At 42.7% G+C, this 47,363-nt stretch carries 32 protein-coding genes and 6 pseudogenes; 16 read left to right on the forward strand and 22 right to left on the reverse strand.

Annotated elements, in window-relative coordinates; all coding sequences use genetic code 11:
- The 7 genes from JKP82_RS19510 to JKP82_RS19540 all read right to left on the reverse strand — a co-directional run.
- Positions 1-5,259: FG-GAP-like repeat-containing protein (locus JKP82_RS19510; RefSeq protein ID WP_218398367.1), on the reverse strand; the 5,259-nt coding region annotated here is incomplete at its 3' end.
- Between the two features lie 157 nt (positions 5,260-5,416).
- Positions 5,417-5,794: a hypothetical protein gene (locus JKP82_RS19515; RefSeq protein ID WP_218398368.1), complete on the reverse strand. Its 378-nt coding sequence runs from the start codon at positions 5,792-5,794 to the stop codon at positions 5,417-5,419.
- A 72-nt stretch (positions 5,795-5,866) separates the two neighbouring features.
- Positions 5,867-6,907, reverse strand: a complete 1,041-nt coding sequence (locus JKP82_RS19520) for an IS630 family transposase (RefSeq protein WP_218398410.1) — start codon at positions 6,905-6,907, stop codon at positions 5,867-5,869.
- Between the two features lie 306 nt (positions 6,908-7,213).
- Positions 7,214-7,387: a hypothetical protein gene (locus tag JKP82_RS19525; RefSeq protein ID WP_218398370.1), complete on the reverse strand. Its 174-nt coding sequence runs from the start codon at positions 7,385-7,387 to the stop codon at positions 7,214-7,216.
- A gap of 133 nt (positions 7,388-7,520) precedes the next feature.
- Positions 7,521-10,151: a S8 family serine peptidase gene (locus tag JKP82_RS19530; RefSeq protein ID WP_218398372.1), complete on the reverse strand. Its 2,631-nt coding sequence runs from the start codon at positions 10,149-10,151 to the stop codon at positions 7,521-7,523.
- 337 nt (positions 10,152-10,488) lie between these two features.
- Positions 10,489-10,662, reverse strand: coding sequence for a hypothetical protein (locus JKP82_RS19535; protein WP_218398374.1), 174 nt, complete (start codon positions 10,660-10,662; stop codon positions 10,489-10,491).
- A 133-nt stretch (positions 10,663-10,795) separates the two neighbouring features.
- Positions 10,796-13,318 carry a S8 family serine peptidase gene (locus JKP82_RS19540; RefSeq protein ID WP_218398375.1) on the reverse strand — a complete coding sequence of 841 codons (2,523 nt, stop codon included), beginning with the start codon at positions 13,316-13,318 and terminating at the stop codon, positions 10,796-10,798.
- 479 nt (positions 13,319-13,797) lie between these two features.
- Between JKP82_RS19540 and JKP82_RS19545 the strand changes: the two genes are divergently transcribed.
- Genes JKP82_RS19545 through JKP82_RS19565 form a run of 5 tightly spaced genes read left to right on the forward strand, consistent with a single transcriptional unit; the run spans position 13,798 to position 17,439 of the window.
- Positions 13,798-14,310 (forward strand): curlin subunit CsgB, encoded by a 513-nt coding sequence (locus tag JKP82_RS19545; RefSeq protein ID WP_218398377.1) that lies wholly within the window; start codon positions 13,798-13,800, stop codon positions 14,308-14,310.
- A 30-nt stretch (positions 14,311-14,340) separates the two neighbouring features.
- On the forward strand, positions 14,341-15,786 hold the full coding sequence (locus JKP82_RS19550) for an autotransporter outer membrane beta-barrel domain-containing protein (protein WP_218398412.1): 1,446 nt from the start codon (positions 14,341-14,343) through the stop codon (positions 15,784-15,786).
- A 2-nt stretch (positions 15,787-15,788) separates the two neighbouring features.
- Positions 15,789-16,220 carry a CsgE family curli-type amyloid fiber assembly protein gene (locus tag JKP82_RS19555; RefSeq protein ID WP_258544443.1) on the forward strand — a complete coding sequence of 144 codons (432 nt, stop codon included), beginning with the start codon at positions 15,789-15,791 and terminating at the stop codon, positions 16,218-16,220.
- Entirely contained in the window at positions 16,214-16,669 is a 456-nt protein-coding gene (locus JKP82_RS19560) for a curli assembly protein CsgF (RefSeq protein WP_023559884.1), read from the forward strand. The genes JKP82_RS19555 and JKP82_RS19560 overlap by 7 nt, the downstream gene beginning before the upstream one ends.
- 8 nt (positions 16,670-16,677) lie before the next feature.
- On the forward strand, positions 16,678-17,439 hold the full coding sequence (locus JKP82_RS19565; RefSeq protein WP_218398378.1) for a CsgG/HfaB family protein: 762 nt from the start codon (positions 16,678-16,680) through the stop codon (positions 17,437-17,439).
- A gap of 26 nt (positions 17,440-17,465) precedes the next feature.
- Here the strand turns inward: JKP82_RS19565 and JKP82_RS19570 are convergent, their stop codons facing one another.
- Positions 17,466-18,143: a helix-turn-helix transcriptional regulator gene (locus JKP82_RS19570; protein WP_218398379.1), complete on the reverse strand. Its 678-nt coding sequence runs from the start codon at positions 18,141-18,143 to the stop codon at positions 17,466-17,468.
- Positions 18,144-18,400: 257 nt separating this feature from the next.
- Here JKP82_RS19570 and JKP82_RS19575 point away from each other — a divergent pair.
- Together JKP82_RS19575 and JKP82_RS19580 are read left to right on the forward strand one after the other, a co-directional pair.
- A pseudogene (locus JKP82_RS19575) lies at positions 18,401-18,610 on the forward strand (OmpA family protein); the annotation flags it as partial.
- Positions 18,611-18,764: 154 nt separating this feature from the next.
- Positions 18,765-18,881: a transposase gene (locus JKP82_RS19580; protein ID WP_218398381.1), complete on the forward strand. Its 117-nt coding sequence runs from the start codon at positions 18,765-18,767 to the stop codon at positions 18,879-18,881.
- Positions 18,882-19,301: 420 nt separating this feature from the next.
- Here the strand turns inward: JKP82_RS19580 and JKP82_RS19585 are convergent.
- The 3 genes and pseudogenes from JKP82_RS19585 to JKP82_RS19595 form a co-directional block, all read right to left on the reverse strand.
- A pseudogene (locus tag JKP82_RS19585) lies at positions 19,302-19,514 on the reverse strand (transposase); the annotation flags it as partial.
- Positions 19,515-19,587: 73 nt separating this feature from the next.
- Complete coding sequence (locus tag JKP82_RS19590; protein WP_218398383.1) at positions 19,588-20,121, reverse strand: metal-independent carbonic anhydrase family protein; 534 nt, start codon at positions 20,119-20,121, stop codon at positions 19,588-19,590.
- Positions 20,122-20,352: 231 nt separating this feature from the next.
- Positions 20,353-20,688 (reverse strand): hypothetical protein, encoded by a 336-nt coding sequence (locus tag JKP82_RS19595; RefSeq protein WP_218398385.1) that lies wholly within the window; start codon positions 20,686-20,688, stop codon positions 20,353-20,355.
- A gap of 135 nt (positions 20,689-20,823) precedes the next feature.
- Here JKP82_RS19595 and tnpC point away from each other — a divergent pair.
- The 4 genes and pseudogenes from tnpC to JKP82_RS19615 all read left to right on the forward strand — a co-directional run.
- Positions 20,824-21,783, forward strand: a pseudogene (tnpC, locus tag JKP82_RS19600) (IS66 family transposase); the annotation flags it as partial.
- Between the two features lie 310 nt (positions 21,784-22,093).
- The gene (locus JKP82_RS19605) at positions 22,094-27,919 is read left to right on the forward strand and encodes an RHS repeat-associated core domain-containing protein (protein ID WP_218398387.1); all 5,826 of its coding nucleotides are present in this window, start codon (positions 22,094-22,096) and stop codon (positions 27,917-27,919) included.
- A 313-nt stretch (positions 27,920-28,232) separates the two neighbouring features.
- Positions 28,233-28,438, forward strand: a pseudogene (locus tag JKP82_RS19610) (transposase); the annotation flags it as partial.
- Positions 28,439-29,178: 740 nt separating this feature from the next.
- Positions 29,179-29,289: pseudogene (locus tag JKP82_RS19615) on the forward strand (IS481 family transposase); the annotation flags it as partial.
- A gap of 152 nt (positions 29,290-29,441) precedes the next feature.
- On the opposite strand, the gene bcp (JKP82_RS19620) reads toward JKP82_RS19615, so the two are convergent.
- The 7 genes and pseudogenes from bcp (JKP82_RS19620) to JKP82_RS19650 form a co-directional block, all read right to left on the reverse strand.
- Positions 29,442-29,900 carry a thioredoxin-dependent thiol peroxidase gene (bcp, locus tag JKP82_RS19620; protein ID WP_201299252.1) on the reverse strand — a complete coding sequence of 153 codons (459 nt, stop codon included), beginning with the start codon at positions 29,898-29,900 and terminating at the stop codon, positions 29,442-29,444.
- A 105-nt stretch (positions 29,901-30,005) separates the two neighbouring features.
- Entirely contained in the window at positions 30,006-30,473 is a 468-nt protein-coding gene (locus tag JKP82_RS19625) for a hypothetical protein (RefSeq protein WP_218398389.1), read from the reverse strand.
- Positions 30,466-32,520, reverse strand: a complete 2,055-nt coding sequence (locus JKP82_RS19630; RefSeq protein WP_218398391.1) for a site-specific integrase — start codon at positions 32,518-32,520, stop codon at positions 30,466-30,468. The genes JKP82_RS19625 and JKP82_RS19630 overlap by 8 nt, the downstream gene beginning before the upstream one ends.
- 8 nt (positions 32,521-32,528) lie before the next feature.
- A complete protein-coding gene (locus tag JKP82_RS19635; protein ID WP_218398393.1) occupies positions 32,529-34,346 on the reverse strand; it encodes a tyrosine-type recombinase/integrase in 1,818 nt (605 codons plus the stop codon).
- Positions 34,343-35,587, reverse strand: coding sequence for a tyrosine-type recombinase/integrase (locus JKP82_RS19640; protein ID WP_218398394.1), 1,245 nt, complete (start codon positions 35,585-35,587; stop codon positions 34,343-34,345). Before JKP82_RS19640 ends, JKP82_RS19635 begins: the two co-directional genes overlap by 4 nt.
- 121 nt (positions 35,588-35,708) lie before the next feature.
- Positions 35,709-36,068, reverse strand: a pseudogene (bcp, locus tag JKP82_RS19645) (thioredoxin-dependent thiol peroxidase); the annotation flags it as partial.
- A complete protein-coding gene (locus JKP82_RS19650; RefSeq protein WP_159530536.1) occupies positions 36,046-36,609 on the reverse strand; it encodes a glycine cleavage system transcriptional repressor in 564 nt (187 codons plus the stop codon). The pseudogene bcp (JKP82_RS19645) and the gene JKP82_RS19650, both read right to left, overlap by 23 nt.
- A 180-nt stretch (positions 36,610-36,789) precedes the next feature.
- Between JKP82_RS19650 and dapA the strand changes: the two genes are divergently transcribed.
- The 5 genes from dapA to JKP82_RS19675 all read left to right on the forward strand — a co-directional run bounded on the left by dapA (position 36,790) and on the right by JKP82_RS19675 (position 41,067).
- Positions 36,790-37,674, forward strand: a complete 885-nt coding sequence (gene dapA, locus JKP82_RS19655; RefSeq protein ID WP_159530534.1) for a 4-hydroxy-tetrahydrodipicolinate synthase — start codon at positions 36,790-36,792, stop codon at positions 37,672-37,674.
- 12 nt (positions 37,675-37,686) lie between these two features.
- Positions 37,687-38,790 carry an NlpB/DapX family lipoprotein gene (gene bamC / locus JKP82_RS19660; protein ID WP_218398396.1) on the forward strand — a complete coding sequence of 368 codons (1,104 nt, stop codon included), beginning with the start codon at positions 37,687-37,689 and terminating at the stop codon, positions 38,788-38,790.
- Between the two features lie 12 nt (positions 38,791-38,802).
- Positions 38,803-39,516 (forward strand): phosphoribosylaminoimidazolesuccinocarboxamide synthase, encoded by a 714-nt coding sequence (gene purC / locus JKP82_RS19665; RefSeq protein ID WP_218398398.1) that lies wholly within the window; start codon positions 38,803-38,805, stop codon positions 39,514-39,516.
- 261 nt (positions 39,517-39,777) lie between these two features.
- The gene (locus tag JKP82_RS19670) at positions 39,778-40,647 is read left to right on the forward strand and encodes a DMT family transporter (RefSeq protein ID WP_159530530.1); all 870 of its coding nucleotides are present in this window, start codon (positions 39,778-39,780) and stop codon (positions 40,645-40,647) included.
- A gap of 96 nt (positions 40,648-40,743) precedes the next feature.
- Positions 40,744-41,067 (forward strand): hypothetical protein, encoded by a 324-nt coding sequence (locus JKP82_RS19675; RefSeq protein ID WP_218398400.1) that lies wholly within the window; start codon positions 40,744-40,746, stop codon positions 41,065-41,067.
- A 245-nt stretch (positions 41,068-41,312) separates the two neighbouring features.
- On the opposite strand, the gene JKP82_RS19680 is transcribed toward JKP82_RS19675, so the two are convergent.
- The 4 genes from JKP82_RS19680 to JKP82_RS19695 are packed head-to-tail and all read right to left on the reverse strand — an operon-like array spanning position 41,313 to position 47,015.
- Positions 41,313-43,538: a TonB-dependent siderophore receptor gene (locus tag JKP82_RS19680; RefSeq protein ID WP_218398402.1), complete on the reverse strand. Its 2,226-nt coding sequence runs from the start codon at positions 43,536-43,538 to the stop codon at positions 41,313-41,315.
- Positions 43,535-44,857, reverse strand: a complete 1,323-nt coding sequence (locus tag JKP82_RS19685; protein ID WP_218398404.1) for a DUF3526 domain-containing protein — start codon at positions 44,855-44,857, stop codon at positions 43,535-43,537. The genes JKP82_RS19680 and JKP82_RS19685 overlap by 4 nt, the downstream gene beginning before the upstream one ends.
- Positions 44,854-46,299, reverse strand: coding sequence for an ABC transporter permease (locus JKP82_RS19690; protein WP_218398406.1), 1,446 nt, complete (start codon positions 46,297-46,299; stop codon positions 44,854-44,856). The genes JKP82_RS19685 and JKP82_RS19690 overlap by 4 nt, the downstream gene beginning before the upstream one ends.
- Positions 46,296-47,015: an ABC transporter ATP-binding protein gene (locus tag JKP82_RS19695; protein ID WP_218398408.1), complete on the reverse strand. Its 720-nt coding sequence runs from the start codon at positions 47,013-47,015 to the stop codon at positions 46,296-46,298. The genes JKP82_RS19690 and JKP82_RS19695 overlap by 4 nt, the downstream gene beginning before the upstream one ends.
- Positions 47,016-47,363: the final 348 nt, after the last annotated feature.

Here is a 47,363-nt window from a genome sequence, read left to right on the forward strand (position 1 = left end):
AGAGCCATTAACTTTCCGGTCTCTGTATTTTAGGCGGTTTTGCTCATCGTACCCAAAGCTTTCAGTAAAGTCTGTTGTACTTGAAGACGCAAAAGCATGGTCTCTTGTTTCTAAATTTCCAAGGTCATCATATGAATAAATTAGGCTATGATAGGGGTTTGCGTAATTTGTCCCTTTTTGAATGTCAAGTGTACTTAACCAGCCTGTATCCGACTCGTATGATTTGTTTTCGGTAACTCCATTACCATACTTCACTTGGTTTACTTGGCCACGATTATTAACTTGGGTCACTTCTTGATAGACTTTGCCGTATTCACGATGGCCGGGCGTTGCATTAATAGTCTTAGATGGGAAACCTAATGCGGTATAAGTTTGCTTAATTGTGAAGTTATTTGCTGGGTATTGAGTGTAATAAAGACGATTTAATTTATCGTAGCCGAACTCAGTTCTGAAACTCTCTCTGTCTATCAATACATCGTTTGTAGCGACTAGCCCCATACTTCTGTAAGTTGTCCTTTCCCTATAAGTAGGTGTGCCGGATGCCGCAGATTTTCCCTTATAATACGCAACTTCGTGCAATTTACCTTTCGCAAAAGCACCTGAGTCGTACAACCAATGGGTAAAACCGTCGCTGTCTTTTCGACTCTTTTTTCTGCCAGCTTTATCATATACAAAACTAGTGACTTGGTTACTGCTATTTTTTTGCTCTACGAGTTCACCAAATGCATTGTATTTATATGACCATGTACCTTTATCCAAATCAGTCATGGCTATTTTTTGACCTAAATCGTTATAATTATTGGTTACTTGTTGATGGCTAGAGGTATTATTCGCATCATATACCTTTACCGACAACAAATCGCCATCTGCTGAGTGTATATAATCTAACTTAGAGGTCTGAACGTCAGTCCCTTTACTATCATCACCTTTACTATCATCAATGTAACCAAACGTAACGGTTTCAATTTCCCCTAAATAATTTCGAATATCTTTGTGGAATAAATTCTTTTCATTTACCGTTTTTACGGTATTTCCGTCGTAAGTCCGTGTTACTTTACCTCTAGGCTTCACTTCTTTGATAACCCGCTTCAGAATATCATATTCGTATGACGTTGAATGGGATGATTTTACATTTAGCTTAGGTTCATAGGTTTTTGAAGGGTTACCGTTGCTGTCATACTCTGTAACAGTGACGGTCCAGCCACCAGCTTTGAAAGCCTGAGTTCTAGACCCAACTTGCCGCCCCCATTTATCAAAAAACACCTGGCTTTCGGGTTTTCCTGGGGAAACGCTTATTATGCGATAGTAAGCTGTTGGAAATAGGCTGCTGGTGTAGCAATCGACGCCTGGGGATGCACAATAGGCTGTATATTGTCGGCTAATAATGGTTGGATCATTAGCGTCTTTTGTCGAAATTCTAGTTTTCTTTTTACCACCAAAATCATCAAAATACACTTCCGATGTTGTACCATTTGGACTAGTAGATATAATTGAGGTTATCCTGCCCTTACTTCCGCCACCATTCCCTACAACAGTAGTTGTAGTTTTATGGTCCAACGAATTGGTAGAACTTACCGCATACTGTCCTCGTTCATCATAGGCAGTCGCTGAGCTTCTCGTTTGAGACAGTGTGCCATTTTTCCCTGACGACCCCGCAGTAGACACCTTAGTTTTGTTACCGAATTTATCATATTCATTCGTCGTCACTAATTTATGACTATTATTGGTAGGATTCACAATCTCTTCTTTTATCATCAAAGAGTCTGAATAGTATTTAAACTCCGATGAGCGATTAACCGTTTTATCGTTCACAGCGCTTCCGTTGTCATAGAGAGTTTTGACAACGGATGAACCACTTAAGCGCCCAAATGTTTTGTATTTAACGTCTGTGCCGTACCTGTTTGTTACTTTCGTTTCCCGATAATATTTACTTGAATTCGTAGGGTGAGGGTGTCGCTCATAAATTTGAGAGGTTAGCTGATTTCCGTATTTGTCGTAACTGAACTCAGAATCGACAACTGATTGCTTTGAGGAATCTGTGAGCGCACTGTTTAAACTGTATGACGTCTCTTTTGAGCTTTTGATATAAGGAAATATACCGCCATTTGCGGTTACTTTAACGCCAAGGGTATTAGTAGCCTCGCTGAGCAAAATGGCTCCTTCACCAAGACCCAATGTTTTCTTCGTAGATTCTGGCATACCCGTATAGGGAAATCGTTGATGATAAACGGTTTCCGTTGCCATAGACGTCTGCAAATCTCGGGTTCGCAGCCGCTTAAAGCCAAGCATACCTCTGCCATTTTTATGAACCAACAAGCTTCCATACTCATAACCTACAGTGTTTGATGTGTTGTCAGTCGTTTTCGTGGAGACAGAAGACACCACAAATAAACCGGATTGGGGAGCAAAATAATTTTTATCTGGCGAGATACTACTATTATCAATAGAGAGACGATTAATGTAGTCATATTCGACGTCAGTTTCAACACCAAAGGAAGAAGTGAACCTAATGATAACATTTTCAGGTACTCCAGACAGTCCAGCAAAATTAACGAACCATTCGCTATCAATATTACTACTCTTACTCTGAAATAGATCTACCTTCCCGTCACCATTAGCATCACCGAATTGGAAGGTTTTATTTTCATCAAAATCAAACTGCCCTCGTTTCTCTAAGGTCACTTTTGTGTGGTCGTCTGCATCAACTCGAGTGAAAAATACATTCCATATAATATTATCTTTAGTACTTACTGAATTAGGTAACAGAAGCTCCGCTTTGCCGTCTTGATTAACGTCGACAAACCTTACCAAGGAATTATACTTTTCTTCTGCTTCGGTAGTTTTTAACTTTTTTAACTCTGATAGTTCGTTTCCATTTGACAACTGATAGCTCAAGCTATCCGAGGTTATAATTACCAAATCACTTAAGCCATCACCATTCAGATCGGCGATGTGATAATTGGCGAGGTTTTTTTCACTATCTGTTAAGGGCTGCGATTCAAATGTAAGAGTACCATTGTTCGAATCTTTCGTTATAAGTATTAGCGCTTTTTGAGAATGAATCGTAGCGCTGCCATAGCCATAGGAAAACGTTTTCTTCTGGGTAACTATTAAATCTGAACGACCATCACCATTAATATCCATTGCTGGCGCATTTCCTATAGAAATCTTACCCTCATCTATAACGGGGAAATCACCTAGATCTTTCGCAATACTAAAATCCCCATTGCCTTCGTTTTCATAGTACTTTATTAAGTAGTTTGAGCCCTCCTTCTGCAAAAAAACAATGTCGCTCAAAGCATCGCCATTAATATCAAGTATTTTGACGTTACCTATTAGCCCAATCGCTTTTTTTTTCAAGGATTTACTCTTACCTTTGACGTATTTACACTCTTCGTTACAATTTTCCTTAACGTTGATGTCTTTACACTCTTCGCAGTACGAAATTGCAACCCAATCGTTATTTTCTGATTGAGCCACCAACAAATCAAGAATACCATCTCCGTTGTAATCTATTATTTGAGCATTTTCAGCACCGTGGCTTGTCCCTTTATATTTAAAAATGACTTTGGTACTATTATAGTCGGGGCCCAATTTTACATTCCAGCTTGTGTTACCAAAATAGACAATATCGGCGTAACTATCGCCATTTATATCGAAAACACGCGAGCTCATAGGATTTTGGCCTAGCGTTATTTTTTCAGGAGTTTCATTAAAAACTTTAAAAGAAGCACTTTTTTTTCTTGTTTTCCATTTAAATGTCAATGGTTTTAAACATGAATCACTAACACATTCCTTAATTTTTTCAAGGGTATGTTCTTGTTCGAAGTTTTTATCCTGCCGGTAGCTAAGTGTGTAAGTTCTAAACTCCTTTTCATCTGCATAAATAACCACTTTATCTAATAGCTTATCATTCGAAACAGGATTCCCGGCTATCCATCCTACCGAAGCTTCAGGGTTATCTTTATATTCATATTCCACTCGGTTATATGGATTTTTGCCTTTAACTAGATTTCCTGTATATTGAATTTCCTTTAAATAGTGTTGCCCCTTGGTTGTATCTTCTTCATACTTATAAAGTATGTAATTGCCTTTTACATCCTTAATGGCCTTTAAAGCCCACATTCGCGCTTTATTACTATTTGTAGTTAGTTCTACGAAACTATCGTTACCAATATCAACTTTTCCATCACTTCCCATAAAATCAGTGAGTAGTGCCTTTCCATTAATTCTTGTGTTACCTGTTACAAAGTCTAAACGACCGTAATAATGTATCTCTCCAGATTTAGTTTCTACGGTAAAGGCTTTTAAGTAAGTTTTGGGGCAGCCACCTTTTGAGTTACTTTTGGGGCAGTTATTATAATGCGGAACAATATGGCTAAAACTATCTAATTCCGTATGGTAGGCATCCGCCGACCAATAGTCGCTGTCTGTCACATTATTCTTATCTGATGTTTTCGAGATAACATCTGAGATATCTTTATTAAGACTCTTGTTTGTAACGAGCCTCTGACCGTCTAAGCACAGTCGGTCACCCTGATCAAATCGCACACCTGCAATACTGCCATCTTGAGCAAAATTCTTTGGACAGCGAGTGATTATAGAACCCCCAAAAATATTCCAACCTTTACCTACAAGACCATTTCCACCGCTACTTGAATAAGACAGACCTAAACTGGGTTGAACGCCCGCCGTTCCCTTGGGCAAAGAGAAAGGCACTTGATACGTTGCTGCTCCCATTTCATTCACTCTAAATTCAGCGCCGGTAGCGTGCACATGATCGTATTTAGACTCACTGGGAAAAAGTTCACTGATAACCCCCGTATTCACAACCTCAACAGAAGCGGATTCGACCTTCGAGCAAGCTAAATTTCCCGATGTAAATGCAGAAACATTACACCCGTTGCCCGTCATACATGCTGATACTTCTACGCTAAAATTCCCTTCCCCAACGCCAGGCGCAATAATATTGTTGCCTTGCGCTGCTACTTCACTTGCTGTTGAGCATTGCCATTCAGTTTCACTGTTTACTACACGAAAATAAAAGGCCTCAGTATTAGCAGAAGAGCCTACACTCAAAGAAATAGACCGGCCTCGCTGGTAACTGCTGTAGTTAAAATCTTCTAATGCGGGTAACGGCGTAAATATTTTCATTTCTCCCACACTAATTGGCACCAAGGTCGAGCTAGAGGCATTGGGTGAAATTAGCAACGACGCTAACCCTAAAATAAAATATCTTTTCAACAAACAGATACCCATCTTGAATTCCTTATAAGCAAACTGAACTTCCTTTTAAACAGAGTCAGTTGAATTTTTTAGTTTTCATGAAATTTTAATTTTTTACCACAGCAATCTGGGGCACTTTGATAGTAGCCCCCCTAAATTGTCTGGGTTAAAAATATAATCCGAATAGGCCCTAGTCATTCATCACTCTAAATCTCTCGAGTTTATCTATCGACCCAATTGTGTCGACTAAGTGGACCGCTATTGCTGCTTTGTTGTGAGTAGTTTGTGCTACCAACGCAAGCGATAGCATATGTTGGCAGCCTACGCTTTCTAGCTCGCACACAACTCTGTCAGAATTAATGGTAGGATTTTTAGTATTTTTGGCAGTCTTCAGAGCTGAATTATTTTCAAAAAATACATAGACTAGTCCTTTCTCTGCATATACTTCTACAGCTTTCACGCGTAGATCATCTATGAGACTCGATACTACTTCCTTTTCCTCTGCCTCTGTAGGTAGCGAAAACATACACACTAGTAACATACCTAACGAATTCAGAATAATTTTCATTTTCTATTTTTCCTTTTTAGTTGATTGCAACCTATTTCAGATTTCTTCCGTTCATATCCTAAATAACTGATCCTAACTCTGCTTCATCTTCGCGATTCCATGCTGGTTGCCTGGAAATGGCGATGCGGTTTCCATAAATCGACGTACTCGTTGCAGCAACTCCCACATTTCAGTACATCTATGATTGCGGGTTACGGTTTCATGTAACGCATGCCACAACTTTTCAATTCTATTAACCCAAGGGTTGTAGACTGGTTGGAACAGCAAGGCAAATTTGGGATTCTGCTTCAGCCATGCCTGCGTCTTTTTGCTTTTATGAATAATGTAATTGTCCACAATCAGCGTGATGGTTTTTGCCTTCCGATACGTTTTTCTTAAATGTTCCATTAGCCGGATAAATATCTCAGAGCATTTTGAGTGTCGCCCCACGTAAAGCACTTTGCCTGTGCCGGCATTTAACGCGCCGGCCAGATAGTATTTTTCATTTTGTCCTGGCGTTGGGACTAACCGCTGTTTTCCTCTGAACCCCCAATCCGCACCTATTTTGGGATTCAGATGAATATCCACCTCATCCTCGTAAAACACCGGATGTTCGGCAGAACACTTCTCAAGCGCGGCTTTAATCGCTGCCAGTTTCTCTTCCTTGTGTGGATCTCTTATCCGCAAAGTAGGAGCTGCTCTACGCCAAACAATACCGAGTTCTGGCATCCACCGCCGTAAAGTCGAGCTGTGTATACGGATCCCAGTATTCTCATGAATGACCTTCGCCAGTAATTCCGAACTCCATCGGCTACGCTGATAACCTAGATCTTGTGGTGTCCATGGAATCAGCAAGAAGAGTAACTGCACTATGATGTCACCCGGCAAATAAGCCGGTTTGCCATGCTCGGCATCTTTTAAACCGTCTATTCCTGATTCTTCATACCACTTGCACCAGCGACTGACCGAAGAACGTGCTGCACTCAGCAATAACGCAACCTGCTTACGGGACTGGCCCTTGTGAACCAAAAGCACAGCATTTGCCCGACGACTAAAGCGTTTATCCTTACTGCGTTGAACGATTTTTTCTAAACGGCGTCGCTCAGCCCGGTCAATCAATGCTATTCTGATCATGCTCAGTGTGGTTCTCGGTAATTTCTTTTTGGCGATTGATCTGATCGCAGAAATCACACTGAGTTCCCTCTATGGGGTGATCTACACTTAGGAACAGTTATTTAGTGTGCGTCAAAGCACTCTTTAAAACTTTTTACATCCTCTAAATTGCTCTATAGACGCAAGCGATTCAATTACCGTATTCACACTAAAGCTAGGGAGCTAAATCTAAAAAATGAAATGAATGAAATGTAATGTTATAATATAACAATTAAAAATACACGTAAAATGTAACTAATTAACCTGAACTCGGTTTAAGAAATTGAACTAAATGCCTGTTCCAAGATCCGGTCTTTTATAGCTTGGTCCCAAATCGTACTTGGGAAGATTCTCAAATACTTTTTCATCGCCCTCTTTAAATGGCTCGAAAGCCATTGGCTTGCTAGAACAAAAGAACAGTTCCGTTTTTTTATCCTCTGGTTTCTTATCTTCTTCATGCATTCTTGTCTCCTGTATCAGCTTACTAGCGCATAAAAAAGCCGGCCCCTCCATGGGCCGGCAGTTGCTTAACTACGAGGTTTAACCTATGTTTTGATTAAACAATATTTGGCATATCTAGCCAAAAGAGAAAACCTTAAAGGTTTACCGTCACTGGCGCAGAGCATGCTGATGTTTCGTCACATACCATATAAGTATATTCACCAGGTTGAACATCTCGACTTCTGTCATGATAGCGGCCAGCACGATAGCCGCCAGCGTTGCTCACTTCCTCAAGCAATTCACCGTTGCGATAAATCATAACGGTATCTGCCATTGAGCCGCTGTACGATAAGTCAACTCTTATTGAACCGAAATTAGTCAGCATAGCGCGGTCAATTTCTGCAACAATGTTGCTATCAGAAACGGCTACAGTTTCAGTAGCGACATCTGTCTGCCCCTCTGAATCAGTTACCGTTAGCGTGACATCGTAAGCGCCAGTCTCCGCATATACGTGGGTAGGGCTTTCTTCTGTTGATGTTGCGCCGTCACCAAAGTCCCAGCTATAGCTAACAATATCGTCGTTGACATCACTGCTGTTGTTAGTCACACTGACCGATAAGCCAGAAGCAGAAGCATCGTAAGTAAATGCTGCGTTTGGCGGTGTTGCCCCCACTTCTCCAATGCCAGTAACTACTAGGCTCCAATCGTTTACTGTTCCGTTATCGCCAATACTGGTATCAAGTACCTTCAAGGTCCAGTCACCTGTTGCCCCTTCGCCTTTAAATGCGGTGGAATTGTAGCTTTCAACAATGTCGTTAGTCTTGTCGCCTTCGTATTGGCGCAGAATGGCAGTGGTACCTTGAGGAGAGGTAAGCGAGAGCACCAAATCACCGCTATAGGTATGAGTAATATCTACCGAAGCCTGCATACCGAATACGGTTAAATTATCTTTATCTGGATCTGGTTCTGGTTCTGGTATGTTAATAACAAGTTTTACGCTCTTACCATCTATAGTTGGAACGGCTTTGCCCAAGTAATGATAAGGGAAGTCTTTGAGACCCTGAGGGTAAACATACAAGTTTGCCGACCTGGACTTTTTAATCTCGCCATTCTCGCCATTCTCGTCACTCTCGCCGTTAACGGTAAAGCGGTAGTGTCCCCACGGCGTGTCTTTAGTGGTTTTAACCGTGAGTGCTACAGTATCGCCAGGCATTGCCGTCTTGGCACTTAGGAAAGCATTGTCGCTCTCTTCAGCAAGCGATAGCTTAACCTTTTCCTTGTAGCCAGCAATAGAACCGACTTCGATGTTGAAGGTATAAGCTTTGCCCGCTTCAATCTCAGCAGAGACCGGCGTCATACCGAGCTTAAAGCTTGGCGTAGAAACTGTATTTTCAAGGGCATTATACACATTCACCCGGTTGCCCGACACTGTGCGGCTGGCAGCCCATAGGCTGGCTTCACCGTATGTCATCAATAACTCTTTCATTTCTGAAGGCGTAAGCTCCGGGTTATACGACCATACTAACGCCGCGGCACCAGTAACGTAAGGTGTTGCCATCGACGTACCTGACTTCACCTTATATCTATTGTGTGGAATTGTTGATAAAATTGCCGAGCCCGGCGCGGCAATATCTACGCTTTTAATGCCGTATGAATAGCCACTATCCTCGTCGTTACTCGTGATACTGGCAACAGCTATCAAGCTGTTAGTCTCCTCGTCGTTGTCATTCTTCGTCACATAACTAGACGGGTAATGGGGCAGCTCTGCGGTGTCGTTGTCTTGCTTTGCGTTACCCGCTGCAGCAACGAACAGTATGCCTGCTTGCGCAGCGGTGTTAATGGCATTTTCTAGCGCTTCACTGTAGCCGCCGCCACCCCAGCTGTTATTGATCGCTTTAATATTTATGCCGCGGTTTTTTTTCAAGTCGGTGAAGTAATCAATACACTTTATAGCATTTACTAGAGAGCCTCCGTTTTTCGGAGGGCCTAAGAATTTACATGCAGCAATTGATACGTCATGGTTTACGCCCACCACGCCGATACTGTTGTCGCCAACAGCACCAATGATACCTGCGACGTGCGTCCCGTGAGACTGGTCATCCATCGGATCGCTATCCCCGTTTCTGGTATCGATACCGTATACATCGTCGATATATCCGTTACCGTCGTTATCAACGCCGTCGCCGGGTATTTCGCCTGGGTTCATCCATGCATTATCAGCGATATCTACATGGTTGTAGTCGATGCCGCTATCTATAACGCCGATTACCACGTCGCTATCACCCGTTGTGAGATTCCACGCTTCTGGCGCGTCAATATCCACATCGGCAGTACCTTCATTTTCGACTGTATTGTTTAACCCCCAGAGGTACTCGTAATATAGGTCGTTCGGTTCAAGCGCTTCAGGCGCTTCAGACGGTTCAGACGGTTCAAGCGCTTCACGGTACAGGTAGTTTGGCTCTGCAATTTTAACGGCAGGGTCTTTCTTTAATATTTTAATGACCTCTTTGACTGATTTACCGCGAAGCGGGATTTTAGCGATATAACCATTTAGAACGTTCGAAAAGCGACCGTGAATCTCATCGCTATTGGCGTCAATAATATCGTCGTCCACCGATGCACGGGCACGTATTCTTTCTGTTTTGCTTACATTCTCTTTGTAAACCACGATGACGCTATCATCGAAGATTTCGGCTGTTGCGGCATGTGCATGACTAGACGCCATTAGAGGAAGTAGGGCTAATGACAATGCTGAAAGTCTTGTTTTAAAAGGTTTTTTTTTCATAATTAGATTCCATAAATTAGTAATAGTGCTGTTATCACGAAAACTTCTCGCTCGGTCTGATACAACTAACGGTTAAACCATTCCTTTTTAGTTGATTGCAACCCATTTCAGATTTCTTCCGTTCATATCCTAGTGTGCGTCAAAGCACTCTTTAAAACTTTTTTACATCCTCTAAATTGCTCTATAGACGCCAGCGATTCAATTACCGTATTCACACTAAATAAAGCTAGGAAGCTAAATCTAAAAAATGAATTCAACTGCAATGTTATAACATAACAATATTAAAAATACACGTAAAATGTAACTAATTAACCTGAACTCGGTTTAAGAAATTGAACTAAATGCCTGTTCTAAGATCCGGTCTTTTATAGCTTGGTCCCAAATCGTACTTGGGAAGATTCTCAAATACTTTTTCATCGCCCTCTTTAAATGGCTCGAAAGCCATTGGCTTGCTAGAACAAAAGAACAGTTCCGTTTTTTTATCCTCTGGTTTCTTATCTTCTTCAGGCATTCTTGTCTCCTGTATCAGCTTACTAGCGCACAAAAAAGCCGGCCCTTCGACGGGCCGGCAGTTGCTTAACTACGGGGTTTAACCTATGTTTTGATTAAACAATATTTGGCATATCTCGCTAAAAGAGAAAACCTTAAAGATTTACCGTCACTGGCGCAGAGCATGCTGATGTTTCGTCACATACCATATAAGTATATTCACCAGGTTGAACACCTCGACTTCTATCGTGATAGCGGCCAGTGTTGCTCACTTCCTCAAGCAACTCACCGTTGCGATAAATCATAACAGTATCTGCCATCGAGCCGCTGTACGATAAGTCAACTCTTAGTGAACCGAAACGAGACAGCATAGCGCGGTCAATTTCTGCAACAATGTTGCTATCAGAAACGGCTACAGTTTCAGTAGCGACATCTGTCTGCCCCTCTGAATCAGTTACCGTTAGCGTGACATCGTAAGCGCCAGTCTCCGCATATACGTGGGTAGGGCTTTCTTCTGTTGATGTTGCGCCGTCACCAAAGTCCCAGCTATAGCTAACAATATCGTCGTTAACGTCACTGCTGTTGTTAGTAAAGCTGACCGATAAGCCAGAAGCATCGTAAGTAAATGCTGCGTTTGGCGGTGTTGGCCCTACTTCTCCAATGCCAGTAACTACTAGGCTCCAATCGTTTACTGTTCCGTTATCGCCATTAAAGGTATCAAGTACGTTCAGTGTCCAATCGCCTGTAGCAACTTCGCCGTTAAATGCGTCGGTATCGTAGCTTTCAACAATGTCGTCAGTACCACCGCCTTGGTTTTGGCGCAGAACGGTAGTTGTACCTTGAGGAGAAGTAAGCGAAAGCACCAAGTCACCGCTATAGGTATGAGTAATATCTACCGAAGCCTGCATACCGAATACGGTTAAATCATCAGGTATGTTAATAACAAGGTCTACGCCCACATCATCCGGATCTTCTTCGTTAGGAAGAGTTGGAACGGGGTCGCCCGAGTAACCATAAGGGAAGTCATTGAGACCCTGAGGGTAAACATACAAGTTTGCCGACTTGGACTTTTCAATCTCGCCACTCACGCCGTTAACGGTAAAGCTGTACTGTCCCCACGGCGTGTCTTCAGCGGTTTCAACCGTAAGTAATACAGTATCGCCAGGCATTGCAGTGTTAGCACTTAGGGAAGCAATGTCGCTCTCTTCAGCAAGAGATAGCTGAATCTCTTCCTCGTAGCCAGCAATAGAACCGACTTCGATGGTAAAGGTATAAGCTTCGCCCGCTTCAATCTCAGCAGAGCCCGGCGTAATACCGAGCTTAAAGCCTGGCGTAGGATCTGCTTCTTCAAGGGCATTTAGCACATTCAACCGGTTGCCCGACACTGTGCGGCCGTCAGCCCATAGGCTGGTTTCACCGGTTGCCATCAATAACTCTTTCATTTCTGAAGGCGTAAGCTCCGGATTTAGCGACCATACTAACGCAGCGGCACCAGCAACGTGAGGCGTTGCCATCGACGTACCTGAATAAGCCGCATAACTATCGCCTGGAATTGTTGATAAAATTGCCGAGCCCGGCGCGGCAATATCTACGGTTTCAATGCCGTATGAATAGCCACTATCGCTGTCGTTACGTGTGATACTGGCAACAGCCATCAAGCTGTTAGTCGTCGTCACATAATTAGACGGGTAGTTATCGACGTTGTCGTTGTTTGACCCTGCGTTACCCGCTGCAGCAACGAACAGTATGCCTGCCTGCCCAGAGACTTCAATGGCAGTTTCTAGCACTTCACTGTAGCCGCCGCCACCCCAGCTATTATTGGTCGCTTTAATGTTTATGCCGCGGTTTTCTTTTAAGTCGGTAAAGTAATCAATACACTCTATAGCCCCTGCTGTAGAGCCTGTGCCATCGGCGCCTAAGAATTTACATGCAGCAATTGATACGTCATGGTTTACGCCCACCACGCCGATACCGTTACCGCCTACAGCACCAATGGTACCTGCGACGTGTGTACCGTGAGAGTCATCATCAATCGGATCGGTATCTCCGTTTGCAGTGTCGATACCATATACATCGTCGATATATCCGTTACCGTCGTCATCAATGCCGTTTCCTGGTATTTCACCTGGGTTCATCCATGCATTATCAGCGATATCTTCATGGGTGTAATCAACACCCGAATCTATTACGCCGATCACCACGTCACTGTCACCGGTGGTGATATCCCACGCTTCTGGCGCATCAATATCCACGTCGTCAGTACCGCCGGCTTGGCCTGTATTGTTTAACCCCCACAAGTCACCGTAAGACGGGTCGTTCGGCACAAGAGCTTTACGGTACAGGTAATTTGGCTCTGCAATTTTAACGGCAGGGTTTTTCTTTAGTGTTTCAATGGCATCTTTAACTGATTTACCGCGAAGCTGGAGCTTAGCGATACGACCATTTAGAAGGTTCGAAAAGCGATCGTCAATCTCATCTCTATTGGCGTCGCTAATTCGAGCACCCACCGATGAACGGGCACGCATTTTTTCCGCTTTGCTTACATTCTCTTTGTAAACCACGATGACGCTATCATCGAAGATTTCGGCTGTTGCGGCATGTGCATGACTAGACGCCATTAGCGGAAGTAGGGCTAATGACAATGCTGAAAGGCCAGTTTTAAAAGGCTTTGTTTTCATAATTAAATTCCATAATTAGCAATAGTGCTGTTATCACGAAATCTTCTCGCTCGGTCTGATATAACTAACGGTTAAAACATATAACGAAAATTCACGAAGCTGCCACCTTTATCGTAAAAAATTGAATAAAAATACAACTTAACCACTAGGTAAATACGGTGGAAAAGATGAAAACTAGTACTTAACTATTAACCCCGCGTCACTTTTTTTAGGTGTTTCTTTCGAGTGAAAAAACTCGAGTACGTTTTTCCAACAACACAAAGGTAATTGTCTGGTCTTACCAATGGTGACGATTGCACATCGCTTCAGTGTGAAACTAGTACTATGGTATGACCTTTAATCGTTAAGACGCTGATTCGGCGAGTAGGACGTGTTTTGTATCTGTAATAAATACAACTTATTGGTGATAGATTCTAGCTGTTTTAAGGAGTGTTATAGAGGGGTCACCTTTGTTGTTAATCAAGGAAGTAGTCGTTCTCATGGACAAGAAGTTAGAGGTTAAAAAGCGCCAACTTGCTAAGAGTGTAGCGACCTTCAAGCGCGCAATATTCTTTGCTTTTACGGGGTGTAGTCTTCTAACCGTAAACCTTCCAACACATGCTCAACAGTCCGATTTATCAACAAGCTCCGACATGGTGGAATCTTCTCTTTCAATGAGTCTGAATGCCCAAGCTATTACGATAGATGATGAAACGGTCTTCATCTCTGTCAGCCAGTTTGGGTTAAATAACATAACTAACATCATTCAAAGCGGTAACGGCGCACACCTATCAAATGTTGTTCAAAATGGCAGTAATAATGAAGCGATAATCACCCAACTTGGAGAGGGAAATGTCGTGAATTTATTGCAGCAAAACAACAACAATTACTTCGAGATTATCCAAGATGGGTTTGACAATGTTGCCAATGTTAATCAACTGGGTGAGCAGTCTTTTACTGTTTATCAGATAGGGAACGAAATGGTAATTAACATCACGCAATACAAAGAATGATGCAATTGCCATAGGGAGACAAACGTGAAAATGAAAAAAACAAAAATAGCGAGTGCATTGCTTTTAGTAGCAGCGACAGGGTGGGCGTCAGCTCAAGAGATTCCAGCGAGCAAATCAGTCGACTTTAATGCTTCAGCGGATTTCATTGTTGCAGCAGAAGGTAATGAGATTACGCTAACCCAAACGGCGCCAGAAGGGAACGAGGTAGGCAATGAGTCTATTTTAAGTCAGGAGGGCGACCTTAACGCTATTGTGGTTGAGGTAATCGGTGATGCCAACGAAGTTCTGGCATCCCAAATGCAGTCGGGCAATACATTTTATGCAAGTGTAATTGGTAACGGTAACTTCTTGGAGTCTGAGCAAGACAGTTTAAACAGCACGGCAGAGTTCATTGTCGAGGGCGATGATAACCTAGTTTCACTTGTGCAATTAGGCGACGGTGGACCATTTGGCTTTATTTTCAGCCGCTCTATAAACAGCATAGCGGGTAGCGGCAACACATTATCTGTGTATCAAGGTGATGGTGGTAACTGGGCTAACAATGCGATTGCAGGAAACGATAACACTGTCTTTGTAGATCAAAGTGGCGACTGGCATGAGTCTTACGTTCGTGAACTAAGTGGCGTCGCCAACCTTATCGATGTCATCCAAGACGGGTATTACAACATTTCTGATTTAACGGTGGTAGGTTCTGATAACGAGGTTGAAGTTGACCAAGACGGTGATGAAAATCTTATTACTTGGAACATGGTTGGCGACGGCAACGTACTTGAATTTGAACAAGACGGTGACGGTAATGAGATTGCCACAGGTGTGTTCGAAGGCTCAGATAACGAAGTGAATATCGACCAAATTGGCGATGTTAACCTTGCTACGGTTGAAACGATTGGCGGGGGAGTTAATACGTTTGAAATTAATCAAGTGGGTGAAGGAAATGTAGCCTACGCAGGCGTTATTGGCTTGTTCAATGAGTTTGACCTAACGCAGGTAGGTGATGCCAACGAAATAAGTACAGTGAACTTTGATGGTTGGTTTAATACAGTTGAAATAGAGCAAGACGGTGATGCTAACTTAGCGCTGGCGCAAGCCGGTATTGGTGATGCAGCGTATATCGCAGATGCCAACTTAATTGAAATGTCTCAAGAAGGTAATGAGAATATAGCGTCAGTTGAGTTAGCGCGTGATATCACATCAAGTGGCAACGAGATTATGGTTGCCCAAACGGGTGAACTAAACTTGTTGGATTTACTGGTTAATGGTAATGACAATGTCATCAGCGTTATGCAAGAAGGTGCAGGTAACTGGGTAACGGATGATATGGGTGGCCAGTTTGTTATTGCGGGTGATATGAATACGTTTGAAGTAACGCAAATGGGTAACGACAACCTAGTAACTGGTAGTATAACTGGCAACGGCGGCACTGTAAGTGTTACGCAAGTTGGTGATTACAACGTAGCTACAGTTGTTCAGATGTAAGCATGAGTAGCCGGGCACTAGCCCGGCTTATTTTTAAAATAATGAAGTACTTGTATCGTTTCTCTCTTTTCACGCTGTTTTTTAGTGTGCTCTTTTCTCCGATTCATGCAGAAGAAATTCGGCTGGGTGGACTGTTGTTAGATAACAGCATTAGCCGGCAGGGCCATGAATTTGCCTCTAAAATTAGCCAATATTGGCGCGAAGTTCCTGATAGTTCAGGTAAAAACCTAGTCGTTAAAGAAATTATTGTGCCGCAAGCAGGAACATTACTCTCTGTGGTATACGACAATAAAGTGGTTTACCAGACATACATGGGGCGACGCCAAGTACCGTTAGATGAGAAAGTTCAGCAGGCTATCATTTTAGTCTTAGACGCTGTCGCGAACGCAAGTATAGATAGTAGAAGCCCAGATTTAGCAGGGGATGAATGGTAATGAAGAAAAGGACGTTAATCACCGCATTAATAACCTTGGGGGCTGTATTTCAGTTCAGTGCCTTTGCAACAGAGTTGGTCTATGAGCCTATTAACCCATCGTTTGGTGGCAACCCACTTAATGGGTCATTTTTACTTAGCAAAGCTAATTCGCAGAATGCGCATAGCGCACCGCTAAGTGAGCGCTCTTATGATGAACGCTTACAAGAGTCTCTTGAGCGTGCGTACATTAATCGTATTGTTCGCGAAATTACTGACATCGCCTTTGGCGAGCAGGAATATGACGAAGATGGAAACCCCATAGATAGTATATTTAACCAAGACAGCATATTCGTCAGTGGTGATTTTCAGGTAGAGCTGATTACCAGTAACCCTGATAGCATTGTAGTGAATATTACTAACCTGCTGACAGGTGAAGTTACGGTTGTCGAAATTCCACGGTTTGGGTAGGGAAACACATGAGAAGTACCATATTTTTATTATTGGCTATAGCACTTTCTGGCTGCCAATCAATTACCAACACGCTGCCGCCAGATACGACTGCGGCAGGGATTATTAAAGACAGCGAAACCCTATCGGAAGTAAAAAGCTTACCCGCACCTATGGGGCAAATCCCCGTTTCCGTTTATGCGTTCAGAGACCAGACAGGCCAGTACAAACCCAGTACGGGGGCCAGTTCTTTTTCTACCGCTGTAACGCAAGGTGCTACTTCGATTCTTGTTCAAACCCTGAGTGAAACATCGTGGTTCTTACCTGTAGAACGTGAAGGTTTACAAAACATTCTTACCGAGCGAAAAATTATCCGTGCAGATGAAAACAACGGTGGTGATTTGCCCCCGCTTACCACGGCTAGAATCATTATTGAAGGCGGTATAATCAGCTACGATACGAACATTCGTACAGGGGGCGCTGGCGTGGAATATTTTGGCATTGGTGCGAGCGAACTATTCAGAGAAGACCAAATATCTATTTATATGCGAGCGGTTGATGTAAGAACAGGGCAAGTACTAGTGTCGGTTTCTACCTCTAAGAAAGTCTTGAGCCAAGAAGTAAGAGCTGGGCTCTTTAGGTACGTATCGCTAAAGCGCCTGCTTGAAGCTGAGACAGGGTATACCACCAATGAACCTATGTTCGAGTGCGTTAAGCAAAGTATAGAAAAAGCGGTGACCGAATTGGTGCTGCAGGGCATGGAAAAGGGCGTATGGCGCGCTAAAGCGTAGACGGCATACGCTTGTACGTTGAGTATTTAGTAACTTACTTGCTGTGGCTGACTAAACTGATGATCGAGCCACTTAATGAGTTCTACGCGGTTGCGGCAGTCAGTCTTCCTGAAAATACTGTACACATGAGTTTTCACCGTATTGACGCTGATGTGTAAACAATCCGCAATCTCTTGATTTTGCGCGCCATCTGCAATTTTACGAGTGATGGCCAGCTCTCTTTTCGTTAACACCGTAGTGGATGACTGAAGAGCCGCGACTGATTTAGTCTTTGCAGCAAGGTTTGCATCGATATAGCGGCTCATTATCTCCCGGCTATACCATTTGTTGGCTGCTTGCACTTGCTGAACCCCGCGAACGAGTAATTCCAAATTGTCTTCTATATGAAAAATGCCGTTTATTCCATGCTGAAGCGCAGCGTAATGAAAATCTACATCGGCTAGTGGAACATTGAAAATAACTTTGTTCAAATCGGGATAATCATTAACAACGGGCAAGTTGAGCATGGCGACTGAATCGCAATAATGGGCGTCTATAAAGAAGGTATAGGTGTAGTTTAAAACGCTACATGGTGGGTGTATAGCACCACTGGTAACGCTGAATCCACACGACGGTAAAATACTAAGGAATCGTTCATAAGCTTCGTCCCTTCCTGTATTTTCGCCGTAACTATTTCTTGTTAGTACGAACGCTTGATGTGACATGAAAGCTCCTTTTCGTGATTATCAACCTTACGAACTTTACAAAGTCTTTACAATACTCTAATGGCCTTACTTGACCGACCAAAGCGTAACAAAATGTAACAGTGAAAAAGACCTATAAGCTTGGCTTCAAAGCCCCATGGCTTAACTCTTTGAATTCTGCGGAATAGGTTTTTCTGGTTTTCTTTGGGGATGTCATTATTCACCTCTGTGAGTCAGTTTACTCACTTAATGAGGTGTCCAAAACTATTGGATCAGATCATACCGATAGCTACGGTGGTCGTTGGAACAATGAGCAGCTTTCTATTCGTCGCGCCGATGAGATTAAACTGTATTTCACCTCACTGGGTGTACAGGAAGACCGTATAGCAATTACGGGGCATGGTGAGAAACGTCATATTGCGCCAAATGATACACGAGAAAACCGCGCACAAAACCGAAGAGTTGTGGTACGGCTTTCTAAATCCTAGTTTTGGGGCAAGTTAAGTGAACAACACTTGATTTCTAGCGCTAAATCAAATTTGACAGTGAAAGGCCAATTAGCGGCCTATCATGAGTGTACTGGTCTAATGGAGCTGGATAGTGAATTGAGAAACAATACTCGTCAGATCAATGAGGTGAAGAATGACCCAGAAAAGAGCTAACAAACGCTATCCCAAAGAATTTAAAGAAGAGGCAGTGGCTTTGGTACGAGAACAAGGTTATACCGTGCCTCAGGCCGCTGAGGCCCTTGTCATTTAATACTAAAGAGCAGATAGTCGTTTTCTTAGCGATTAAAGAGTTAGAATCATTGCGACTTTATCATTAATGAGACTAATAATCTCCAAAAAAACAAATGCTTGGGGCTATACCCAATATTCTGCACTTTCGTTTAGGTTTTTAATCACGACGAAGACCTGCAAGCTCCCGCCGTGTAAAAGAGTGACACTGCATTATCTATGTCTTACCCTTTTACCTTGCTTCAAATTTCTCATAAACACCTCTAAAGAAGGCTATTTTACTTACTAAAAGATATATAACTAACTAGGGAAACTGCGAATAAGTCCTGCAATTTAGCTTTTGAGCGAGGCTTTGACTCGCCGTCTAATTTTTGAACGTTAAATTTCCAATTTCGGCCAATATACTCACCTTTTAGGCCTGATTTCGGCCCATTCCCGGATTTCAGACAGATCTTGGCTGTCGCCTTAACATCTGGTCGACTTTAAACAGGTTCGCTAAAGTGAATAGCATGGCTAACTGTGAGTCATTTTTCATCAGGCCTTTGTACCGTGCTTTGATGAAGCCAAACTGACATTTGATAATGCGAAACGGATGCTCTACCTTTGCCCGGATGCTGGCTTTTAAGTATTCGATGTTAATGGCCGTTTTGTTTTTGACTAGTTACGCCCCTTTTATGATGTAGCCCCCTAATGTAGGGCCTTGCAGTTCACTTAGGGGGAATTTATGGTTAAGGCGCAGGGTGGTAAGGGAATGATGAGTGATGAACTGTAATCAACATTTTGTCATCAGCATTTTTAATATAACTGAAAGTAAATTCAGCTTTCGTTTCTTTTCCCGTTTTCGCATCAGTAAAGTAGTAATTCCCCATTGCTGTTGCTGAATCAAAATAGATGATAATGCCTGTATTTTCAAAACGTACTTTGTTCCAAGGTTGAATTGCGAAGCCATGATCTTCAGGAACAACACCTGTGACAAAATAGGAAACGGCCTCATCCTTTTTCAGGCGAAATTGATTCGACGAGGCCCTTGTAGGCTTAAATAATACCGTTCCCTCATTATAGGCATAAAGTGTATCTATGGTTTTCGCTGCTAGCGCTTTATAGTCTGCATGAGAAGAGTAAGACTTACCGATTGCAACAATCGCGTCACCCCAAACCTTTTCAGCATTTAAAACATCTTGCTTGGTTATATCATTCGCAGCATCGACATTTAAAACAAGACCAAGAGCCAATATACTGACTGCCACTAATTTACGAAACATATTTTTTACCTCTGTGTTTAATGGTTAATAATTTGAAATAAAGTCACGCAGTAATTGCGTGTTGATGTGTTTGGTTAATGATAGATTTGTCAGAACGTATCTGATTGTAGAGGTGTTTGGCTAAAGTTTTAATTTGAGACTTTCTTATTACTGTTTCACTAAGACCCAAACTTTGCATAATATCCATTACCGATACTACACCTCTTAAAACGCTTTTTTCACTATTTACAATCAAACAATATTTTTGTTCTGCCACGGAATAGTTTGCTGAAAAGAATCCGAGGGAGGAGCGCGTATAAGGTGATTAGGCTCAGGTAATGAAAAAGTAATAGGCGTAATGTGCACATAGATCGGTTTAGGAGAGGTTTGAGGGATAAAAGAAGCACTGCTGGGTAAGAAGGGGTCTAAATTTCCAGTGTCAACACAATCAGCATTTTTAACTTCCAAAACACTGCTGGACGTATTCTCATCAAACCATATTTGTTCAGAGTTAGTCGCAGTACTGACGACTATCCCTAAAGATAGAATCAGTAAGCATAGTGTTTTTCGAATACCGCTAGTTGACATTAACTACTCGTTAATACTGTAGAACGATAATCTATAGGTCTTCCTTTCGATAATAAGTTCAATACAATTTGGAATTTATTTATAAGGGGTACTTGAACCATCTTTTCTAAAATTATCATAGAGCGCTACGTAACCGTTCAGCAGGGCCAGATGGGCAATAATCTGCTGGCCTATGTGGCAATGCAGTCAGGTCAGTTTCACCAGAGTATCAGTAAAATTCAGCAACAGCTGGAACAGAACTTCGGCTTATCGTTCAGTCGCGGTGCTATCTCTGAAGCGCAGGACCGCGTCAGTGCGGTACTCACGCCAGCGTTTCAGGATATCAGATAAACTATGCGCAATGAGCCGGTGGTACACTGCGATGAAACCCGTCATCAGCGGGGGAATGAAAACCGCTGGATGTGGCAGGTATGCACACCGCAACTCTCTTGCTTTATGACGCACTTCTCACGCGGCGCCTGGGCGGCAAAGAAACTGTTAGGCGATGCTCCTGAAAATATTGTGGTGACCGACCAGTACGCCGGTTATCACTACATTGATGCTGACCACCGTCAATTATGCTGGGCGCATATCTTAAGAAATATGAATGCATTAGCGGAAAGCTGGGGGACGAATAAAACCTATGGAACCCATCTAGTCAGGCTCATCCGCATACTGTTCCGATTACAACACCGGTATGAAAGCAACGCGCTAAGCGAAAAACGATACCGGGAACGGATGGAAAAACTACGCATCGCCTGGCGTCAGCAACTTGAACTGGCATCAAGACGCTGTGTCACTCCCCGCTATCAGAACCGGTGTAAGCTGCTGCTAAAACACGATGACATGTACTGGGTATTCCTCAGTCACGATGGCGCCCCCCTCACCAACAACGAAGCAGAGCGTTCATTGCGAAGCTATGTGCTGTGGCGAAAAGGCAGCTATGGCGTGTGTTCTCACCGAGGGGAACTGTTCAGGCAACGTATACTCACCATCGTAGAAACCTGCCGGAAACAAAAGCTGAATCCACTGAATTGGCTCCGCGCCATTCTCGAAGCGACGCTGAACAAAACGTCCTATCCTCTACTCGACGACTTCAAAGCAACCTGTCAATAGGGCCCTGCTGAACGGTTACTAAATTTTAATTGCAAAAAATATTGATAAAATAAAAAAAATAACTATAAAAATAAGAACGGAGAAAAAATAGTGTAAATAACGACCATTTTTAACTCGTTAAATTTAGTGCTTTGTCTAGATAGCCAAAATAACGCGAACGCTGCATCGCTAAGACGCGTGCGCGGGTTGTTGGACGTCAGATAACTAGAACGCCCAGTAAGTCCACTTTTTTCATTTTACAGACAGATTCGTTAATTCACGCCATCTCATGATGGGCTTGGTTCACAAAAAATTTTGGAGAGTAAATGTAATGTTATATCATAACAAAAATAGACGGGTCGGCAGCTGGCATTGCCCCTGTTACTGCCTACTAACATTTTGGCTATGCAGCTGCCTACTGGCCCCCGCTTATGCAATTTCAACGAAGGATAAGCTCATTGGGGCGATACCTGATAATCTGACCGTGTCGCATGGGGATCCCGTCTATCGCATCCCCATTCAAGTGCCCGCAGGACGCAATGGTCTGCAACCAAACCTTTCCATCGTCTACCGCCCCGGCAGCCAAGGACTGGCCGCGGGGGTAGTGGGGAGCAAGGGTAACTATGTTATAAATGGACAATATTATCACCGGATAGGCGAGTTTGGAGCGGACTGGTTTCTGGAAGGCACAAGTTTTGTTTACCTTTGCTCCTTACCAACAGAAAACTCGCCCGGCACTAAAAAAGTGACACACAAGCACTATTGTCTAGACGGTGAAGAACTGGTGCCAGTGGCGGAAACAAATGGCACCATAGGTGAATTTGGCGACGTTGATACCTATTATCGCACGCGCAGCAATGGCACAAGCCTAGTTATCTCCAGAGGAGGCACGAAGGGAAAGCCCGATTACTTTGAAGTCAAGCATAACGATGGCACAACAAGTATTTACGGGAAAGAAGGCAACCTCGAAACGGATATAGACATCCCAGAGCGGGTTGTTAAACTCACTTCTGACGGAGAAAGCTCGAAAACCGTTGCCTGGGCAATCAGTTCAAAAAAAGACCAATATAACAACGAAATTATATATGAATATAAGAAAGACAAAAATTTTTCAGTGTTGTCTAACCCGAAAACCCCAATAGATAAAGGCAAAATCATTTCCTTGAAGTCTATCCGCTACAACGACCATGTAATCCAATTCCACAACTACAGCTTTATAGAAAGTGATAATGGAAATGAACGAAAAGTAGGCGTTGATATTTACAGGAAAAAGTGGGAGGGCAAGGATTACAACCGGCTAGTGCGCAGCTACAAGCTAGAGTACGGCAAAACTGATAGCGACAAGGTCCCCGATAACTTATTTCCGTTATCAGTAACCTTGTGTGAAAAAGGAAATAATGCGTGTTTCGAGTCAACCACATTTGCTTACAAAGCATTCCATCCAAACCTGCTTACGAGCTGCAAGGACAAGGGTGAAATAACAATGACAAAAAGGGAAGACCTCCATGTTTCTTACTGTGAAGTTGAAGATACTAAATCAAAGAGTAAAAGTTATGTTTCTGGGCAGCGGATCTCTGGCATTTTTGAAGAAAAATATCCAGAAGCCAGCACCATTCTAGCGCAGCCCGGTAAGGTACAATACACTCTTCGAAGCAACAAAGAAACTAAAATAATGGAAACGTACATCTATAACGAGAATGCTCATCATCAGGCTCGTCTAAAAAGCATTACAAACGGGAATGGAGTTGTCACCAGGCTCGGCTACACGACTCTACTAGCAACACAAGACGCCTATTTTGGGGGTAAACCGTTTTATACCCTTGGTAGAAAAGCAAAATCGCACCAGTGGGATGTTATTAGCAACGAAGTAAAAGTCTCTTCCATAGCCACTGACAGTGGCTTGAACAACAGTAAATCGACGAAGTTCCGCTACGAGGGGCTGGTATTGGATTTGACAAACAAGCGAATGAACGGCTTCGCCAAAACGATAGAGTACGACGTAGCCACTAAAATGAAAACAGAAACTATAAGAGATGTCTACGACGATTTTCCAACGGCTGGAAAAATCACAAAGGTCAATAGGTATTGGGCAGAAAACGCAGAGCAGCCTATTGCAGAAAACAGATTGCTTACGACAAAAGAGCTGACTCACCGGATTCGCCATCCAGAAGGGACGAACAGTCACATTAAGGCGTTGGATGTGACAAAAGAACGCAACCTTGAGTATGATCCCGATACGCAAAAGTTATTAAAAACAACAACGCGTACATTCCCCAAATGCACTCGAAACTCCATTCTTTCTAAGAATGCTTTTATTCGAAAGTACGGAAACGCTCAGTGTATACAAGAGGTTATTTCTGATAAGCCTAATGGCAAGTCCTATGTTAAACGTACGTATCGCACCTTCGAAGATTCTGAAAACGAAAATGATTGGTATATTGGACGGATAACAGAGCAACTCGAGTCAATCAGAAAAGACGAATTCTCAGACTTCTCTGGGACACATGTCAGCAACATCAAATACACCTTCAACGATGAGGGGCGTGTGCAAAGCAAAAAAAACCGCTCACCTAGCAATAACAGTGAGATGTTGTTCGAAGAAGAATTTACCTACAACATGCACGGTGAGGTAGGAGTGATTAAATTCCTCGATGGTCATTCTACTGGCAAAAAGGTCAGAAAAACCGCTAATACCTACACAGGCCAAGGAGAATTAAAAACATCCTGCGTTTACGAAACACACGCAAAGCGATGTACCAAATACCAGTATGATTCTTATGGGCGCATAAAAAATGAGAGCAAGCCAGACGGTCTGATAATTGAGTACGAGTATAACGGCCTGAGTCAGGTCAAAAAAGTGACGACTAAAAGGGGGACTGGCGGTAACCAAAAGGTGCTTGGGTATACCAAGACCGACTATTACGGAATTGACGACACCAAGTGCTCGAATAATGTAGCTGCACATGCACATGCACATTACTGTGTGGTTACACAACAGTTCTTTAACAAAGGCGACAAAACGTATAATGGAGACACCACCATTACCCAATACGACAGGTTAAACCGTGTCGTGCGAGTCATCACAGACGGGACGGATGGTAGCGATAAAAAGAGCGTGTTTACCGATACTGAATACAAACCCGATGGGAAGGTAGAACGTGTCACCGAGCCCTATTTCGAAGGTACTGCGATAACCGATATCGTCTCTACACAGATGGACTACGATGATTTCGGTCGAATATCTAAGGTCATCAGGAAAAAAGGTGAGACGAACCTATTTACCACGACCACTCGCTATGACGGCTTCAAAACAACTGTCTCCGATGAATTGAACCCGAAGTCTCATGAATCCAGTACAACGGTAGATGCACTCGGTCGGGTCATCGAAAAATGCAATAATATGACTCATTGTACATCCTACGAGTATGATGGAAAAGGGCGGTTAGAATTTACCAAAGTTAAAGGGAGTGAACACTCTAAAATTACCTATAGCTATGATGAATATGGCAGAAAAACCGAAATAAAAGACCCTAGTTTTGGGACCACCAAGTATGGATACAATGTTTTTGGAGACATCACTACACTAACCGATACGCTAGGTAATGAAACCTCATACGAATATGACCGCCTCGGCAGGCTAGTGAAAACCATCGAAAAACAGTGCGATGACGATAAGCTGACGAAGGGCGATGATTGCCGTAACTTCACCCTGGTCAGAGACTTAGAAACGACATATTGTACAAAGAAACCAGCCACCGGTAAAAAGTGTAAGGAAATTATGAGAGCGCGTGAAAACGGCCAGCTGAAAACAGTATATCATCAAACTTACACCTACGACGACTATGCTCGGCCAAACACGATAACAACCAAGATTGACGATAAACAGTATGTACAGACAATGAGTTATGACGTCAAAGGACGTTTGCTGAAAGTAGAATACCCTGGCTCAAGTGTCTTCTATACCAAAAACATCTATAAGCACGGCGCGTTAAAAGCCGTTGTGGGTAATTATAGTCATGCCGAGCCTCACAACGTTAATGTGGATGAGACTGAGGAGATTTATGATGATTTACTCAGTGATGAAAAAAAAGGCGTAATTCGCTATTGGCAAATGGACGCTATGGACGCCGCTGGCCGAGTGACAAAAGAAGTCTACGGCAATGGCATCATCAACACCTATACCTTCTCAGACAAGGGACTGCTAACAGGAACAAAGAGCACGCGTATCCGAGATGATAAAACCCTCAAATTCCGCAACTTTAAATATACATATGATGATTATGGCAACATGATAGAGCGTGCTGATAAGCGTTTGGGGATCACTGACACCTTCGCATATGATTCATTGCACCGGCTAACATCCGCTGAGCTGACATCAACAAGAGACAATCATGTTGGTGATCGTGTGAGCAAGATTGAGTATGACGCATTTGGGCGCATAGTTAGTAAAACCTATACCCCGGAGAAAGGCCGCGACGTTAAGGTTAATTACACATATGGAGGCGGCGCCGCCGGTATGTATGCGGTAACCCAAGCGGGCGATAAAGACTATATCTACGACGGCAAGGGGCAACTCACCACAGTAAAAAACAATAATAGCGTGGTCGCTGAGGTCACTTGGGGAGTATATGGCAAACCAACCCGCATCAGTGAAAACCGCCAGGCCATTGAGTACCGCTATGCCACGGGGAGCAGCCCTATTGTAAAAGTCTTGAAAGATATAGGTGATAATGCGGAAGAAACTACCCAAGAAACTACCCAAGAAACTACCCAAGAAACTACCCAAGAAACTACCCAAGAAACTACCCATTATATTGGCAATCTGATGGAGCGCACCTCCACCTCATTGGGGACCGTAACGCGGTTTTATATTCTCGCTGGGGGCAAGCCGGTGGCCATGCGCTACCACAACAGCGCGAATAATAAAATAAAAAACCGCTATTTTCACCACGATGCTTTGGGCAGCATCGATCTTGTCAGCAGTGCTAGTGGTAAGACTCTGGAGATGCGTAGCTACGCTCCCTGGGGGGCAAAACGAGACTTCACTCCCACACCTGGAAAGAAAGACGCAAACTTTCAAGTGTCCTCTGACTACACAAACCTTGGCTTTACTGGGCATCAAGATATTCAGGAGCTATCGTCAACAAGCCTTGTTCATATGAAAGGACGCGTGTATGACGCAGAGCTGGGAAGTTTTTTAAGCCCAGACCCGATTATACACGACCATATGGGGCCTGATGGGTATAACAGATACAGCTATGTCTACAACAACCCTCTGAAACTTACCGACCCTAGTGGCTATGCGCCAAGTGGCTATGCGCCAATAGGTTCCCTTTTGCACCCTAGCTTCAACGCCGCTAATATCTACCGCGGTAGAGCTAGAACATATAATACATTTCTCCCCCCCAGGAAGAAAGAACCAGATTTCTCGGCTTCGTTGAAGAAGAGACAGATTAATGGGCATACTTTACCTAGTTTAGATATTTCACAGTTTTTTAAGGGGGCTACCTCGCTGTGGAATGATTCTTCGTCAGGACAACTTACTGAGCTCGAAGAGCTCAAAGCAGGCATTGATACATTGATGTGGTTTTGGACAGGGCATGCGGGAGAGGGACACCACGTAACCTACAACGAGTCTAGGTATTGGTGGAAGCATGGGAATGGGCAAACGCTGACCGTAGATGGTATGATGCTAGACCCCATTCAACTGAGGATCATTGACGGACCGAAAACAAACGCCGTGAGGCGCTGGCTCTATCCTAAGCTGATTAAAGCTTCATTCGAATATCCCATTTTATCAATACCTATATTTGGTGTAATGTCTACTGATTATTTGGTACACAAGATCAATTTTGGGACGGTAGTCTCTCCCTGGGGGATGGGTAGACTGGATGATTTGAAAGTTCATGGTCATGTTACTTTGAACCCTGAAAATAACCGCATCTATGATGGGTGGTATGATTTCAACTCCATGGCTGGTTCAATCAACCCACTAGTATTTCTCAGAGAACGCCTGAACAATAGAGCAATAGTTGAGCACGGGTTTGGTACGCCATTTGAGATACAATATCGATACGAGAGTAAATATTTTGGGGATGGTCCAGCTCCGCCATCATGTAACCGTAACAGTATACAATGCCCGATTAAGGGATTCTAGGGATTTTCCCCTCTAAAAAGGAGACTGTAACTAATTTTCATATTCATTGGACGATATGTTACCTAGTCTAGCATGTCGCCGTTTTTGAGTAAGCGTTCGGTCAATTGTAAGCAGTGGGATGGACTCCTCCTCAACTTGAAACGTTGACTTTTTTGGGTCAATATGGTGATGATGAGTTACCAATATTCACATGAGGAGAAGCCCATGGGCCAGATTACAAGAGTCGGTGTTGATATTGCAAAATTAGTTACAGTCTCGTAGCCCCCCTTAATAGAGCCTTTCTACCGCCAAGGCGGGTAATGGTCGCCGCCCGTATCCGCTGGTGACCACCGCGGCCAACGAACATGACCTGAACCAGTAAAAAACCTGTTGCACGGCAACGAGGAATTCATCTCTGGCGATGCGGGTTATCAGGGCGCTGAGAAGCGGGATGAACTGAAAGACTCGAATGCAGAATGGCTGATTGCCGAGCGTCCCGGCAAGGTGCGTGCCCTGAAAAAGCATCCTCGTAAGAACAAAACCGTTGACATTATATTACTTAAACACCCGAGAAAATACAGGGAGAGACTAAGAGCTGTTTTGTTCGAGCCGTTAAACTAATGCCGATTTCGAGGGGATGTCCCCAAGAGTGGTTAGTTGTATTTCAAGTGTTTATTTATAAAAAATTCATATAAAACAATTAGTAATAATTATTTTGAATTCTTTCGCTGGTAAGGTCGCGATTTTTAAGTGAATTGCAGGGGTGGAAGAAATACAAAATTGTGGGTTTGATGGTCTTAAAGTATTGGTGATAATTTTAACCCTGATTGAACTGGGGGAGATTCGCCCCCAAAGCTCATGTTGGGGGGAGAAATAGACTATATGTAGTTGTCGGTATAAGATTGTCTCTTATGATGTGCCATATGCTCAACAGTGACTCTAAAACCCCTTTAATCTTGATGAAGAAAATCATCGTTACAATCCCTAGTACACTAAGTAAGATGCAAGATAGTAAAACATTGTTTATAGGGTGCGATAAGAACTTAGTAAACCAATGGTTGGTATCCTTCAGTTGCTCAGTATCAAACAAGTTAGTTACCCTATAGTAGGCCGCGAATAGAAGCGAGCTAATGCCAATCAAAAGTGTACAAAAATAGTAATTGGATAAGGCACGATGTTCATTATCAGCTAGTCCTAAGTTATCGATAGAAATGTAGATTGCAAAGCATATACCTATACTTGTGTGATTCATGGACATCATTTCAATATATTATGACTCTATGAACAAAGAAATTAAACAGCGTTTAAAGTGGATTGAGCTATACGAAGAGACCAATAATGCGGGCCTAGTTTGTCGTCGGTGTGGAATATCTAGGCCTACTCTCCGAAAATGTAAAAATTGAAATGGGCCAAAATCTTTTCAGCCGTTATGACGAATAGTTTTTAATTTGCTTTACCTCCAGAGATGACTAAGGATTTAGTCATCTCTGGAGGTAAAAAGTATCTACAAACATTTCTAATGCAGCTTAAAGTTACTGTAGTTTCATTTTTTTAAGTAGTTTAAAACAACCTCATGATGATCTTTGGTTTTAAACTTATTAAATACATGCTCAATATTGCCGTTTTCATCAACTAGGAAAGATGTTCGTACCACGCCCATATTTTCACGGCCCATGAACTTTTTCAGTTGCCAAACACCATATGCCTCACAAACAGCATGATCTTCGTCTGCGAGTAGGGTGAAGTTCAGTTCCTGTTTGTTGGTGAAGTTTGTAAGCTTTTTCGGAGTGTCAGGGCTAATGCCGAGTATCACTACGTTTAACTCGTCAAGTTCTGATTTGGTGTCTCTTATAGCGCAAGCTTGAACAGTACAGCCAGGGGTAGAGGCTCTTGGGTAAAAGTAAACAAGAACTTTTTTGCCTTTGAAGTCGGTAAGAGAAACTGATTCATCACTCTGGTCTTGTAATGTAAATTCTGGTGCTTTTTGGCCTGCTTCAACCATTATTAAATCCTTCCTTCTTCCATCAATGAATGTAGTTTTCGTTAAAATAGCTTTTCGCCATTGTGTTGAGTAATAAAGCTTCTTTGGAGCGTAAGCTTTTAATTCCTATGATAACAAGTCACGCATAATATTTAACTGCTTTGTGAGTTCAGATGTCTTTTGGCGCTCTTGTTTTAACATATTTTCATAGTCGCCTCGGGCTTGAGTCATTCTCTGTAGATTTTGCTCAAGCTGCATTGTCTTTTTCTCGTTGTCTAAGTTTTTGTTGAACCAGTAAACAAGCTCACGCTTGGCGTTATCGAGTTTACCTTCGAGAATAGTGACCGGATCAATCTGCTTCTTTTCGATAGACTGTTGCTGCTGTAGCGCTTTTCGTCTATTTTTTATTTCCTTGAGCTTAATTACAGGCCACTGCCTTCTGCTGATTGCGTTTCTATGCATCCCTGTCAGTTCTGACAACTGTGTGATTGTGGCTGGTAGGTTGGCGCTTGATCCTATCTTATCGATGGCTTTGACTAAACGCTCTGTGTTTTCCTTAAAATCTCGTTGGTTTCTCTCATCAAAGTTATTCATCGTCTACACAATGCCCTAGTAATTCTAGTACTTGCTTAGCCTCGCTAATCACCTCTTGTATTTGCTCGTAATTGTCTTGATAGGTTGGGTTGTTAAGATTTGCTCGATTAGTGTTGTAAATCTCTCGCCAATAGGGGGCATTAGCCTCACTTACAATGGCATTTGAACAACGGTTAGGGTTACATCTGAGGGAGCCAATACAGGGAAGGTCTTTATTTGTGCTATCGGCACCGTAGCAATACCCTAATCCTACATTAATAACTCCAAGGCCTTGGTCGGCCATTGCTTCAAAGATTTCATCCTTAGAATAACCGCTTGCCATATAGCCTTTGAATGCACTGCGTAGCCGCTCTTTGTGTTCATTTGCTTTGCCTCCAAGGTAATTACCATCAGGATCTGCGGTTGCTTTAATCACTTCAATCTCAGACTGTTTCCTGAGCCTTTGTGCTGTTTGGCTCTCAACTAAACTGTCTGCAATCCCGCCGTAGCCCATTGTGACATCACTTGTAGATCCTCTTGTTAGAAATTTATCTACGGTATTGACCAAATGCTTAAGTTGAAATGAAATTAGTGGAAGACCTGCTTCCAGCCTATACAGTTGATATGCGAGTGTATGGCGCATCATATAGTTACTAAAACCAAAGCTATCGTCGGGGGAAGCATGCTTTATAAAAACTCTAATTTGATGGCGAATAATAACTGATGTTTGCTGTTTCTCTTCCTCTTGTGGCTTTTTTGTTTGAATAGAGCTAAATACTAATCGCCTTTGAGTTATAGAACTTAAAACTTTTATCGCATTAATTGCATCCTCTATGATTGGAATAACTACCCACTTATCATCGAAAAGTCCTTTGGATAAGCTATCTTTTCCTTTAAAAACATGTGAGTTAAGCAGTTTTATTCCATTTTCTTCAGTAAGGCAGGTTTTTAAATCTAACACTGCCAATTCGGATGGGCGCATCCCTGTGTATTGGCCTATTAAGTATTTAGCAGCGCTTGCCACGAGCGCTAAATGTTCATAGGCTACTGATAATGAAAACCTGCACCCTTGACGCTCATTTAGAAAGAAGGTCATGTCTTTAAAGTTATATTTTCCCTTCGAATTACGCAGCTCATTGGGTATGCCGTATTTTGAATCAACAAATGTCTCAGCATAACCTGCGTTAAGAAGGCGAAAAGCTCTGTATAAGTAAAAAGTTCGCTTTGTAAGTCCTAAGTCGTTGCAATAATCTGGTGTATTGTCCTGTGCATATCGACTTACATACGAGTCTGACACTTCTTCTTCCATTGTCATTAGAAAGTCGTGCACTAGCAGTGAAGCAGCTCTTACGAGCTTATCGAAAGCCCAGTTTGGCAATACCTGTTCCGAAACTTGCTTTTTATAACGGCTTTCCCACGTGAATTGATCTGAGTCGAAGGCAGGTACGCTTTTCCCAAAAATATGCTCAGATGTGTAGGGGTTTTGGATGTACGAAAAAAACTGTCTCAAGTCATCGTTATAGGTACTTTTGTGGACTTCAGCCGCTTTTCTGTAATCATCAGCCTGTAATTGGGTAAGAGATAAGTATGTTTTTTCAATATGTTCATGTCCAAGCTTAGTTTTTAGATGTCGGAAGAGAGTCTCTAGGAACCGTAGTCCTGACTTCATGTGTGCCAAAACTGTATTTGCAGCAAGTTTGTTAGTTGTCTTTTTTTTGGCTTTTTTTCTATTATTTATAAAAACTTCTGGAGTAAGTAATACGGCTAGTAAAATACATTTTATTTCAATAATAACCTCTGATGGCACGCTTTTATATTTGGCGAAGTTAATCCTGAGTTTACTTCCTTTGATATTGGGGGAGGCACTAGGGTTTTCTATGTTGAAATCCCACTCAGTGTCAGAAAACAGTGAAGTTTCTGAGACTGGTAGGTTGAGTAATTCATTTAGGTACAGTGCGTTATCTTTGTTTACAGCTCTATTGTAGTCAGCACTTAAAATGTTTGATTTGTATCTTTTTAGCTGAGCAATCGTACTTAAAATGCTGAGGTATTTTGGTAGTCTCTCCATTTTTTTCCTTAAACCAGCTCTGTTGTCTCGATATATAACGACAGCTTTTCGGCTTCATCCAGTTCCTGGGGGCTGAATTCCGAATACTGTATGTCTAAAATTGGATTTAGTAACGCGAGGTTGCTTTTTATTACATCGCCAAAGGGAGTATCTAGGATCCTACTATTTTGGATTTTTGTTAAGTAGTCGCGCTTCATAGCAAAAAGTTTGGGCAAATCTGTCTGCGTTATGATCACATTTGGGCAGCTTAGACACATATTGTAAGTGCTACACGGTTTACCAGGTGTATAGTTGGAAAGACTTCTAACTGACTCTGGTGGGTCAAAAATGTTTTTACATGTAGCAAGAGGAGTTGATATTGGAATCGAATCTTCTTTATGCTTCTGGCTCACTCTCTTTTTAGGCTTATAGTGTACTGAAGTCTGAGCATTACGATGTATCTCTAAAAGCTTTTTTTTGATTTTTTCTCTGGCAGTTCTTCCGAAGTCATGTACATCTAAGTAACGCATAGTCGTATATAAACTCTTATGACCCATTAACAACTGAATTTCCCTGATAGATACTCCTTGCTCTATGAGGTCACTAACAAAAGTTGGCCTAAACCTTGTTGTTTCTAAGATTTTTACACCAGTAGATTGGTCAAAGAGTAGATGTTTTTCAGAGAAGATTTTTACAGCTTTAGTTACATGATGCGCACAAGGAAGGCTTTTTACTAGTCCGTTATGGGTTTCGAATAGCCACAATTTGTTTTTATGTTCTTGAGGTGCCTTATCTCTTAGCTGAGATGTTAATCTCAGTACATTATCGAAAATGGTTTTTACCTGATTTCCCTGACTGTTAGTTAGCCACTGGAGGTTTGCCTTAAAGATATCTAAATGATACAGCTTTTGCCCATCAGAGCGGTCTTTCCAATATCGTAAACACGGTTTGCCTGTTGCAGGGTGTTTATCAACCAGATCGTCAATCTCAAGACCATTAATTGATTCAACATTCATACCCGTTACTTGAAGTAGTTTCAGTAGAAAGGGAAGCAAATGATTCATGGTAACTTTGCACAGTACTCCCCAGGATTCATAAATATCTTGGTAATAAACGCCATGACTACTAATGATTTTGTAGAAAATATTACCAGCGGACGTTTTTCGAAAATCATAAGAGCTTGTAATGGGTTTACAGTCCAATTTATTCTCAAAAATCCAACGAGCATCGTCCAATGTGAGAATCTCATTATCTCTTTTTTTAAGTCTCGCCTTGTCATCGATAACGGCTCTACCTTTACCTGTTTTTTGATAAGGTTTAATTAGCTTTAAGACTTTGCTGATATCTTTGTCTATTGCGTTTCCGATCCGCTTCCTGTCGATTTCGCTGTAAGGCTTGTAGCGCTCCGTTACCCTTGTGTGATAGCAAAATGCGCTAGGCAAATAGAACCTTTCAAAATTGGGAGTTTCAATTTCGATAGCTTTGTTCAAAATATTTTTATATGTGCTTTGCAAGACGTTTGCATAACGATTATGTAACTTTTCGCATAACATACAGCGCTTCAAATAAGCATGAAATTCGTTCAATGAGAATTCGTTTAATTCTTGGCTGAGGTAAATTGGTTCGTTATCAAACTTTTCTTCCATCAATGCTGACACATGCTTAAAAGTTGACTTAACGTCGGCTCTATGAGATTCGCTGGTTTTGGTTTTATAGACTGAGGTGAATAAGTGCATTAGTTGCAGATGCGGTGACTTTTCTGTGGGCTGTGCCAGTTCACTAAAACTGCTTAACTGAATTGATAACAACTTCTCCCATTCGTTCATACAGCGTGATGCAATATTCATTTTTTGTCCTTGATAGATATTTTTAATTGTGTCCTTTCTACTAACCGCTCCATTCGCTCTGCTTTTGTTATCAACTCACCGTCGCTATCTGTTATTGTTTTATATAACTCCAGCGGTATTTTTGTATAAACTTCTGTACTACTCAGGAATGCGTGACCAAGTGACTTTTGCACTACAGCAAGCCTGTCCACATAGCTTTTACCTATATCGGATGATTGAAGTAAGTCGTATGCGAAACCGTGTCGAAGTTTATGAGGAGACATCTGCTTAGATATTAACTCTCTGTTTATAGCTCTTTCCGAAACTCTTTTAAGTAGCTTAGATAAGCACTTAGGTGTAATAGATCCCCCTTGGGCGTTAAAAAAGGCAGGGGTTTCATGGGAAGATGGGTATTTTCTTGCGTACTTTTTATATAGTGGCGATGAATGATATCTACTTATTCTGCCTAGTGTGGCTCGGCTTACTAATGTCATTCGTTGCTTCTTACTGTTATGGCGACCTTTCACGCCTTCTATAGAAAGAGGTGCATAAGGGGATATGGTAGGTTTATCAGAGTTTCTGGATATAAGCTTTTGGCTGTTAAACTCCCAAGCATTTGTAATGTCTTGCCTAGTTACATTTTGTAATTCAGATCTCCGGATTCCCGAATCAAAAATAAACTGAAGTATCAACCTTTCCCTTTCAGAGTTGCTTTGCATCATCAATGTTGTGAGCTCATCAATTGAACAAGAAATTACAAGTTTTTGCTTTACCGGCCCACTAATTAAACCACCGGAATACGGGCTTTTCTCGATATATGCATCTCGAAGTTCCTGGTTTTGATAAAGAAACTTGTGAATGAATGCTTGAAGAGTTGCATCTCTATTTCGGATCGTAGCTGAAGTCAGGTTATGGATGTTTTTTAGTTCTGCTAGGTACTCTTCGATAACATGCTTCGAAACAGTCAGGTAGGCGTCATCAAGTAATGTACCTTCAAATTCTGGTCTCTTTTTCAAGTAAGCCAAAAAATAGATTAGATTCTTAGCGTAAGTTTTAGCAGTGTGGGGGCTTATTTTATTGTTTCTTAAGTTGTGGGAGAGAAATTCGGAAATTAAAGGCAGTACTCTTAGCTCTTCATCAAAAGCCGCAACGCCAGTATGTGAATCGGATCTAGATAACCAAATACCATCATCTTCATTCAATAGAGATTTAGATAAATCAATAGGCTCTTTGTTTGATACAAAAGAACTGAACTCTTCCATAAAAACGTACGTTACCCATTAGGACTGTGCAGTTTTTAAGCGTAGTAGTAAATTGTGATTTTAGAAAAGGAAAAGAGGAGGTTTTTAGAGCGTAATGTGCAGAATATTAATGGGGGTATAAATGAATACCGTCATACTCTTTACCCATGAACTTTTTCAAGCCCCATACGCCAAAAGCATCTGCTACCGCGTGGTCTTCATCTGACAACAAGGTAAAGTTTAGGCTTTCCTTTTCAGCAAATTTTGGCAAGCGTTTAACCGCATCAGGGCTAATACCCATCACTTCTACGTTCAAGCCGTCTAGGGCATCTTTGCTGTCACGCAAGCCTTGCGCTTGCACGGTGCAACCTGGTGTCATCGCCTTAGGGTAAAAGTACACCAGTACTTTTTTACCTAGGTAATCTGATAACGTAATGGTTTCATCATTTTGGTTTTGAAGTGAAAACTGTGGTGCTTTATCACCAGCTTGAAGCGTGTTCATTAGATTCCTTAATATGTTTGTCTACAACTTTACCGGTTACATTGAGCTCTTCAAACAACGCGGTTAGTTCTGATTCTAGAGCAGCAAAATCTTCTGAGGCGGGCATGTTCACAACAAACTTGCATCGCATACATTCGTTTTCACACTCAGCCGCTTTGTAAGTGGCTTGTCTAAACGCACTGATTGACGCGTTACGTTTTGCGAAAAAGCCTGTTACTGCCTCAATAAGGCCAGCCGTATCTTCGCCGCTGAACTCAACGTGAAATAAGTGATCGAGATTTTGCTTTTCGTGGTGACTGGTACGTTTCATCATGGAAAGCAGATCTAGGCGCTGACAAAGGGGAGGCACACTACACTCAGCGCGGGTAATGGCTGACTGCGAGCCTTCTAAAATCATAGTAAGTGAAAACTCTTGACCATAAATTGCTTGCCGACTGTCTAAAATATTGCATTGCGCTGCAGAAACTGTGGTCGCAATTTCACTTAATATACCCGTTTTATCAGAACCTAAAATGGTAACAATCAGTTGGTGTTGAGACATTAAAACCTACATCACAAGAAACGTATTGTGTGATGGTAGCATAGAGTTTTTTTTTAGTACCAGCGGCTTTTTGTAGTATTGATGCAGATTATTGTCAAATTCTTGTCATTTAGACGTGAGATAGCTTGTGTTTAGCTACCGACATATTTACCATGTGCGCTCATATTTTGCGGAGAGATTATGTTTACTGGTAGTTACGTAGCACTCGTCACGCCGATGTTTGAAAACGGCGACATCGATTATAAGTCACTTGAGAAGCTAGTGCGCTTTCATGTTGAACAAGGCACACATGGTATTGTGTCTGTTGGCACCACTGGCGAGTCGGCCACCTTACCGTTTGATGAACACGTAAATGTAGTTAAAGAGACCGTTGCTATGGTGTCTGGCGCTATTCCTGTTATTGCAGGTAGTGGTGCAAACTCAACTGCCGAAGCGATTTTCTTAACTAAGCAATTGGGCGCGGCTGGTATCGACGGCTTCTTAAGCGTAGTGCCTTACTACAACAAGCCTCAACAAGCGGGTATGGTGGCACACTTCAACGCCATTGCTGATGCCAGCGATTTACCTGTGTTGTTATACAATGTACCGGGTAGAACCGTTGCCGACATGCTGCCGGAAACCGTGGCCGAACTTTCATCTCACAAAAATATTGTTGGATTAAAAGACGCAACAGGCGATATTTCTCGCCTTAAAGCAACGCAAGCACTGGTACCTTCAGACTTCGTTTTACTAAGCGGCGATGACGGCACAAGTTGTGAATTTATGTGTGAAGGCGGTCATGGTGTTATTTCTGTGACAGCAAACGTGGTACCTAAGGCCATTGCACAAATGTGCGAAGCCGCTTTAGCAAAAGATTTTGATAAATGTCGCACTATAGATGAAAGCATCGAATTGCTTCACAGCGCGCTATTTATCGAGCCTAATCCAGTTATTCCAAAGTGGGCTTTATACAAAATGGGCATGATGGAAAGTGCACAAATGCGATTACCTATGGTTTTACCGGAACTTGTAAGCCAAAAACATATCGAAGAACTATTACAAAAATACGCATTGATTTCGGGTTAATAAGGAACACAGATGAATAGAACGCTGGCTATAGTGAGTTCGATGGTAGTAATCGCACTTGCAGGTTGTTCAAGCCAAACAGATAGAAAGACGGCTTCAGGAACGTACAAGTACTTAGAAACAAAAGAACAAACCCCAGTACGTGTTCCTGACGACTTAGATGCGCCAACTTTTTCTAGAGAGTTTGCAGTACCTGAATTAGACGAAAGCGTAGATGAAAGTCTTGTTGGGAAGAAATTGCTTGTGCAATCTCCTGCATTGGTATTGCCGCTAGTAACCGGTTCTCACGTTGAAGAAGGTAAAAGCACAGCAACAATTTGGTTCGACCAAGTTGATGATAGCCAGCCGTTAAGCCAAGCAATTTGGAATTCTTTGTTAAGCTTCCTAGACGAGCAAGGCATTGGCGTAGATTTCTTCGATCCTGAACAGCAAGTGTTAAACACTGACTGGATGATCATTAAAAAAGAAGTGGACAGCCCTTGGTACAGCTGGACCAGTACTGAAAGTGAAGTGGGTCGCCGCTTTGAATTCGTTCTAGAAGTAAAACCTCACGGTAGAACCGCAGCCCTTTCTGTTGATTTAAAAGACTACATGGCCACCACTGGTGACGATGTTGTTGCAGAAATTTCAAGCATGCAAGAGCGCCGTGAAGAAGTAGACGTACTTAACCAAGTGATTGGTCATTACGAATACCAAATTCAGTTACAAGAAACTCGCCGAATTGCACGTATTCGCCAAGGCCTAAATACCGAAATGGGCTTTAACGATGACGGCAACCCCGCATTTATGGTAGATGCACAATACGACGTGGTATGGCCACGTATGTTGTTGGTATTGCGTAAACTTGGTTTCGACGTTAAAGACTTAGACAAATCAAACGGCTTACTGTTTGTTACCTATAATGGTAGTGACACGGGTTGGTGGGGCGGCTTGTTCTCCAGCGACAACGAGTTACTTGAAAAAGGTGACTACCGTTTGAAAGTTTCACGTGCCGGTGAGAAACGCAGTTCAGTGACTTTCATGAATAATGAAAGCGAACCTTTTGAAGCCAATCAGGTTTCAGACCTTTACGGCGCATTTGCCGAGGTCATGTCAGAAGATAACCTTGATATATAATTGAGACTGAGAATGGAAAAACGTGACGAGCTTTACCGCGGTAAAGCAAAAACTGTGTATTTTACCGATGACAGCGATAAGTTAATTCTGCATTTCAGAAACGACACATCAGCTTTCGATGGTGAAAAAATTGAACAGCTAGACCGTAAAGGCGAAGTGAATAATAAGTTTAACCATTTTATTATGACTAAACTTGAAGACGCGGGTATTGCTACGCAAGTAGAAGCCTTGCTTTCTGACACTGAATCTTTAGTTAAAAAGCTAGACATGATCCCAGTGGAATGTGTTGTTCGTAACCTAGCGGCTGGCTCTTTGGTTCGTCGTCTTGGTGTAGAAGAAGGGCAAACGTTGGCACCGCCTGTGTTTGAATTCTTCCTTAAAAACGACGCACTGCACGACCCTATGATTAACGATTATCATATTGTGTCATTTGGTTGGGCGACTGAAGCGCAAATTGCTGAAATGAAGTCGTTAACGTTTAAAGTAAATGCCGTACTTAAATCGCTGTTTGATGAAGCAGGCATGTTGCTAGTAGATTACAAACTTGAATTCGGTGTTGATCCTGATGGCAACATTGTTTTAGGTGATGAATTTACCCCTGACGGTTGTCGCTTGTGGGACAAAGAAACCCGTAAGAAGATGGATAAAGACCGTTTCAGACAAGGCCTAGGCTCAGTAGTTGAAACTTACATTGAAGTTGCAGAACGCTTAGGTGTTTCACTGTAACTTACATAGTAATGTAAAGATTGAACGAAAAAAGGACCCATTGCGGTCCTTTTCTTTTGCCTGTAAAAAGGTAAATTAAACAACACGTTGATTAACAGAGCTTTGATTAACATAGCTTTGATTAAACAATGCTTTATTTAAAATAGCCTTGTTCAAAAAGCGCTTTATGCATTTTATATAATGCTAAATGCACAACTAAACGCTATAAAATTATCATCATTATAAAAAGGGCTTTTATGTATACGCTGCTGGAGAAAACGAATGGGTAACCCGTACGGATTAGTGTGTATTGCCATGCTGGCGTTTGCGGCCAATTCGTTATTATGCCGAATGGCATTGGCTAATACCGATATCGACCCCGGCCTTTTCACCACAATACGCTTAGCCAGTGGCGCATTGTGTTTAGCCCTTTTAGTGGCATTTACTGCCCGACGTTCATCAAAAAACACCAGCCCAATAGCAGCCATTAAACAACAAGCATCAATAGCAGGGGCGTTAAGCTTATTTATTTACGCTATTGCATTTTCTTATGCGTATATCTCGATGTCGACAGGCACAGGCGCGTTGTTATTGTTTGGCGCAGTGCAGCTCACTATGATTTCAGTAGGCTTATTAAAAGGCGAACGCTTTGCTACATTCCAGTGGCTAGGGTTTTTACTGGCTTTTGCAGGCTTAGTTATCTTGCTGCTTCCAGGGGCTAGTGCGCCACCATTGTTTTCAGCCCTATTAATGATAAGCGCCGGTATTGCATGGGGTTTTTATTCCTTACTAGGTAAAAAGAGTAATGCGCCCTTATTGCTCACGGCGGGTAACTTTTTATATGCCACACTACTTACCCTGCCTTTGATTGTTTGGTTATGGGTAACCGATACTTGGCAATGGAGCAACGATGGGGTGTTATTTGCGCTGGCATCTGGAATAGTGGCATCTGGTTGTGGCTATGCCATTTGGTACAAAGCATTACCTTTAATTCAATCGACAACGGCTGCCACCGTTCAGTTAAGTGTTCCGGTAATTGCCACGCTGATGGGCTGGGCATTTCTTGCTGAAGCCATTAGCGTGCAAATTATGGTAGCCTCTTTAATGACATTAGGTGGTATTTGGTTGGTTATTAAAATGCGCAAAGCTTAATCTAATAAAGCTTGGCCTATAATAAGCCGCAACGCTAATATGAGCGGCAGCTCAGACTAAAAACCGCAGCTTTGACCATTACTATAAGGGATTAACGTGGGCTTATTGACTAACATTCGCCGAGCACTAATTGCTTCTAAATTTCAGCGTAAAGACTTAAAAATTATTGAGGCTATCCCAGGCGAAAGGTTTGCCACCATTGTTTTCGACTTTAAAGATAAAGGCTGGGAAATAACTGATGCTAGAGGCGACCTTGATGTAAGCCGTGACAATTGGCAGGGCAAGCTTCGAAAAGGCACCAGCACGCTTACTTGCACATGGAGTAAGGATGACCAAGGCGAGATAGTGGGCTTAACCCGCATTGTTGAGGGCATAGCGAAAGACTACAACTTAAAAGTGCAATCTACGCCTAGTCGATAACCTAAGTCGTTAACCTTAGTCTAGGCTTACAACACATAAAAAAATGACGTAAATAAGCATAAGGGAAAAAGCTTATCTACGTCATTTATCAACTGATGGAGCTGTAACGTCTTAGCGGTTGTGTGAATAACACGCTATTACCATTTTCCATTGCAGCCATCTATGCTAGCTTTTTACTACAAAGCTTTTTACTTCAAAGCTTTTTACTACAAAGCTTTTTACTTCAAAGCTTTTAACTATAAAGCCTAGAAGCGGTAAGACGCCGACACTCTAAAGCGGCGCGGTGCACCTGGCTCAACCCATACATCGGCAAAAGAGTTGGTGTAGTGCTCTTTATCGAAAAGATTGTCTACTTCTGCACGTACCACTAAGTTTTCAACCGGTTCAATTTGCGCAAATGCGCGCACGGTAGTGTAACTAGGTAAATAGAAGTCTGTTGCTGTTTGGCCTAAACGCTCATCTACGTACAATAAACCAGTGCCTAAGCGCACCGGCATATCTGAAACCGTAAGGCTTTTGCCTACTTGAACGCTAAGCTGATTTTTAGGTACGTTAATTAGCGGGTCGCCCGCTTCAATAGCCGCCACAAAGTTAGCGTCAGCCGCATCGTTGGTACTTTCTGCATCGATATACGCGTAAGACACCCACAACGCAATACCATTGCTGAACTCAGCGTTAATATCTAGTTCAACACCACGACTGCGCGCTTCACCGCCAGGGGTTAAAAAGAAACCGTCAGACGCTTCATCACTACTATCGAACACCAAAATATTGCTTTGATCGATATTAAAGATAGACAGGGTGATGTCGCCGCGAACGTTGTTAAAGAACGACGTTAGGTCGGTTTTAACACCCACTTCGGTAGACTCAGATTGGTTTGGTTCAAACGGATTCCCTGCGTAATCAGAACCCGTAAGTTGGCGAAAGCCTTCACCGTAGGTGGCGTAAAAACTAATGCTGTCATCAAGTAAATACACCGCACCTAACTGAGGTGAAAATTGAGTATCATCTTGCGAGGTAATAGCTACCGGATCACTTAAGCGGTTTTGAATTTCTTGTTCAAATTTGTCAATTCGACCACCAAAGCGCACTTGAAACTTATCGGTAATGTTCACTTGGTCTTGAATGTACATACCCCATGCTTCTTGGGTTTCTAGGCGGTTTAGGTTGTCTGACAATTCAACATCAGCCACAGGCGAGTAATCTGGGTTAAGAATATCTACCACAAGATATTGGCTTAAATCTAAATCGTTAATGTCTGTGTCGCCAGAAAAATAAGATGGGCGGTAACGCAAGATAACCTGATCGTTTTCAAACTTATCGTAATCACCACCAATAATAACGCGATGGCTAATTGAACCCGTATCAAACTCACCGGCAATTTCGCCGCGCAGTACTACATAATCGGTTTCAAAGTCGCGGTAGCGTTTAAAGCGTGAAAGCAAGGTTTGATCTGGGTCGATAAACAAGGTTTGACGCCCTGCAAAGTTGGTTTCTAGTGCATTACCTTCAAAGGCAGTGTCACGTAAGCCTGCGCCGATAAGTAGGTTCCAGTCATCGTTGAGTTCATGAGAAATCTCAAGCTGGTGACCAACCACGTCGGTAGTAATCCTATCGCCAGATGGGTCGCCCACGAAGGTTTCAATAGGCTGAATTCCTAACTTACCATCCACCGCAATAACACCACGGTCGAAGGGGATTTTTTGTTTGGTATACTCAAGCTCGTAGGTAATACGGGTATCTTCAGAAAATTCCCAGGTAACAGAAGGGTAAAAGCCTAACTTTTCGGTTTCTACCGTATCTCTGAAGCTTTCAGCGTCTTCGTAAAAGCCCACTAGGCGAACGCCAATGTCTTCTTTTGCGCCCGCTACCGTTTGCACGTCAGCTTCAATGCGCATCTGATCCCAACTACCATAAGTGGCTTTTACTTCGCCACCTGAAACAAATTGTGGGCGCTTAGTGACTAAGTTAACTGCACCGCCAGGTTCACCACGACCAAACAATGCCGCTTTAGGGCCTTTTAATACTTCCACATGGTCGATACCCGCCAAATCACGAGGGCCACCAAAGCCACGGCCAGCATTAAACCCATTTACCAAGAAGCCACTTGGTAGGTTTTCATCACCAGAAAAACCACGAATGGCAAAACTATTCCACAACCCACCAAAGTTATTCTGCCTAGCTACCGAAGCAGAAAGATCTAATGCATCATTTAGGTTAATAGCACCTGCATCACCAATTAAGCCTAAGTCGATATCTTGCGCGGCGGCAGGCACTTCTTTGTATTCAAACGCACCTTGATAAGCGCGGTGCATGCCGTGTACCGTAATTTTCTCGACCTTTGCTTCTTCGTTTTTTTGAGACGCGCCTTGGGCATTTGGTTGACCGTCATTTGTTTGAGCAAAAGCAGGGGCATTGAAAAATGCGGCAATACTGATGGCGAGTGTAGATTTCACCCAGTTATTTTTCATTGGTGTTTTCCTGTGTGTTCATTTTTTGTTGTAGTAACTTGTGAAGTTGTAGTGAATTGTGGAAGCTGCTTAAGGCTGGCTTCTGTAAACTCAGGCGCAGCAAAAAGTTGTTGGTAATAAAACTCGCGCAACGATGCGTGAAACGCGCGCACCTTATTTTCATAATCAATCATAGATTGCACGTTGGTGTTAGCGGTGTTCGATAGCAAACGCTGTGTTAGCAACGAAGGCGATAACAAAGACACATAACCTGCCAGTTGGTTTTTTCTAAGGGTGGCTTGTTGATAAGCGTTAGAAAGTTCGCTTGCCCGTTCATCGCCAACTTGTTGAAAAGCGTAATACCATTTCCAGTTAAACGAACCATCACGTTCAGGATCGTACGCCGTGTAATTAGCCCATTGTGGGTGAGTTTCAATAAACTTTTCCCACGTGGCTTCTACCGGCTTATCCCACGCACCGTTTACCGCTTCACGTTGTGTAAGCACAATATCGCCACCTTCTGGTGTATCGACAACCGCATTAATAACGGTATGACCGGTAACAGGCACTATTACGGTGGTAATAAGCCATACACCCAACATTAACGAGGCAAGGTGGGTGGCACTGTATTTAGCAAAACGTTGCGCCGCGCCAATGGCCAATACAATGGCAGACCACACGCTTATAGTACCCAGTACAATAACGCAGGCTAGCAATATAGAACGTAGCGATGCGCCATTTACAATGGCAAAGGCAATAAAAGGAATAAGTGTAACTAAGGCTAACGGCACCAGAGTAACTAGCGTACGCGAGGTCCATACCGCATGGCTATTTCGCGCCGTTACATTAAGTAAATCGAAACGTCTGGCTTCACGCTCTTTTGCTTTTAAGTCGTACAGCAGCAAGATAATAAATAGCGGTAATAACACGCTTACCACAAAGGCAAAATCGAAACGCCCTAAAAAGGCTAGTTCTGGGTTGTCGGTGTCGCTTTCATATATTTGCCCTTCAAGGGCTAACATACGTATACGATGCTTCCACGGAAACACATCACGCTCACCCACAACAGCAAAGGCGAGGGGCGAAGGCGGCGCATAGGTTAGGTGAAAGGCGTAATACGCCACCATGCCATAGCTATTTTGATGGGAAAGCACCGCTTCACGCTCTACAGTGTCTTTTTCTAATAAGCGTTCAATAGTAGCTTGTTGCGCCTTCATTTCAGCATGACCCGACCACAAGGCTACCGTGCTTAATAGAAATACCACCAACAAGGTTAATTTAAATTGGCGGTGGGCAAACACAAACCCCGCTTCGCGCTTAATATCGTTAGACCGCATCATGGGTTTAGCCTCCTTACTGCAAGATTAAGAAGTAGTACAGCAACACCCACCCAAAGAAGAAGTTGTAAACAGTACATGGCAGCACTGCTTAAGCGCGCCATGGGGGCTTCGGGCTGGAAGCTAAATTCAGACAATACTGCCCAGTTACTGGCTTCTACTACCGCTTTATCTGCGGCTTCTTCGCTAGCATTGCGGTTCATATCAAGTTTGTAATCAAGCTTTTCTACGTGCACTTTGTTTAAGCCTTGCACAAACTGCATACGTAGCATTTCGGCTTCACGCAAAAAACGGTGATGGGTTTCAATACTGGTGCCCGCAAGCAGGGTAGAGAACGAACGCAGTGCCACGGTAGGGGAAAGCCAGCCAAACTGCCTTGCAATACGCGCTTGGGCTAGTTCTTCTTGCATGCGGCTTTCTGCAAATTCATTAATGACTACCGCTTGGCGCTGCTCTGAATATTGCGCCACTATGCCTCGAAAGTTCACGGGAAGGTCGTCTACCGAATCGACGTTGTATTTCTCGAGAAGGTCTTGTTTAAGTTTAACAAAAGCCGGATCGTTAACATCGTGACCATCGCCTAAGCTTCGAAGCTTTTCTTCTACTTTAAAGTCGGCTTCTAACTTACCAATAGAGGGCTCTATACTGGTCGCCACACTGCTGCCCATTCTAGGTAGCAATATGCAAGCGCTCATCCATATAACGATAAGCACGGTAAAGCTGGCACTGCTTTTTTCAAATAACGTTGAGCAGGCGGTAACCACCACAGCCCACAACATGAAGTAAAGCATGTAACCTAAACAAAAAAGCGTTACCACTAAGGCACTTTCATTGGAAAAGGCGACATACACGCAAGCTAATAACAAGGGCAGTAAAAAAACACCGCTAGCCAGCATTAATGCCACCAGTTTTCCCAACACCAACTGCCAACGGCTAGCGCCTTGGGTAAGTAATAAAGTGAGTGTGCCTGCTTCACGTTCCCGTGAAACACTGCCGTAGCCAATTAAAATAATAAACAGTGGCGCTAACACCAACGCCAAAAAGCTTGGCGTTAAGCTACTAAAACGGTTTAGCCCTGCAGACTGACGCTGCTCGGCAAACATGGCACTGTTTTGCCTGTGGCCTTCCAAGAAAATAGCGTTACCTGTGTACGTGTCTACACCCGGTTCTATTACGCTAAGCGGGGTAGGCGTACGAAACACATAATGGCCGTAATGCACCATGCGGTGCGGATGTTTGTCGGGCTGCGATAAAAAGCGTTCTTCAGCTTCATGTTGAAGGTGTTCTCTGGCGTGCGCTGCCTCTTCAATATGAAAGCCATTTACCACAAGTGCAGCTAGGGTAAGTATACTGCCCAAAATTAACACCGTGGTTGCAACTTTGGTTCGCAGCCAATAACGCCACTGTTCGGCGCAAATTGTTTTTATTGTATTGTTCATATTCATTTGCGCCCAGCAAAGGCTGCGTGAACGGCTTCGGTATCGATAGGCGTATCGCCCGAGCGTTCAAACGACCCCGTAAGCTTGCCGTTACTTAGCAACACAATACGGTGCGCAACCTGACAAGCGCCATACACATCGTGGGTTACCATAAATATGGTGGCACCATTGTTTGCTAACTCAGACACTAGCGAGTTAAATTCATCAATAGCAGCAGGGTCGAGGCCAGAAGTAGGTTCATCTAAAAACAACACTGGGGCATTACGAAGAATGGCTAATGCAATGGCGGTTTTCTGCCTCATCCCTTTTGAGTAGTTCGACAACGTGTTGTGCCACGCATTTTCTTGAAGCGCTACTTTTTTAAGGGCTTCATGAATAGCATCGTCCGTTTTTTCGACACCCGCAACCGACAAAAAGTAGCGAATATTTTCATACCCTGAAAGGTGACCATAAAGCGTGACCGACTCCGGCAAATAAGCCACCGACTTTTGCACTTTGTTGGTATTGTCTGCTACCGACATACCCATAACAGACGCTGTGCCAGCGCTAGGTTTCATTAACCCTAAAAAGGTTTTGAGCGTAGTAGATTTGCCCGCGCCATTACCCCCTAACAGAGCAAACACTTCACCTTTGCCTACTTCAAAATTAAGGTTATCAAGAATAGTACGTTGGCCTATACGTACCGATAATTCACTAGCACTGATTACAGATTTTGATGTCATTGATTTACGGTATAAAGTCGAAAGTTGGTGATATGTTATATTGTAACAAATGTGATGTGAAATACTTTTTGCTTTTTTCGTTTATATAGCTACTAAGCGGTTGGGAAATGACTAATTCTTGGTGCTTAGATGGCTAATAAGTGGTGCGTAGGTGGGTAGTAAGTAAAGAGTCGATGGTTAATAAGTAAAGAGTAGAGGCTAGTAAATAGCCATCCTTATGGCGCTATATCATTGAACAAAATAGGCATTTCATAGACGTGAACATGACTTACTATTATCTTGTTGTTATTCAGCGTTTAAGAGTATGTTGTAGTGTATATTTTGTATGGTTCTGAAGTGTCTTTGTAT

The sequence above is a fragment of the Alteromonas lipotrueae genome, assembly GCF_019249215.1.
Lineage (GTDB): Bacteria > Pseudomonadota > Gammaproteobacteria > Enterobacterales > Alteromonadaceae > Alteromonas > Alteromonas lipotrueae.

Excerpts from the sequence above, each read along its gene's own strand:
- JKP82_RS19515 (WP_218398368.1), bottom strand. The coding sequence starts at position 5,794 with ATGAAAATTATTCTGAATTCGTTAGGTATGTTACTAGTGTGTATGTTT.
- JKP82_RS19520 (WP_218398410.1), bottom strand. The coding sequence starts at position 6,907 with ATGATCAGAATAGCATTGATTGACCGGGCTGAGCGACGCCGTTTAGAA.
- JKP82_RS19525 (WP_218398370.1), bottom strand. The coding sequence starts at position 7,387 with ATGCATGAAGAAGATAAGAAACCAGAGGATAAAAAAACGGAACTGTTC.
- JKP82_RS19530 (WP_218398372.1), bottom strand. The coding sequence starts at position 10,151 with ATGAAAAAAAAACCTTTTAAAACAAGACTTTCAGCATTGTCATTAGCC.
- JKP82_RS19535 (WP_218398374.1), bottom strand. The coding sequence starts at position 10,662 with ATGCCTGAAGAAGATAAGAAACCAGAGGATAAAAAAACGGAACTGTTC.
- JKP82_RS19540 (WP_218398375.1), bottom strand. The coding sequence starts at position 13,318 with ATGAAAACAAAGCCTTTTAAAACTGGCCTTTCAGCATTGTCATTAGCC.
- JKP82_RS19545 (WP_218398377.1), top strand. The coding sequence starts at position 13,798 with ATGGACAAGAAGTTAGAGGTTAAAAAGCGCCAACTTGCTAAGAGTGTA.
- JKP82_RS19550 (WP_218398412.1), top strand. The coding sequence starts at position 14,341 with ATGAAAAAAACAAAAATAGCGAGTGCATTGCTTTTAGTAGCAGCGACA.
- JKP82_RS19555 (WP_258544443.1), top strand. The coding sequence starts at position 15,789 with ATGAGTAGCCGGGCACTAGCCCGGCTTATTTTTAAAATAATGAAGTAC.
- JKP82_RS19560 (WP_023559884.1), top strand. The coding sequence starts at position 16,214 with ATGGTAATGAAGAAAAGGACGTTAATCACCGCATTAATAACCTTGGGG.
- JKP82_RS19565 (WP_218398378.1), top strand. The coding sequence starts at position 16,678 with ATGAGAAGTACCATATTTTTATTATTGGCTATAGCACTTTCTGGCTGC.
- JKP82_RS19570 (WP_218398379.1), bottom strand. The coding sequence starts at position 18,143 with ATGTCACATCAAGCGTTCGTACTAACAAGAAATAGTTACGGCGAAAAT.
- JKP82_RS19580 (WP_218398381.1), top strand. The coding sequence starts at position 18,765 with ATGACCCAGAAAAGAGCTAACAAACGCTATCCCAAAGAATTTAAAGAA.
- JKP82_RS19590 (WP_218398383.1), bottom strand. The coding sequence starts at position 20,121 with ATGTTTCGTAAATTAGTGGCAGTCAGTATATTGGCTCTTGGTCTTGTT.
- JKP82_RS19595 (WP_218398385.1), bottom strand. The coding sequence starts at position 20,688 with ATGTCAACTAGCGGTATTCGAAAAACACTATGCTTACTGATTCTATCT.
- JKP82_RS19605 (WP_218398387.1), top strand. The coding sequence starts at position 22,094 with ATGTTATATCATAACAAAAATAGACGGGTCGGCAGCTGGCATTGCCCC.
- bcp (WP_201299252.1), bottom strand. The coding sequence starts at position 29,900 with ATGGTTGAAGCAGGCCAAAAAGCACCAGAATTTACATTACAAGACCAG.
- JKP82_RS19625 (WP_218398389.1), bottom strand. The coding sequence starts at position 30,473 with ATGAATAACTTTGATGAGAGAAACCAACGAGATTTTAAGGAAAACACA.
- JKP82_RS19630 (WP_218398391.1), bottom strand. The coding sequence starts at position 32,520 with ATGGAGAGACTACCAAAATACCTCAGCATTTTAAGTACGATTGCTCAG.
- JKP82_RS19635 (WP_218398393.1), bottom strand. The coding sequence starts at position 34,346 with ATGAATATTGCATCACGCTGTATGAACGAATGGGAGAAGTTGTTATCA.
- JKP82_RS19640 (WP_218398394.1), bottom strand. The coding sequence starts at position 35,587 with ATGGAAGAGTTCAGTTCTTTTGTATCAAACAAAGAGCCTATTGATTTA.
- JKP82_RS19650 (WP_159530536.1), bottom strand. The coding sequence starts at position 36,609 with ATGTCTCAACACCAACTGATTGTTACCATTTTAGGTTCTGATAAAACG.
- dapA (WP_159530534.1), top strand. The coding sequence starts at position 36,790 with ATGTTTACTGGTAGTTACGTAGCACTCGTCACGCCGATGTTTGAAAAC.
- bamC (WP_218398396.1), top strand. The coding sequence starts at position 37,687 with ATGAATAGAACGCTGGCTATAGTGAGTTCGATGGTAGTAATCGCACTT.
- purC (WP_218398398.1), top strand. The coding sequence starts at position 38,803 with ATGGAAAAACGTGACGAGCTTTACCGCGGTAAAGCAAAAACTGTGTAT.
- JKP82_RS19670 (WP_159530530.1), top strand. The coding sequence starts at position 39,778 with ATGGGTAACCCGTACGGATTAGTGTGTATTGCCATGCTGGCGTTTGCG.
- JKP82_RS19680 (WP_218398402.1), bottom strand. The coding sequence starts at position 43,538 with ATGAAAAATAACTGGGTGAAATCTACACTCGCCATCAGTATTGCCGCA.
- JKP82_RS19685 (WP_218398404.1), bottom strand. The coding sequence starts at position 44,857 with ATGATGCGGTCTAACGATATTAAGCGCGAAGCGGGGTTTGTGTTTGCC.
- JKP82_RS19690 (WP_218398406.1), bottom strand. The coding sequence starts at position 46,299 with ATGAATATGAACAATACAATAAAAACAATTTGCGCCGAACAGTGGCGT.
- JKP82_RS19695 (WP_218398408.1), bottom strand. The coding sequence starts at position 47,015 with ATGACATCAAAATCTGTAATCAGTGCTAGTGAATTATCGGTACGTATA.